We start from the raw sequence: 53,662 nt of genomic DNA on the forward strand, positions 1-53,662 counted from the left end.
GGCGAGGACCGAAGCGGCGAATGATCGAGGGGCCGCCCTGCGGCTCTGGATTGCTTCGCTTCGCTCGCAATGACGGCGCGGAGAAGCGGCGGAAACCGTCATTCCCCGTTCGCCCCTTCCGCTCAGGCGGCGAGACGCCAGAGCGCCTCGCAGAATAGCCCCCGTCATTGCGAGCGTAGCGAAGCAATCCAGACTCATGAGCGCGTGCTCCCATTGGCTCGCGCAACGCCGAGCGATCGTCATTGCGAGGACCTAAGCGGCGAATGATCGAGACGCCGCCCTGCGGCTCTGGATTGCTTCGCTGCGCTCGCAATGACGGCGCTAGAGAGCGAGCTCGTCGTAGAGATCCCGCCATGTCGGATTCATCGCCTCGATCAGCGCGAGCTTCTTTAGCCGCGATCCCGCTTTGATCTGTTTCTCACGGGCGATGGCCTCATCCATCCTCTCGTAATATTCGTACCAGACAAGCGTCTTGCATCCGTAGCGCGCGGTAAATCCCGGCGTCAGGCTTTCTCGATGCTGATGGATGCGTTGCGATAAATTCGATGTGACGCCCGTGTAGACGGTTCCGTTGCGCTTGCTGGCCATGATGTAGACGGCTGGCTGTTTCATATCGCGGCATCCCGTCCCCGCTTCGCTCGCAATGACGCCTCACATTAGAAGGAAGACGAGAAGCCTCACTCCCCGCTCACCCACTCGATCTCGCATCCCGCGCCCGGCCCTTGCGCCAAGCGCTCCGCGAAAAAGGCGGAGATCGTCCGCGCCTCCGCCTCGAAGGTGAAGGGCGGATTGACGACGAGGAGGCCGGTGCTGCGCAGCTTCGTGTCTGTCTCCACCCCGCCGACGCAAAGATCGAGACGCAGAATCTTCCTCACGCCGCTGGCGCGCAAAGCGCCGATCAGCCAGCGCGATTCCGCAGCGTCCTTGATCGGCCGCCAGAGCGCATAAATCCCCGTCGGCCATTTGCGATGCGCGTCGAGAAAGGTCTTCAGCATGCGCTCGGTCTCGTCGCGCTGCTCGAAGGGCGGATCGATCAGCACGAGCCCGCGCCGCTCCTTGGGGGGCACGAAGGCGGAGAGGCCGACATAGCCGTCGAGATGAATGGCCTTCACGCGCTTGTCGCGCGCGAAGCGCCTCTGCAGCGCTTCGAAAGCGTCCGGCCGCAATTCGCAGAAGACGGCGCGATCCTGCGCGCGCATGAAGCGCGTCGCGATCAGCGGAGAGCCGGGATAGAGCGCCGGCCGCCCCTCCGCGCCGAGCGGGCCGACGATATCGAGATAGGGCGCGAGCAGATCGCGCAGCCGCGCGTCGGCGCCGGAGAGATCGGCCAGCCGTCCTATGCCGCCGCGCCACTCGCCCGTGCGCTCGGCCGCATCGGCGGAAAGGTCATAGGCGCCCTCCCCCGCATGTGTGTCGATAACGCGAAACGGCGTCTCCTTGCGTGTGAGATAGAGGAGAAGCCGCGCCAGCAGCGCATGCTTGAGCACATCGGCGAAATTGCCGGCGTGAAAGCCATGGCGATAATTCATCGGCTACAGCGGCGCCGGCACGGAGATTTCGCCGGCGCGGCAGGCGCCGCGCGCGATCTCGGGACAGGGGCGGAACTCGCGCAGATCGCGCGAGAAGCAGATGCGCACATCCTGCAGCGCGCCCTTGCGGCAAGTGACGGCGAGCATGCCCGGCCGCAGCCGCGGATTGGCGGCGATGAAGGCGCGCTGAATGTCGAGCGGCGCGAAGCTCTGCGCCTGCCGCGGCCGCTCGAGCGGAGGCGGAATGGTCACGCTCTCCGTCGCGCGGCGCACGTCGAGGAAATAATCGGTCGGGCTCTTACCCGAGCAGCGGCCATGCTTGCGCCATTCGTGCCGCGCCAGCCCTTCGTCGGGATAGACGCCGGCGACATGCTCGAGCGCCATGCGCGAGGGCGTCGCGGCGTCGTCGCATTCGCTCGGAAAGCCATGCTCATATTGCGGCCACAGGCCATGGGTGACGAAGCCCTTGCCGAGGCCGGGCTCGCATTGCGCGCGATATTCGCGACCGCCGCCGCTCTCGCAGAAGGCGGGCGACCAGGAGAGCGTCAGCACATAGAAGTCGAAGCCGCCGCCGCTGCGCGCCTCCAGCGCCGATTGCGCCATGGCGCTCGAGGCGAAGAGCGAGACCAGCGCCGCGAGGACGCAGACACGAGACCATTGCACGAACATGCGCCGCTCCGAAAAATCGTCGCTCGAGTGATGCCGGAGCGCGAGGCGCCGCGTCAAGGCGCCGCGACAAAGGCCGACGGCGTTGACACACCCTACTTATTCACTAGGATATTGCCGAATTCACGGAAGGACCGCATGAGAAGCGCAACTCGCATGATCTGCGCGGCCGCGGCGGCGCTCGGTCTCGCCGGACCGACGGCGGCCCGGCCCGCTTGCGTTTTTCAGGACGCCGCGCTTCGCAGCGACGCCGGAAGCGGCGAGCATCTCATCGGCGTCATACCGGCGCTCTCGTCCATCGTGCTCGTGCGCCAAGGGCCGAAATGGAGCATCGTCTCCTACGACGGCGAGACGGGCTATATTCAGACGCGGCGTCTGACGCCCTTCGGCGGCCCCGACGATCCGCCGAGCTGGCGGCAATCGCTCTCCTCCGATCGGACGCTGCTACGCGAGGTCGATCCGCTCTTCGGCGACGCCTCCTGGCGTTTCGGCCTCGCGCCGCGGTCGACTCTCGGCTTCTATAATTACTTCAGCGGCTTTCGGCGTTCGGCCTGGACCGATCGCGCCGGCGCCCGCGCCGCCGAGGCGCGAGCTTCGGCAAATCCCTGCCTCGCCGCCTTGCGGCAGGCCGAACGCCAGGCCGAGCGCAATGTCGCGACGAAACCGCCGCGCCGCGCCAATTGAGCCCGATGCGGCGGGCATTCCGAGGAGCATGACGATGAGCGAAGAGTGGGAATATCAGATCCGGCTGAACATCAGCGACGATTTCGCCGAGATCGCCCGCACCGATCCGCAGAATGCGGCGATCGCCCCGATCGCCGCGATCTTGGCCAAGCATCACGCGGCGCTGAGCAATCAGTTCGACGCTTTCGTCAATTATGTCACTGAGGCGGAGAAGCAGGGCGTCGAGCATTTTCCGCTCTACAAATGGACCAAGGCGACGATCGAGGATCCGGCCAAAAAGGCCAAGCACGTCAAATCCTTCTCCATCTATGTGGAAGGCGAGGAGGTCTATCCCAAGGCCGCCGCGGACGCGCTCGAGGCCGATCTCGCGCCTCTGGTGGGCGCCGGCGTGGTGGAGAAGCTCTCCAAGCACGACACCAATCCGGCGAATAATCCGCAAGCCCCCGCGCATTTGCGCTGATCTCTGTACGCGGCCCCGGCGCACGCGCCTCTCAGCGCGGCGCCGGATCGCTTTGCCGCCGGGGCCGCGCTATATTGTCGATATGCGCAGCTTTTCCCGCACCCTCGGCCTTTTCGCGATTCTCCTTCTCACGCTGCTCTTGGGCGGCGTGGACAGCGCGCGGGCGCAGGACCCGGTCGCGGATTTCTTCCAGGGGCTGTTCGGTGGCCGGCAGCACCCTCCGCAGGCCCGCCCGGCTGCGCGCGACGCCGGCCGCATGCGCCGGCTGGTGCCGCATCGCGAATATAGCGCGCCCGCCTATTGGCACGGCCAGAGCAAGGCGGCCAAGAAGGACAAGACGCAAAAGCCCGAGGACCCCAACGCCCCGCCGCCGTTCCAGGTGGCGGTGATCGGCGACAGCCTGGGCCAGATGCTGGCGGACGGCTTGGACGAGGCCTATGCGGATCGTCCCGACATTCGCATCCTGCACCGCGCCAAGGACAGCACGGGCCTGGTGCGCGAGGATTATTTCGACTGGCCCAAAGCCGCGCGCGAGCTGCTCGCCGGCGGCGACAAGATCGACATGGCCGTCATCATGATCGGCTCCAATGATCGTCAGGCCATTCACGAGGGCGCGGAGACGATCGAGACCTTGTCGCCGCGCTGGCGGGAGCGCTACGCCCAGCGGGTGGAAAATCTGCGCGCGGCGTTTCGCGAGAAGAAGATTCCGCTCGTCTGGGTTTCTCTGCCCGTCACCAAGAACGAGCATTTCGCCGTCGATATGGCGAAGCTCAACGACATCTACCGACAGGCGGCGGCGCAGGACAGCGCGGCTTTCATCGATATTTGGGAAGCCTTCGCCGATGAGCGCAACCAATATCAGGCCTTCGGCCCGGATATAAACGGGCGCATCGTCAAGCTGCGGTCGGCCGACGGCGTCCATTTCACCGATGTCGGCGCGCGCAAGCTCGCCCATTTCGTCGAGGGCGAGATCAAGCGGCTCTTCGACGCGCGCCATCCGGCGCCGGACGCCGCGCCGGCGGAAGCCGCCCTGCCCCCGGCCCAGGATGCGCCGCCCGCCGAGGCCGCGGTTGTCGCGCCGCCGGTTCAAATCATTGCGCCGAGCGGCCCAACACCGGCGGTCGCGCCCACCCTGCCGGCGGACCGCCCGGCGATCGGCCAGACGCAACCGCTGACCGGCGCCGCCCTCGCGGCCGACGGCGAGCTGGCGCGGCGTGTGAAATCCCCCTCCACGACGGAGGCGACGCAAGCCGCCGCGGCGCGTGCGCTCGTCGATCATATTTTCGTCGAGGGCGGCGAGCAGCCGAGCCAGCCCGGCCGCGCCGATGATTTCTCCTGGCCGCGCGGCGGCGCCAAGGTCACGCCCGTCTCCACGCCGGCTCCTGCGCAGGCCTCGACCCCGGCGCCCGTCGCCGCCCCCTCGGCCGTCGAGACGCGCTGAACAGGACCGTTCGCTCAAAACGCGCGGAAACCGTCAATTCCGCATTCAATTCGTCTCGAATGAAGCGCGCCGGCGCCGGCGTCTCGAGGGAACGGGCGCCCCGGCGCTGCATTTTTCTCCCGCTCGAAAGGCCCGAGGGCCTCGAAGGGAGTATCCATCATGTATTTTCGTCGTTCGTCTCTTTCTGTCGCGCTCGCGCTGGGCTTCGGCTGCGCCGCGCCCGCCGCGCAGGCTTTCGAAAATCCGTTCGCCTTTCTGTTCAGCGGACGCTCGGCGGCGGCGAGCGCCCCGTCCTCCTCGGACGGCCAGCTCTCCGGCGAATATTCGTCGACGCGTTCCGTGGTCGCCGATCCGACCCGCCAGCGGCCCGGAACGATCACCGTCGACACGCAAAATCGCGTTCTCTATCTGTCGATGAACGACGGTCAGGCGATCCGCTATGGCGTCGGCGTCGGCCGTCCGGGCTTCACCTGGCATGGCCATACGCATATCGGCCGCAAGGAGGCGTGGCCGGCCTGGACGCCGCCTTCCGCCATGCTGCACCGCCGCCCGGATCTGCCGCGCCATATGACGGGCGGAGCCAATAATCCGCTCGGCGCGCGCGCCATGTATCTCTATTCCGGCGGCCGCGACACCATGTTCCGCATCCATGGCTCCAACGAGCCCTGGACGATCGGCCATGGCGTCTCCTCCGGCTGCATCCGCATGCTGAACGGCGACGTCAGCGATCTCTACAGCCGCGTGAAGGTCGGCACGCAGGTCCACGTTCTCTGAACGCAAAACGCCGGCGGCTCGTCTCGCGACGAGCGCCGGCGTCTTATTTTCGGCTCGGCGGCGTCAGCCGACGCAATTGGCGTTGGTCAGGCCGGACATGATGATCTGCGCGACGACCCAGACGCCGATCAGCGCCCAGGCGATGCGCGTCTTCTTCTGCCCATAGAGATAGGCTCCGCCGATCGGCATGGCGAGCAGCAGATAAGGCAGCGCGGAGTTTCCGATATTCTCACAGTACCACAGGGCCGTGGGCATTTTTCCTCACCTCGGTAGATTTGTTTCGCCCATCAGAAAGGCGTCCACCGAGGCGGCGCATTGCCGGCCCTCGCGGATCGCCCATACGACGAGCGATTGCCCGCGCCGCATGTCTCCGCACGCGAAGACTTGCTCGCGTGACGAACGATAGGATTTGACGTCGGCGGCCACATTGCCGCGCGGGTCCAACGTGACCGCGAGCTTTTCCAGCAGGCCCTCGCGGACCGGCGAGACGAAGCCCATGGCCAGCAGCACGAGATCGGCCTTCAGCGTGAACTCGCTGCCCGGAATGGCGGCCAGCTTGCCGTCGACGCGCTCGCAGCGCAGGCCCGTGACGGCGCCGTCGGCGCCGATGAACTCGCGCGTCATCACTGCGAACTCGCGCGTCGAGCCCTCGTCATGCGACGAGGAGGTGCGCAGCTTCAGCGGCCAGTCCGGCCAGGTGACGAGCTTGGCTTCCTTCTCCGGCGGGCGCGGCATGATCTCGAGCTGCGTCACCGAAAGCGCGCCCTGGCGCACCGAGGTGCCGATGCAGTCCGAGCCGGTGTCGCCGCCGCCGATGACGACGACATGCTTGCCAGAGGCGAGGATCGGCTCATTGGTGACGAGCGGCTCGCCGGAGACGCGGCGGTTCTGCTGCGGCAGGAAATCCATGGCGAAATGCACGCCGCGCAGATCGCGCCCCGGAATGGGGAGATCGCGCGGCTGCTCCGCTCCGCCGGCGAGCACGACGGCGTCATGCTCGGCGACGAGCTTCTCGGTCTCGAGATCGACGCCGACATGCACATTATAGTGGAAGGCCACCCCTTCCGCCTCGAGCTGCGCCACGCGGCGGTCGATGAGATGCTTCTCCATCTTGAAGTCGGGAATGCCGTAGCGCAGCAGGCCGCCGGCCTTGGCGAACTTCTCATAGACATGCACGTCATGGCCAACGCGCGCCAGCTGCTGGGCGGCGGCGAGACCGGCGGGGCCGGCGCCGACCACGGCGACGCGCTTGCCGGTCTTGGTCTTCGGCGGCTCGGGCGCGATCCAGCCCGCCTCGAAGCCGCGATCGACGATCGAACATTCGATCGTCTTGATCGTGACCGGCTGGTCGACGAGATTCAGCGTGCAGGAGGCCTCGCAGGGCGCGGGGCAGACGCGGCCGGTGAATTCCGGGAAATTATTGGTGGAGTGGAGATTGGCCAGCGCGCGGCGCCAGTCGCCGTTGTAGACGAGATCGTTCCAATCCGGGATCTGATTATTGACCGGGCAGCCATTGTGGCAGAACGGAATGCCGCAATCCATGCAGCGCGCCGCCTGATTGCGCGTCGCCTCCTCCGAGAGAGGAATGACGAATTCATCGTAATGGCGGATGCGGTCGGCGGCCGGCTTGTATTTGCGGTCCTGCCGGTCGACTTCCAGAAACCCAGTGACCTTTCCCATGCCTCGCCAACCCCTCGGCCCGTCGCGTCAATGGCGCCTTCGAGGGATTTTTTACCACGAAGACGCGTAGGACACGAAGCAAATCGTCTCGGATATCGCTTTCTCGACCCGTCGCCGGCGCGCAAATGTCTCGTTGCGCGCGGCGTTACGCGGCGAAGCTCAGGCGGCGGCCGCTTTCGGATCGACCTCGCGAGTGTAGTCCTCGATCAGCGTGCGCGAGATGGCGCCCGGCGTGAAGCGATAGGGGCCGGCCTCTGCGACCGGCGTGACCTCTGCGCCCGTGCCGCAGATGAAGCACTCGCTGAACTCGGGCAGCTCCTCCGGCAGAATGCGGCGCTCGACCACCTCTATCCCGCGGCGGCGGGCGAGATCGATGACCGTGCGGCGGGTGATGCCGTCGAGGAAGCAATCCGCGATCGGCGTGTGCAGCACGCCGTCCTTCACGAAGAAGATATTGGCGCCGGTGCATTCGGCGACGCGGCCCTGCCAGTCCAGCATCAGAGCGTCGGCGTAGCCGCGGCGCTCGGCGCGATGCTTGGAGATGGTGCAGATCATATAGAGGCCCGCCGCCTTGGCCAGCGAGGGCGCGGTCTGCGGATCGGGCCGGCGATAATCGGCGATGTCGAGACGAATGCCCTTCATCTTGGTAGCGACGTCGAACATGCTCGGCCAGTCCCACACGGCGATCGCGACATTGATCGTCGAATTCTGCGCGGCGACGGCCATCATCTCGCTGCCGCGCCAGGCCACCGGCCGCACATAGCAGCTGTCGAAGCCATTGGCCTTCACCACCGCGGCCTTGGCGGCGTCCAGCTCGGCGACGCTATAGGGAATCTCGAAATCGAGGATTTGCGCGGAACGCTTGAAGCGCTCGGAATGCTCGGTGGATTTGAAGATCACGCCGCCATAGGCGCGCTCGCCCTCGAACACGCTGGAGCCGTAATGCAGCCCGTGCGAGAGCACATGGAGCTTGGCGTCGCGCCAGGGGATGAGCGCGCCATTGAACCAGATGTAGCCGTCGCGCTGGTCGAAGGGCAAAACCGACATCCGACACTCCGATGAGGTCAAGGGCGAAAAAAGAGGGAGCCGTCCCATGCGGCGGCCGGTCTCGAGCCGGCCTTCTCCAAACCACTAGCCATCGGTCAGAAATATGTCAATATAGCTGACGTATAAGTTCAGGACGATCGAGCGGCGTCGGAGGGAGCGTTTCACCCTCCCATTCAGAGGGCGGGCTTCCGAGCGCCCTGTCCGGGGCATGGTTCACGGCTTTTTCGCTTCCACCGACATATAGCGGTTCCCGACGTGAAAACATCCATCGAACGCAAGCCATCGCGCCCGGCCTCGACGCAGGCGCTGGTCGGACGCGAGCCGGCGCCCGAGAGCGAGCCTATGTTCGATCTCATCGAGCTGTTCTTCTTCGCCTATCGCGATTTCGTCGGCGACGCCGACCGTCTGCTCGAAAATTACCAGTTCGGCCGCGCCCACCATCGCGTGCTGCATTTCGTCTATCGCCGCCCCGGCCTCGCCATCGCCGCCCTGCTCGATATTCTGAAGATCACCAAGCAGAGCCTCAACCGCGTGCTCAAGCAATTGCTCGACGCCGGCTTCGTCGAGGCGCGCGAGGGCGCGACCGATCGTCGCCAGCGCCTCCTCTATCCGACGACCAAGGGCGCGCGTCTCGCCCAGGAGCTCGCCGCGCTGCAATCGGAGCGCTTCCGCCGCGTCTTCGGCGAGCTGCCGCCGGAGGCGCGCGAGGCGACCGCGGATTTTCTGCTGGCCATGGTCAATGTCGCCGACCGCGAGAAAGTGCGCGCGCATCTGCCGCCGCGCCGGCGCCGGCGGCCGCTCGCCGAAGACGACGCCGCATGAGCGCGCCGGCGCCGCAGACCGCGGCCGAGCCCGGCCCGCATATTCTCGTCGTCGACGACGACAGACGCATACGCTCGCTGCTGTCGCGCTATCTCGCCGCCGAGGGCTATCTGGTCAGCGCCGCCGCCGACGCCGCCCAGGCGCGCGCGCGGCTCGCCGACATGACCTTCGACCTCATCGTCCTCGACGTGATGATGCCGGGCGAGAGCGGACCGGAATTCGCGCGCAAATTGCGCAGCGAGGCGGAGCCGCTGCGCTCCTCCCCCATTCTCATGCTGACCGCGCGCGGCGAGACGGCCGATCGCGTGGCCGGGCTCGAGGCCGGCGTCGACGATTATCTCGCCAAGCCCTTCGAGCCGCGCGAATTGTCGCTGCGCATCGCCAGCATTCTGCGCCGCGCCGGCCGCGCCGCCCGCCCCGCCCCGACGGCCGCGAGCGTGCGCTTCGGCGCCTTCGGCTTCGATCTCGAAAAGGGCCGATTGCGCGAGCATGATCGAATCGTCCATTTGACGACTCGCGAAGAGGAGATTCTGCGCGTGCTGGCGACGAATGCGGGCGAGATCGTGTCACGGCAGAGGTTGGCGCAGCGCCTCGTCAATGGCAAAGTCGAGAGCGCGGGCGAACGCAGCGTCGATGTCGAGGTGGCGCGGCTGCGCCGCAAGCTCGAGAGCGACGCGCAAGGCCCGCGCCATTTGCAGACGATCCGCGGCCGCGGCTACAGGCTGTGGGCGGAGGCCGTCATCGGACCGGACGAGGAATACGGAAAAGCGCAATGACCTCAGCCCTCCCCGCCGCGCTCGACGCCCCGCGCCAGCTCTGGCGGCGATTCGCCGGCTGGCTGCACGAGCGCATGCCCAAAGGCCTCTACGCCCGCTCGCTGCTGATCGTGATTCTACCGATCGTGCTGCTGCAATCGGCGGTCGCCTATTTCTTCATGGAGCGGCATTGGCAGGCGGTGACGTCGCGCCTCTCCGCCGCCGTGGCGCGCGACGTCGCCGCGCTCACCGATTTCTACGAGGCTTTTCCCAAGGACGAGCATCGCGACATCATCCAGCGCATCGCCGGCGAGGATTTGAGCATAGACGTTCACTTCCTGCCCAAGGAGCCGCTGCCGCCGCCCGCCGCCAAGCCCTTCTTCTCGCTGCTCGACCATACGCTGTCGCGGGAATTGTCGCTGCGCCTGCAGCGCCCCTTCTGGATCGACACGGTGGGGCGCTCCAACATCGTGGAAATAAGAGTCGCGCTCGACGATTCGGTGATGCGCCTGCTCGCGCACCGCACCCAGGCCTATGCGTCCAACTCGGAAATCTTCTTCATCTGGACGGTGATCGCGTCTCTGGTCATCATCGCCATCGCCACCTCCTTCCTGCGCAATCAGATCCGCCCGATCCTGCGCCTCGCGCGCGCGGCGGAGGAGTTCGGCAAAGGCCGCGAGGTCGCCTTCAGCCCGCGCGGCGCGCGCGAGGTGCGGCAGGCCGGCGCCGCCTTTTTGGAGATGAAGCGCCGCGTCGAGCGCGCAATGGAGCAGCGCACCACCATGCTCAATGGCGTGTCGCATGATCTGCGCACCATCATCACGCGCTTCAAGCTCTCGCTCGCCCTCATCGGCGAGACGGCGGAGACCAATGAGCTGAAGAAAGACGTCGACGAGATGGAGCGCATGGTCGAGGCCTATCTCGCCTTCGCGCGCGGCGATGGCGGCGAGGCGACGGCGGAGACCGACGTCGCCGCCATTCTCGACGAGCTGAAGACCGACACGGAGCGGCGCGGCCTCGGCGCGCAGACGAGCTTCGCCGGCCGCAGGCAGGTGGCCGTGCGTCCGGCCGCCTTCCGCCGCTGCCTCGCCAATCTCGTCGGCAACGCCCAGCGCTATGCGAAAAACATATCGCTCACGGCCGTCAACGACGGCCATATGCTGACCATCCACATTGACGACGACGGCCCGGGCATTCCGGTCGAGCGGCGGGAGGACGCTTTCCGCCCCTTCTACCGGCTGGACGAGTCGCGCAATCAGGACGAGAGCCATTCGGGTCTCGGCCTCGCCATAGCGCGCGACATCATGCGCTCGCATGGCGGCGAGGTGACGCTCGAGGGCTCGCCGCTCGGCGGCTTGCGCGCGACCGTCACCTTGCCGGTGTGACGCTCAGCCCTCCGCCGGACAGGGGATTTCCTTCGTCACGCCTTCGAGAAAGGCCTTCATGCCGCAATTGGCGCGCAGGGGGCTCGGCTTCTGATTGCCTTCCCAGGTCAGGAAGGTCACGATTCCGCGCGGATTGATGGCGATCACCTTGTATCGCTCGGGTCCGCGGGTCGCGTAGCATTTGCCTTCTTTTATGTCCTCGGCGGTCAGGGCCATGGTCCGATCTCCTTTCGCAATGTGCCTGACCTCGTCCCGCAAGAGCCGTGCCGAGCCTCAATGCGCGTGATCGTGATCGTCGTGGTCATGATCGTGATCGTCCTCATGCGCCGCGCTCTTCTTGTGCACGACGTTCTCGGTGAGGAAATCGCCGGCCGCGATCACCCCGTCATCGTCCATCGCATGCTCGAGGCCCTTGCGCGTCATCGACAAGATCTTGGCGCCCTTCCCTGCGAGAGCGGCCTTGGTCTCGCGCACGGCGGCGAGCGGCGAGATCGCGTCGGCGTCGCCATGGATCAGCAGCACGGGCGGCGCGCCATCGGGGCCGATGGACGGCGCCGCGCCATAGGGACCGCCAGCGAAGGCCACCACCGCCGCCGCCGGCCCCGGCCGCGCGACGCCGGCGAGCAGCGCGAGCGTCGCGCCTTGCGAGAAGCCGACCAGCGCCAAATGCGAGGCCGGCAGCCGGCGCTTCGCCAGCGCCGCCTCGAGGAAGCGCTCCAGCGCCGCCAGCCCGTTGGCGAGCCCCTCTGGATCAGCGGAGTCGAACCAGCGCTTCACGCCATCGGCGCCGGCGGGCGCCTCGGCGGAGAGAAACTCGGCCTTGGGCATGGTCGGCGCCCAATTGAGCGCGTGATCGACCATGGTCTGGCCGTCCGCGCCCTCCCCATGCAGCATCACGACGAGAAAAGCGGGCTTGCCGCAGGAGAGAGCGGCCAGCGCCGGCCCTTCCGCAATGTCGGTCATGGGATGCGTCCTCCATGCCGGCGTCCCGCCGGCCCGAAAGCGCGGTTCAATAAGCATGCCGCCGCAAGTCTCGTCATATGGCGCCCAATCTGCTTCTCCACGGTCGCGCCGGAGACGGACCGGCGCACCGTGAGAACAGACGCAGCAAAGCAACAGGAGGACCGCGTGGCGGACTACAAAGTGACGGTCGAGGAGCAGGCCGACGGAAAATGGGCCTGCTTCCTGCACGTTCCGGGCGAGGAGCCGTATAATCTCGGCAAATCCTTCAAGAACGAGGACCGCGCCGAGGCGTGGCTCACCGTCGGCGAAGCGACGACCGCGATCGACATGGCGGTGGCGAAGCTCACCAAGAAGTGAGCCTGCGGGAAGGGCCGCGATTTGCGCCTGTCGGCTATCCGACAGGCGATCCCGGCCCTTCGTCCATTTTGTCCCGCGCCGCCGAAGCCGCGCGCAGCAAGGAGCGAAGAAAATGGCCGTTGATTTGAAGAGCGATTGGACCGACGCCGACATTGCGAAGCTGATCGGCTCGGTCGTCGACGACCGCGACTGGCGCCTCGAGGTCAGCACGGACGGAATCGCCTCGCTCGCCGACAAGACGGCGCATCCGACCGACGACGCCTATGACAACACGCTCCACTGCTTCCTGGAGACATGGATGCAGGGAACGGATTTCGTCGGCCCCTCGGCCGCCGGCGACAAGGATCTCGTCGGCAAGATCGCCAAGGCGCTGCGCGAGAACTATCCGACGCTCAAGGGCCTCAAATTCGTCTACGTCTCTCTCTGAGCCGTAGACCGCCGTCCAAAGCCTCGCAGCCGGACGCCGCCATCAAGCGGTGGCGTCGTCCGAATGCCGGCGATGGTCCTCGCCGTGGTGATGACCTTCTCCATGCGGATGGTCTTCGGCGTGGTGATGACGGCGACGCGACTCCTCATAGTCTTCCTCGAACTCGTCGTCGCGGTCGCGCGCATGATGGCGGTGACGACGGCGGCCGGTGACGCCGCGGAAGACGGCGCGCGCCAGACCGCGCAGCGGCGAGGTCAGGCGGCTCACATCCTCGATCCGCTCGATCACCGCCTCGCTGCGCGACAGTTCGCGGTCGAGCGCGGCCTTGGTGCGGCACAGATCGACGTCGCGATCGTCGAACCAGGTCCCGAGCACGCGCCACCAAGCGATGGCGAGGCCCTGCAGCTTCAACGCGCCGAGCGCGCCTTCGCTGTCTATGTCGGCGGCTTCCAGCATGAAGCGCATGGAATTGACCGTCTCGCGATTGAGCGCGGCCGCCGCCAGCGGATCGGTCGACGCCCATTGCGACACCGATTCCAGCGCATTGCGATAGGGCTCCAGCGCCTCGAGACGGCGCAGCAGCACCTCATAGAGCCGCTCCTTGGCGGGCTCCGAGGCGTAGCGGCCGGAAAAATCCTCCAGCACCTGCCGGTCGATCTTGCGCGAGAAAGCCGCGAGCACAGCGCCTTTGGAGGGAAAGCTGTCGCGGAAATCCGCGAGCGAGACATCGGCGTCCTGGGCGATGTCGGAAATGGCGATATCCTCGAAGGCGCGGCGCGCCGCCAGCCGCATCAAGGATTCGACGATCCGATCGCGGACCGAGCCGCTTCCTTTGCCTGTTTCGTTGGTCTTGCCGCTCGTCGCCATCGCCGCCTCCTCACATCGCTCGAAGCCAGCCGCTTCCAAGGTAATTTAGGGTGATTTCGCCAAATCGGAAGCGCCTCGCGCCGCTCAGCCGGACAATTCCCCGGCCCGCCGCTTCGCCGCGGCGACCGCGCGCTCCAGCAGCGGCGCGAGGCCGTCGTCCGCCATCAGAACCTCGAGCGCGGCGGCCGTCGTGCCGCCGGGCGAGGTGACGTTCTGCCGGAGCGTCGCCGGCGTCGTATCCGCGCTCTGGCGCAATAATTCGCCGGAGCCGGCGACCGTCGCGCGGGCGAGCCGCGCCGCGGTCTCCTCCGGCAGGCCGGCCTCGATCCCCGCTCGATTGAGGCATTCGACGAAATAGAAGACATAGGCCGGACCGGAGCCGGATACGGCGGTCACGGCGTCGACCAGCGGCTCGCTCTCGACCCAGACCACCTCGCCGACGGCGGCGAGCAGCGTCTCCGCCAGCGCGAGATTCTCCGCATCGACGGCGGGCGCGGCGAAGGCGCCGGTGATTCCACGGCCGATGGCGGCCGGCGTGTTGGGCATTGCGCGCACGAAAAGCCGCGCCTGCGGCAGCCGCGCGGAAAGATCGGCGACGCGCTTGCCGGCGAGAATGGAGACGATGAGCGTATCGGCGCCGGCCTCTGCCGCGATCGTCGGCGCGACCTGATCCAGCGCCTGCGGCTTGATGGCCAGCAGAAGCGCGCGCGGGGCCTCGCGATTTTCGGGATTGAGGCGAAAGCCGCGCTCCTGCGCGAGCGAGACGAGCGCCGGCGAAGGTTGCGGCTCGACAATGGAGACGCCCGCGCCCGAAAGCCCGCGAGCCGCCCAGCCCTGCAGCAGGGCGAAACCCATTTTTCCGGCCCCGACCAGGGTGATGGAGCGGGGCAGCTCGGCCGCTTCGGCCATTTGGATCACGCTTCTCCCTTGGTCTCGAAGGTCGCGGTCTCGAGCGCCTCCTTGGCGCCCTTGCCGGCCCAGAGCACGAATTGGAACGCCTGATAATAGCGCTCGCAAGTCTCCAGCGCATGGTCCAGCAGAGCGGCGCATTGCGGGCCGGAGGGCTGGGCGCCGCCGGTCAGCAGCAGGCCCTGGCGGTGCATGACCACCCCCTCGCTCGGCCAAAGGTCGAAATGGCCGACCCAGAGCTGCTCGTTGATGGTGCGGATCAGCGCCTGCGCCTCGGTGCGGCGGCGCTCCGGCACGCGCAGATCGAAGGCGCAGCTCACATGGAGCGTCTCGAGCTCCGCCAGCCAAGTGAAGGCCACATGATAGTCCGTCCAGCCGCCGGCGACCGAGATGGAAATCTCGTCTTCGGCGTCACGATCGAAGCTCCAGTCGTTGGTGGCCGCCAATTGCTCGACGATGTCGACGGGATGCAGGGGACGGTCGAAGTCTTTGTCAGGTGCGATCAGCATGAGCGAAACCTAATGTGAGGGTCGGCCAGACGAGGGCGACGGACGCTTCTCTCTTCAGAGACGCATACGCTGACTGCGAGCCTCGCGTTCCCATTGCTCGGGAACCGCCGACGATAACGAATCGTCCTGCTCGTTCACTATACTCGAAACGATTGAAATGCCGCCGACTCAACTCTTCGTGGGCGCGAACCTCAAGTGCGTTCGTTGATTTGTCGCACAGTGGTGGATTCGTTCCGGCCGGTCTACAGGCGGCGAGCCGACGTCCACAAGCTGAAGCATTCGCGGAACGAAAAACCATGGGACAAGTCTCCCCCGCGCGCCTTGCGCGAAGCTGCGCGACAGCCTTGGACCTGTTCCGCTTTCGTCTTTCGAGCGCGTCATCCCTCCGATCCGATCGGATGACGCACTCTATTCTCTATTCGGAGCCAGTTCTGATCGATCGAAATTCCGATCAGGGCGTCATGACCACCGGCGTGCCGACGCCGACGCGCTCATAGAGATCGACGACATCCTCGTTCAGCATGCGGATGCAGCCGTAGGAAGCGGCCGTGCCGACCGAGGCGCGCATCTTATTGGTGGTGCCGTGGATCGCCACTTGGTTGCGGTCCAGCGTCAGGGCGCGGACGCCCATCGGATTATGCGGCGAGCCGCCATGGATGAAATTGGGCAGCTCGGGATGGTCCTGCTTGACCACCGCCGGCGGCACCCAGTCGGGATTCACATATTTCCCGTCGATATGGGCGTAGCCGGACCATTCCTTGCCGGCCTTGGGCACGGCGACGGGGTAGCGAATGGCGGTGCCGTCCCCGTTCACCAGAAACAGGCTGCGCTGGCGGGCGCTGATGACCACCGTGCCCGCCTGAACCGGGGCGCTATACGAGACGACATTATGCGCCGCGCTCGCCGCCCCCGGCAGAGCGAGGCCGCCGGCGAGCGCCGCCGCGGCCGTGAAGCTCGAAATACGCTGACGAAACGAAATGCACATGACTCACCTTCTCCGAATGGCCGGCGTCGCATTCGAACATGTCGCGCATTCTAGCTTCGGCCACATTCCGCGCCAGCCATCTCATAGTTGCGGTTACGGTTTAATACTAAGATTTCCTTACCTGTCTCGCTAAAGCGCGACAAATGCCGAGAAATCCCCGCCTTATTTCCGCCGCCTCGTTTCCGGCGCGGCGAGCGACGGTTGCACGGGGCGCGCGTTCGGGGCATGACGGGGCATGGAGAGAGGACAGTCCGCGCCCGCGATCTTCGATCGCGCTCTGCTGCGTCGCCGGCTGGCGCGGGCCGCGGCGCGCGGCGCGCCGGACTTTCTATTGGCGCGCGCCGCCGATGATCTCGCCGACCGGCTGGCCGGCATAAAGCGCCCCTTCCCCCGCTCGCTCGATCTCTGCACCCCCGCGGCGCATTTCGCGCAGACTGTTATCGCTGGCGGGCGGCCGGAGCCGCTGCGGGCCGGGCGTTTCTATGAGGCGGGCGTCGATCTCGTCGCCGAGGAGGAGGCGCTGCCCTTCGCGCCCGAGGCTTTCGATCTCATCGTCTCCGGCTTTGCGCTGCAATGGGTGGACGATCTGCCCGGCGCGCTCGCCCAGGCGCGGCGCATGCTCGCGCCGGACGGGCTGTTTCTGGCTTGCTTTCCGGGCGGCGCGAGCCTCATCGAGCTGCGCGCCGCGCTCGCCCAGGCGGAGGACGAGATTTCCGGCGGCGCCAGCCCGCGCGTCTCGCCTTTCGTCGATCTGCGCGATCTCGGCGGACTGCTGCAGCGGGCGGGCTTCGCCCTGCCGGTGACAGACGTCGATTCCTTCACGCTGCGCTATGATTCCATGTTCGCGCTCTGCGCCGAGCTGCGCGCCATGGGCGCCGCCAATGTGTTGACGCAGCGCTCCCGCAAGCCGCTGCGGCGCGCCATTCTGCTGCGCGCGGCGGAAATCTACGCGACGCGCTTTTCCGACGCCGACGGCCGCGTGCGGGCGACGATGGAGCTGGTCTGGCTCTCCGGCTGGGCGCCGCATGAGAGCCAGCAGAAGCCGCTGCAGCCGGGATCCGCGCAAATGCGGCTCGCCGACGCGCTGAAGCCGAAGGACGGTTAGACCCGCGCTAGCGCGCCTGAATATCGATCGTCCGCCGCTGAACGGCGCGCTTCTCCCAAGGCCGCTCCTCGACGAAGACGAGGCGCGCGCTCCCAGCTGCGACGGCCTCTATGCGGAAGAAGCGCCGACCCGGAGCGCCCACCAGCGGCCGATCCGACGCGCCGCCGGCCGGCGCGAAGCCGCCCTCCCCGACCCGCACGATGGCCGGATTTTCGCTCGCCTCGCGATCGAAGCGCCAGACATAGCCGGTGGACGGATTCTCGACGAATTCGATCGTCCGCGTCTCGCCCTTGGCCAGCGACAGGCGCCCCTCCCCGGCCCGGGCAGCGGATAATTCGAGTAAAATCATCGCTATCGCGACAAGAATCGGCTTTGTCATCCTTAAGCCTCGACCGCAATTGCCGCGCATCCGATCAGCTCGGCGATCTTCGCCGCGGCGGCGGCGGCGCCATCCTCGCGGCCGATGCGCTCGGCCGCCTCGCGAGCTTTCTCCCCATGACGCGCGTCGGCGAGCAGCGCGCCCAGCTCTGCCGTCAGGCGCTCGGCGGCGCAGCGCTCATAGGGCAGCAGCCGCCCGACGCCGAGACGCGCCACGCGCGCGGCATTGTCGTGCTGATCGCCGAAAACAGGGACGACGAGTTGCGGCTTCCCCGCGCGCAGCGCCTGTCCGCAAGTTCCCGCGCCGCCGTGATGCACGATCGCCGCGGCGCGCGGGAAAATCAGCGAATGGCGGATATGGCCGGCGACGAAAAGCTGCGGCGGCAGCCCCTCGGCCAACGCCTCCCTCTCCTCATCGGCGACCAGCAGCACCGCTCGGCGCCCGAGGCTCGTCGCGGCGCGGCCGGCGGCGCGGTAGAAGTCCGAGCGGGCGCGGACGACGAAGCTGCCCAGCGTCACGACGATCGGCGGCTCGCCCGCGGCGAGAAACTCCGCCAGCCCCGCCGGCAAATCCTCCGCCGCATCGGTGAAGCGATCGTGGAAAGTGTGACCGGCGACGAAGAGATCGGCTGGATGATCGGGCTGCGGCGGCGCCAGCAGCGGGCTGAGCAGGCCGAGCGTCCCCCGCGCATAGGGGCCGCCGGTCAAGAGCGCGCGCCCGCGCCGATGCGGCAGGCCGAGCGCGCGCCGCAGCCGCGCGATGGGCCGGCCTTGCCAGGCCAGAAAATGCGTCAAGGCGAAGCCGAGCGCCTCATTATAGGCGAGCGCCAGACGCGAGCGCGGCTGCGCCAGAAAGCGCGAGCGCGGGCCGAGCGGCGGATCATAGGCGGAGAGCAGAAAGAGCGGCGACACCACGCCGTCGAAGAGCGGAACGCCGAGCCGCTCCGCCGCGAGCTTGGCCGAAAAGCAGATGCTATGCGCGACGATCGCCGCCGCGCCCTCGCTGGCCGCGGCGATATCCTCATAGCTCTCGCGCAGATAAGGAAAGATCAGCTCGCGGAACATGAAGCCGTCCTCGCGCGCGACGCGCTCGGCGAGCCCGGCCATGTCCATGCCCAGCCTTTGGGCGAGCTCGTCGACGTCGGGCCGCACGGCGGCGAAGCCGAGCCCCTCGCTCTCGATCCACTCGCGATAGAAGACGCTGGTGGCGATCACCGGGCGAAAGCCGAGGCGCTTCAGCGCATGCGCGAGCGCCACATAGGGATTGAGGTCGCCGAGCGAGCCGAAGGTCGCTATGACGATTTTCCGCCCGTCTCCCATATCCGCTTCGTTCCCCTCTCCGCCCCATGGAGTCGGCCGGCGCGCATGTTATACTGATTTCTTCCCGAGAAAGAGGACCCAGATGACCGCCGCTTCCGCTTCCGATCCGAGGCCATCGCTCGCCGGCGCCACGCGCGCCGAGTTGGGCGATGCGCTGCGCGCCATTGAGATACCGGAGCGCGAGATCAAAATGCGGGTCTCGCAGCTGTGGCATTGGATCTATTTCCGCGGCGCGCGCGAGTTTTCCGAGATGCTCAACATCTCGAAGGTCGTGCGCGGCAAGCTCGCCGAACGCTTCACCTTGGCGCTGCCGGAGATCGCGGCGGAGCAGGTCTCCACCGACGGCACGCGCAAATGGCTGTTGCGGCTCACCCCCGTCGAGGCGAACGACAAGGGCGCGGAGATCGAATGCGTCTATATTCCCGAGAGCGACCGCGGCACCTTATGCGTCTCAAGCCAGGTGGGCTGCACGCTCAATTGCAGCTTCTGCCACACCGGCACGCAAAAGCTGGTGCGCAATCTGACGACGCGCGAGATCGTCGCGCAGCTTCTCGTCGCGCGCTCGCGGCTCGGCGATTTTCCAGGCCTCGAGCCGCCGACCGATGGGCTCGTGCCCTCGGGGCCGGATGTGCGCGCGGTCTCCAACATCGTCTTCATGGGCATGGGCGAGCCGCTCTATAATCTTGAGCAGGTCGAGAATGCGATCGAGATCATGTCCGACGGCGACGGACTGTCGCTGTCGAAGCGGCGCATCACCGTCTCCACCTCGGGCGTCGTGCCGCAGATCGAGAAGCTCGGCGCCGAATGCGGGCCTATGCTGGCGATCTCGCTGCACGCCGTGCGCGATCCGCTGCGCAATGAGCTGGTGCCGCTCAACAAGAAATATCCGATCCGAGAATTGCTCGACGCCTGCCGCGACTATCCCGGCGCCTCCAATGCTCGGCGCATCACCTTCGAATATGTAATGCTGAAAGGCGTCAACGACAGCCCGGCGGAAGCGCGCGAATTGGTGCGGCTGCTGAAGGGCATTCCGGCCAAGATCAATCTGATCCCCTTCAACCCCTGGCCGGGAGCGCCCTATGAGTGCTCCGATTGGGAGACGATCGAGCGCTTCTCGGACATTGTGTTCAACGCCGGCTATGCGAGCCCGGTGCGCACGCCGCGCGGCCGCGACATTCTCGCGGCCTGCGGTCAGCTGAAGAGCGAGACCGAGAAGCTGCGCGCGAGGGCGCGGCTCGCGGTGGAGTGAGCGACACCGAAGCGAGCCTGAAGGCTCGCGGTCCAAACTGCGTCCCGACCTCTCCGTGACCTCTTGGACCGCGAGCCTTCAGGCTCGCACTTCATAGCCCATCAGCCAAGCAGCCGACGCAGCGCCTCCGCGCTGGTGACGGGGCCATTGGCCGGCGCGCCCTTATTGGCGAGCTTGTCGAGCGTGATGAGAATCTTCGTCAGCTTGTCCTGCATCAGATTGACGTCATTCGCCAATTCATTGAAGCGATTCTCCAGCAGGATGAGATGTCGGCCGAGCGCCCGCGTGTTGGGCGAGCCGTCCGGGCTCGTCTGAACGCCTTGCGTCTGCATATCGTATTGCTGGAAGACTCGCATGGAATTCTCCGATTGCTCGCGAGCGGGCGGCGCCGCCGATTGAGAATGGACACGTCTCTATCGGGCAGAGGATGGCGCGAGCCGGCCCTGCGACAAGGCCGTTCGGAGAATTTCAGCGGTCGCCGCGCGCGGCGCGAAAGGCGATGGCGGCGAGAGCGGCGGAGATCAGCACATTCCAATTGCTGAGCGTGAGCGTGAATATGCGCAGCGCCGGACGATCGCAGCTCACCACTTTCATCTTGTCGAGCGAGGAGCGGAAATCGTCGAAGGAGCCGGCCTTGCTCAGCGCGCCCGTGCATTCGGAGGGGCCGGGAAAGAGCTTCAGCTCGACGCCGGAATGATAGAGCGCCAGCGCCGTTCCCGCCGCGAACAAAAGCCCGAGCAGCGCCAGAGCGACGCGCGCGGCGCCCTCGCCGCCCCGCTGCAGCGCTATGGCCGCAAAGGCGGCGAGCGGAATGCCGGCGTAATAGGGAATGCGCTGCTTCAGGCACAGCTCGCAGGGGGCGAAGCCCATCGCCTCGATGATCCAGGCGCCGCCGATGGTGGCGACCGCGACGCCGAGAACGGCCAGCGCAGCGCGCTGACGTGTCGAGAGCAGCGCCGCGATCACAGGAATTTCGCCGCGACGATGAAGCCGACGACGACGATCGCCGCCATCACGCCGATGAACAGGCCGAAATGCGCCTCCAGCTTGTCGCGCAGAAAATCGCCGAAATGATTGATGGCGGCAGCGAGGATGAAGAAGCGCGCGCCGCGCGTCACCAGCGAGAGCGCGAGAAACAGGCCGAAATTATAATCCATCAGCCCGGACACGATGGTGACGAGCTTGAAGGGAATGGGCGTCAGCCCCTTCACCAGAATGAAGAGCGCGCCCCAATGGGCATAGAACGCCCGCAGCGCCTCCATTTTGGCGGCATAGCCATAGAGATCGATGAGCCAGAGGCCGATCGTGTCGTAGAACAGCGCGCCTATGGCGTAGCCGAGCGCGCCGCCGGCCACGGAGGCCACGGTGCAGATGGCGGCATAGAACCAGGAGCGCTTGGGCTCGGCCAGCGACATGGGCAGGAGAATCACATCCGGCGGGATGGGGAAGAAGGAGCTTTCCGCAAAAGCTATGGCGCCGAGCGCGAAAGGCGCATGCCGGCTGCCGGCGAGCGACATGGTCCAGTCGTAGAGCTTTTTGATCATTTTCCAACCGGTTCTAAGGGCGAAGCGCCCCTCGCTTACCACCTTGCGGCGCCGGAGGCGAGGCTGGCGGCGCATCGGCCGTGCGAAACGCGGAAGCGCGCCTTGACGGAGGCTTCGGCCCGGCTAATATCCGCGCCGCGACGCCGGCCCCGCCGGCCCGCGCCCCTGTGGCGGAATTGGTAGACGCGCTCGACTCAAAATCGAGTTCCGCAAGGAGTGCTGGTTCGACTCCGGCCAGGGGCACCAAAAACACAACAAATTCAATTAGATAGACGGTCCCCGCATCAATAATGCGGCGGCGGTCGCTCCGGCGTGTCGCGGTGGCCGAGCGTCTGGAACTCCTCGCGCAGGCGAGCGATCTGCCGCTCCAGCGTGTCGATCCGTCGCCATTGCGAGGCGATGACGTCGTTCAGCTCGGCGACGGTCTTGTCCTGATGCGCGAGCGCCGTCTCCAGGGCGACGAGACGAGAGGACAAATCCGAAAGCTCACCGCTCATGAGGGCTCCATTGCGCCGCGCATTCCATCGGCCGGCGCGCGCATCCAAGCTTCGATCGAGCGGAAAGACAAGAGCTTCCGCTCCGTCTCCGCCCCTCAATCCGTCGCCAAGGCCTTCAGCGTCTGCAGCGCCACGGAAGTCGCGGAGGAGCGGCTATCGACGCCGAGCTTCACGAAAATGCGCTCCAAATGCTTATGCACCGTGCGGGGCGAGATGCAGAGAATCTCGGCTATGTCGTGATTCGACTTGCCGCGCGCGAGCCAGCTCAGCACCTCCGCCTCGCGCAGCGTCAGCGCGAATTTTTGCGCCAGAAGCGCCTCGTCGCTGACGCTCTGCGGCTCGGTCAGGCGAAACAGCAGCTCGTCGCCGCCGATCTCGCAGAGAAAGGAGACGGTGACGGCCTCCCCGGCCACGGCGGGCGCGTCATGTTCGCGACGCGCGGCCGCCTCCCGCAGCAGAGCCGAAAACGCCTCCGGCGGCTGCGAGCGCAAAATCTCGAAGGGGCCGAGACGCGCGGCGAGAAGATCGGCCGCCTGCGGCGTACACCAGAGCAAGCGGCCGTCGCGGTCCGTCGCCAGGAGATGGCGGCCCGTGGCGTCCAGCGCCACGCGTGCGCCGAAGGCGGCCTTGGCGTTGGAGACGTGAATGCGGATGCGGGCGACGAGCTCCTCTATGATGACCGGCTTCACCACATAATCGACGCCGCCAGCCTCGAGCCCCATGAGCACATGGCTCGTGTCCTTGAGCCCGGTGAGGAAGATCACCGGCAGATGCGCGAAGCGCGGATTCTGCTTTATGCGCCGGCAGGCGGCGAAGCCGTCGAGGCCGGACATCACCGCGTCGAGCACGACGACATTGGGCGTCACGCGCTCGAGCAGGGCCAGCGCCGCCTCGCCATTGGTGGCGGCGAGCGCGGTGAAATCGGCGCGCTCCAGCGCCTCGACGAGGAGGCTCAGCTCGTCGCGATTGTCATCGACGACGAGCGCCGTGTCGCGCTGGCGCAGATCAGCCGACATGCTCGACCTCCTGCGTCAATGCGGCCTCGAGCGTCTGCGCCAGCTCCTCGAACTCGAAATTCTGCGCCATGGCGCGCAATTGTGCGATCGCCGCGGCGCGCTCCGGCGCAGCAGCCTCGATCTCGCCCAGAGCGGTCTCTATGCCGCGGCTGTGGCCGACGCGACAGAGATGCAGCAGCTTCTCGACGCTCTCGCGCGGCAAAGCGAGCGCCGCAGGCGCAAAAGGCTCCGCGCCGGGGGTGGCGCGCGCCGTGACATAGAACCAGTCGAGTCCGAGCAGATTGCCGATGCGATCCAGCATTTCGGAGAATTCGATGGGCTTCACCAGAAAATCATCATGTGGCGAATCGGGGCCGCGGCGCTCCATCAGCTCATGGGCGTTGGCGGAAACCATCATGATCGGCGTCTCCGGCCCGAGCGCGTCGCGCAATCGCCGCGCCGCCTCCCAGCCGTCCATGCCCGGCATTGCGATATCGAGCATGACGAGATCGGGATTGCGCTCGAGGGCGAGCGCAACGCAATCGGCGCCATTGGAAGCCGTCAGCACGTCGAAGCCGAGCCCGCCCAGCGATTGGCGCATCACATCGATATGCGTCGCCGTGTCGTCGGCGACGAGAATGGTTTTGCGCGGCCCGGCATAGCCGCGAATCTGCGGCGGCTTCTGCCCCTCCGCCGGCGAGGTCGCGGCCGTGAGATAGAGGCGCACGGTGAAGCGGCTGCCGCGCCCGACCTCGCTCTCGACGCGCATCTCGCCGCCGATGATCTGCGTCAGCAGCTTGGTGATGGTGAGGCCGAGGCCCGTGCCGGGAATGGCCGAGACCGCCGCCATGCGGCCGCGCTCGAAAGGCGCGAAAATGCGCTGCATATCCTCCGGCATTATGCCGATGCCCGTGTCCTCGACGATAAATTCCGCAATGTCGTTGCGATAGGAGACCTTCAGCCCCGCATGGCCGCGCTCGGTGAATTTCACCGCATTGGAGACGAGATTGATGAGGATTTGCCGCAGGCGCTTCCTGTCGGTGCGCACATAGCGCGGCAGATCGGGGCTGCGCTCATAGCGGAAGGCGACGCCCTTGGCCGCCGCCTGCAGGCGAAACATATCGACGAGCTGATCCAACGTCTCGTCGATGCGGAAAATGTCGCGCGCCACATCGAGCGAGCCGGTCTCGATCTTGGCGACGTCGAGCAATCCGTCGATGAGATTGGTGATGTGCTCCGTGCTGCGGCGGATGACGCGCACCGCGTCCTGCGGGCGATCGGTGGCGTCGCGCTCCAGCAATTGCGCATAGCCGTTGATGGCGTTAAGCGGCGTGCGAATTTCGTGATTGAGCCCCGCTATGAAGCGCGTCTTGGCGATATTGGCGGCCTCCGCCGCCTCCTTGGCGCGCTGCAGCTCGGCGTCTGTGCGCTCGTGCGCGGCGATTTCGTCCTGCAATATCTCCGTCTGGCGGCGTGTCTCCTCTTCCGCCACGCGGCGGCTCTCTTGCGCGAGCACCAATGTCCAGGCGGCGACGCCCATGACGAGCAAGAGGCCGACGAAGACGATCTCCAGCGTCGTGCGAATGATCGGCCGCGCCGCCGGGCCGACGACGGCCGCATATTGGAAATAGATCGCGCCGAGGATCGCCGCGCTCGTCACTGCGAGCAGACCGAGCACGACGAGAAATCGGCCGGCGCGCGTCGAGAAGAAGGGCTGCGAGAATCTCGGCAAAAGAGCGGAGAAGAGCGCCCGCGCCTGCGATGCGAGCCGCGCCTGCGGCTTGCAGGCGTCCTTGCAGCGCATGTCCAGCGAGCAGCACAGCGAGCAGATCGCCGCGCCATAGGCCGGGCAGGACGCCATGTCATGCGGCTCGAACTCATTCTCGCAGATCATGCAGCGCATGGGCTCGCGAAAGACGGTCTGCGGGCGCGCGATATAATAGCGCCCGCCGGTGGCGTAGGCGATGAGCGGCGCGAGCGAGAAGGCGACGACGAAGCCGATGAGCGCCGACAACGGCGGCAGAGTGTCGCCGAGCAGACCATAGAGCGCCGCCGTCGAGACGATGAGTGAGCCCAGCATGGCGCCGCAGCCGACCGGATTGACGTCATAGAGATAGGCGCGGCGAAACTCGATCTGCGGCGGGCTGAGGCCAAGCGGCTTGTCGACGACGAGATCGGCGGTCAGAGCGCCGATCCAGGCGACGGCGAAATTGGAATAGAAGGCCAGGATGCTGTCGATGACATGGCTGACGCCGAACTCCATCAGCAGCAGCGCCAGAGTGACGTTGAACACCAGCCAGACCACGCGGCCGGGATGGTTGTGCGTGATGCGAGAGAAGAAGTTCGACCAGGCGATGGAGCCGGCATAGGCGTTGGTGACATTGATCTTCGACTGACAGACGACGACGAAGAGTCCGGTGAGCGCCAGCGCGAGGCCGGGCGAATGGACGAGGCTCGAGAAGGCGAGATAATAGATCTCGCTCGGTTGCGCCGCGCGCTCGGCCGAGACGCCGAGCGTCAGCGCCTGATAGGCGAGAAAGGAGCCGGCCGCGAGCTTGGCGACGCCGATCAATATCCAGCCCGGCCCGGCCGCGAAGAGCGCGAAACGCCAGCTGTGCTGGCCGATGCGCGCCGTCGTCGGCAGAAAGCGCAAATAATCGACCTGCTCGCCGATCTGCGGCAGCAGCGACAGCAGGATCGAGGCGGAAAGCCCGAAGAGCTTCAGATCGAAGGAGCCATCCAGCGCGCCGGCGGCGCCGGGAAAGGCCATCCAGCCGGAGATCGCCGGCGCCCCGACCACGATCAGATAGGCGAAAGGCGCGATTTGCAGCACGAGCCATATCGGCTGCGTCCAGAGCTGATAACGGCTAATGAAGCGAATGCCCAGCGCTGCAATGGGCAATATCGCGAGCGAGGAAATAGCGTAAGCGAGGCCGAGCGGAACGCCGAGGCACATTTGCAGCGCATCGGCCATGATCGTCGCCTCTATGGCGAAGAGAATGAAGGTGAAGCAGGCGTAGATCAGCGAGGTGACGGTGGAGCCGATGTAGCCGAAGCCGGCGCCGCGCGTCAGCAGATCCATGTCGACGCCATATTTGGCCGCGTAATGGCCGATCGGCAGGCTGGCGAGAAAGATCAGCGCGCCGACGGCGAGGATCGCCGCCATAGCGTTGGTGAAGCCGAACATCAGCGTCACGCCGCCGCCCAGCGCCTCGCAGGCGAGAAAGGAGATCGCCCCGAGCGCTGTGTTGGCGACGCGCCAAGGCGTAAAGCGGCGCGCCGCTTCCGCCGTGTAGCGCAGCGAATAATCCTCGAGCGTCTGGTCGGCGACGAACTTGTTGTAGGTCCGGCGGACCGGGAAAATTCGCTGCTGCTCGCGCATGCTCTCTTTACGTTGGGGCGTCGCCCGCGTCAGACCGGTCGAGGCTCGCCCGCCGGCCGCCAGCCCTGCGCCTCGAGACAGTCTAGCATGGGCTTGCTCAGGATCGTCGTCGATGGCGGCGGCGACACCAGCGTCGGCCGCTCGGACTCGCCGAGCTTCTTCACGCAGGCGTCTGTGGCTTTCTTCAGGCCGCCCATATCGCCGCCGATGTTCCACCACATGTCGACGGCGTAGCGCTGCTTGGCGATCGGCGCCGCCGCCTGCGCCTTATGGCTTTTCGACGAAGCGTTCGCCTGTCCGACCGCGACGACGAGCGCGAGCGCTCCCGCGGTCAGCCCCAAAATATCCAATGCCATGGTCTTGCGCATTCGCCTCACTCCCCCGCGCCGGCGAATCCCCTGCCGGCTCTCATGCCCTATTCGACGATTTGGCGCGAACGGAGCAATACGCATTTCAGCGTATTCCTACCTAAGGGTCGCCACGACTAGTCCTTGACGTGACGAAACCGGCGCGAATCGCCGGGGGGACGACACGAGGGGGACAGATGAACCAATCCCAAGAAGCACTTGCGGCGCAAGAAACAGCGCGCCGTCGGTCCAAGCTCGCGGCCAAGGCCGCGCCGGCGCTCGCCTTGGCGGTCTGCTGCCTGATTGGGGATCAGGCGGCGCAGGCCCGTGTGGTGGTTCCGTTCGGCGACGATCAATGGGTCAGCGTCGGCTTCGGCCTGCGTCCCTTCTTCAGCGACGTGACCCGCAACCACACGCCCGGGACCAATCCAGATCGCGTCGACCTCGAGAGCTTCCGCATCTTCTCCTCGGCGTCCTTCAACCAATATCTGAAGGCGACCTTCAACACGGAAGTCTCCAGCAACAATACGATCCAGGTGCTCGACGGCTATGGCCAGTTCGAGCCGCTGGACGAGATCAACGTCTGGGGCGGCCGCATGCTGCCGCCGAGCGACCGCGCCAATCTCGACGGTCCCTATTATCTGCTCGGCTGGTCATATCCCGGCGTCGTCTCGCGCTATCCCGGCAAGGTCTCCGGCCGCATGGACGGCGGCACGGTCTGGGGCAAGCTGTTCGAGAAGCGCCTCACCTATTCTTTCGGCGTCTATGACGGCCACAATCAAATCATCGGCGCGTCGAACCAATCCGGCAATCCGCTGTTCGCCGGCCGCCTCAATCTCAATCTGCTCGATCCCGATCCAGATCCCGCTTATTACACCAGCAGCACCTATTTCGGCGGCGCAGATGTGCTGGCGATCGGCGTCGCGGCGCAATATCAGCAGGACGGCGTCGGCAATCAGCTGCAGCGCGCCGACTTCACCGCCTGGAACGTCGACGTTCTCTTCGAGAAGAAGCTTGGCGAATTCGGCGCCGCGACCTTCGAGGGCGCCTATTACCGCTACTACACACATGGCGTGAACGACGTCGCCACCAATTTCAACAACGCCCGCTCGACCGATCTCGTCGGCGGCATTCGCCCCGGCGAAGCCTATATGGTCGGCGCCGGCTATCTCATCCCTTACGTGATCGGATGGGGCCGCTTCCAGCCTTACTTCCGCTATCAATCCTTCCGCGACACGCTCGCCGCGACATGGGAGCGCCAATACGACATGGGCGTCTCCTATGTGATCGACGGACACAATCTGCGCATCACGGCCAATTACGCCATCAACCAATTCACCGCGCGCAAGGACATCGACAAGTTCATCCTCGGCGTTCAGATCCAGTTCTGAGCGCGGCGCGACCTATCCGACCTGGGAGAGAGACGAATGAAACGTAGAGTTCTGGTGAAGAGCCTCGGCATGCTCGCCGCAGGCGCGTTGCTCGCGTCGACAGCGCTGGTTCCGGCGCGCGCGGAGGACAAGGGGCCGATCAAGGTCGGCATTCTGCATTCTCTCTCCGGCACCATGGCCATCAGCGAAACCGTGCTCAAGGACACGGCGCTGATGGCGATCGAGGAGATCAACGCCAAGGGCGGCGTGCTCGGCCGCAAGCTCGAGCCCGTCGTCGTCGATCCGGCCTCCAACTGGCCGCTGTTCGCCGAAAAGGCGCGCCAGCTGCTCGCAACCGACAAGGTCGCCGTCGTCTTCGGCTGCTGGACGTCCGTGTCGCGCAAATCCGTGCTGCCCGTGTTCAAGGAGCTGAACGGCCTCCTGTTCTATCCGGTGCAATATGAGGGTGAGGAGCTCGAGAAGAACGTCTTCTACACGGGCGCCGCGCCGAACCAGCAGGCCATTCCCGCGGTCGAATATCTGATGAGCAAGGCCGGCGGCGGCGCCAAGCGCTTCGTGCTGCTCGGCACCGATTACGTCTATCCGCGCACGACCAATAAGATCCTGCGCGCCTTCCTCCATTCCAAGGGCGTCGCCGACGCCGACATAATGGAGGAATACACGCCCTTCGGTCACAGCGATTATCAGACGATCGTCGCCAACATCAAGAAATTCGCCTCCGGCGGCAAGACGGCGGTCGTCTCTACGATCAATGGCGACTCCAACGTGCCTTTCTACAAGGAGCTGGGCAACGCCGGGCTCAAGGCGACGGAAGTTCCGGTCGTCGCCTTCTCGGTCGGCGAGGAGGAGCTGCGCGGCGTCGACGCCAAGCCGCTCGTCGGCCATCTCGCCGCGTGGAATTATTTCATGTCGCTGAAGAACCCCGCCAATACGGAGTTCAAGAAGAAATGGGCCGCCTACGCCAAGGCGCATGGCGTCGCCAACGCCGACAAGCCGCTCACCAATGATCCGATGGAGGCCACTTACATCGGCGTCAATCTGTGGAAACAGGCGGTCGAAAAGGCCAAGACCACCGATGTCGACAAGGTGATCGCCGCCGTCGGCGGTCAGAAGCTCGAGGCGCCCTCGGGCTTCACCGCCGAGATGGACGCGAAGAACCACCATCTCCACAAGCCGGTGTTCATCGGCGAGGTGAAGGCGGACGGCCAGTTCAATGTCGTGTGGAAGACGCCCGGCCCGGTGCGCGCGCAGCCCTGGAGCCCATTCATTCCCGGCAATGACAAGAAAAAGGACGAGCCGGACACGCATTGACGAGACTGGCGGGCGGCCCGGCGATCGGGCCGCCCGATGCGGCTTTGAATGGGAGCGTTGACACTTGCGTATGCTCAGACTGATCGTCGGCCTGCTGCTGGCGATGTCCGTCGCGCCGGCCATGGCGCTCGACCGCGAGACCATCGCCCAGCTGACCGGCGGCGATCCCGACGAGCAGCACAAGGCGCTCGACGCCGCCGCCGCGCGCGGCGATCTCTCCGCCATCCCCTTTCTGCGCGATCTCCTCGCCGACCGCGTGAAGCTCTCCGGCGACAAGGCGTTCATCGTCGATGGCGACAAGGCCGTGGACGCGCTGGAGCGCACGCCCGCCGAGCTTCCCGCCGACGCAGAGGACGCCTCGACCAGCAATAGCCTGCGTCTCGCGATAGAGGAGACGATCGCGCTGATCGAGCTGGCGTCGCCCGATCACGCCGCCCGCCTCGAGGCGGTGAAGCGGCTGCAGAGCGCCGAGCTCGACGAGAGCCGCGTCTCGCTGCTCGCCAAAGCAGAGCAAAAGGAGCGCGACGCCAGCGTGCGCGACGCGCTGCGCCAGATGCGCGCGCTCGGCGAGCTGCAGAGCGCCGATCGCGTGCAGCGCCTCTCCGCCGCGCAGGCGCTGCGCACCACCATCTCCGGCCGCGTGCGCGAGGCGCTGAAGACGCGCCTCGCCACGGAGGAGGACGGCGAGGTGCGCGTGGCGCTGACGCGCTCGCTACGCAATGTCGAGTCGAGCCTCGCCATCGGCGAGAATCTCGGCGTCGTCTTTTCCGGCCTCAGCCTCGGCAGCATATTGCTGCTCGCCGCGCTCGGCCTCGCCATCACTTACGGGCTGATGGGCGTCATCAATATGGCCCATGGCGAGATGATGATGATCGGCGCCTATGCGACCTATGTCGTGCAAAATCTCTTCCGCGCGCATCTGCCCGATTATTTCCAATGGTATCTCGCCGCCGCAGCGCCGGTCGCCTTCCTCGTCGCCGCTCTCGTCGGCGTCGCCATAGAACGCACGGTGATCCGCTTTCTCTACGGCCGCGCGCTGGAGACATTGCTCGCCACCTGGGGCGTCAGCCTCATATTGATGCAGGCGGTGCGCAGCCTGTTCGGCGCACAGAATGTGCAGGTGGAAAACCCCGCCTGGATGTCCGGCCGAATCTTCGTCACCGACAATCTCGAGCTTCCCTATAATCGCATCGTCATACTGATCTTCTCGGTCGGCGTGCTGCTGCTGGTCTCCTTCCTGCTGGCGCGTACGCGCCTCGGCCTCTTCGTGCGCGCCGTCACGCAGAATCGCGGCATGGCGCGCTGCGTCGGCGTCGATTCCGCGCGCATCGACACAATGGCCTTCGCGCTCGGCTCCGGCCTCGCCGGCCTCGCGGGCGTGGCGCTGTCGCAGGTCGGCAATGTCGGGCCCGATCTCGGACAGCATTATATCGTCGACAGCTTCATGGTGGTGGTGCTCGGCGGCGTCGGCCAGCTCGCGGGCGCCGTCTACGCCGCGCTCGGATTGGGCGTCGCCGGCAAGATTCTCGAGAATATGGCGGGCGCCGTGCTCGCGGAGATCGCTCTGCTGATCTTCATCGTCGTCTTCATACAAAAGCGTCCGCAGGGCCTGTTCGCGCTCGGCGGCCGGCAGGCTGATTGAGTTAAAAGCATGCTCTACATTCCCCCTGCCCCGTCGCTCGCCACGCGGCTCTTCGGCCTCGGCGGCTGGCTCGGCTTCGCAGCCGCCACGCTCGCGATCTTCGTCGCCGCGCCGCTCGCCAATCTCGTCGCGCCGGAGGGATCCTTCCTCCATCTCTCCGACGCCTCGGTCGCGCTCATCGGCAAGCTCTTCTGCTACGCCATGCTGGCGCTGGCCATGGATCTCGTGTGGGGCTACGCCGGAATCCTCAGCCTCGGCCATGGCATATTCTTCGCGCTCGGCGGCTACGCCTTCGGCATGTATCTGATGCGCCAGATCGGCCAGGACGGCAGCTATCATTCCGATCTGCCCGACTTCATGGTCTTTCTCGATTGGAAGGCCTATCCCTGGTTCTGGTCCTTCACCGATCACTTCGCCTATTCCGCCGCGCTCGCCATTCTCGCGCCGGCGACGCTCGCCTTCGTCTTCGGCTATTTCGCCTTTCGCTCGCGCATCAAGGGCGTCTATTTCTCCATCATCACTCAGGCGCTCACCTATGCGATGATGCTGCTGTTCTTTCGCAACGAGACCGGCTTCGGCGGCAATAACGGCTTCACCGATTTCAAGCGCATATTGGATTATCCGCTGGCGACGCCGGGAACGCGCATGATCCTCTTCACGCTGACCGGGGCCTTTCTTCTCGCGCTCATTCTCGTCTCGCGCTTTCTCGTCTCCAGCAAATTCGGCCGCGTGCTCACGGCCATCCGCGAGGCGGAGAGCCGCGTGATGTTCTGCGGCTATGACACGCTCTCCTACAAGCTCGCGATCTGGACCTTCTCGGCCGCGATCTGCGGACTCGCCGGCGCGCTCTATGTGCCGCAGGTCGGCATCATCAATCCGAGCGAAATGTCGCCGGCCGCCTCGATCGAGATCGCCATATGGGCGGCGGTCGGCGGGCGCGGCACGTTGATCGGCCCGCTCATCGGCGCCTTTCTCGTCAATGGCGCGAAGAGCTTCTTCACCGCCGCCATTCCCGAATATTGGCTGTTCTTCCTGGGGCTCCTCTTCGTGCTCGTCACTCTGCTGCTGCCCAAGGGGGTCATCGGCCTCCTCGACACGCTGGCCTCCTTCCGCAAGGAGCGTGCGCGATGATCGGCGAGCCGGATATCTCCAGCGGCGTCGCGCTCTATCTCGACGATGTGCAGGTCACGTTCGACGGCTATCGCGCGCTGCGCGGGCTCTCTCTGTCGATCGACACGGGCGAGCTGCGCTGCATCATCGGCCCCAATGGCGCCGGCAAGACGACGATGATGGACGTCATCACCGGCAAGACGCGGCCGGATGTCGGAACCGTCTATTTCGGCCGCACGCTCGATCTCACCAAAATGAACGAGCCGCAGATCGCCGCCGCCGGCATCGGCCGCAAGTTCCAGAAGCCGACCGTCTTCGAGCATTTGACCGTGTTCGAGAATCTCGAGCTCGCGATAAAGGCCGACAAGAGCGTGCGCGCCTCGCTGTTTCGCCGCATCAGCGGCGAGCAGATCGACCGCATCGGCGAATTGCTGGAGACGGTCGAGCTCGCCGACAAGGCCAAGGAGCGCGCCGGCCTGCTCTCGCATGGGCAGAAGCAATGGCTGGAAATCGGCATGCTGCTCGCGCAGCGTCCGCTGCTGCTGCTGCTCGACGAGCCGGTCGCCGGCATGACCGATCACGAGACGAAGCGCACGGCCGAGCTGCTGCTGACGCTCGCGGGAAAGCATTCGATCATGGTGGTGGAGCACGATATGGAGTTCGTCGGCGCCATAGCGCGCAAGGTGACGGTGCTGCACGAAGGCGCCGTGCTCGCCGAGGGCCCGCTCAGCGAGGTGCAGAGCGACGAGCGCGTCATCGAAGTCTATCTGGGGCGCTAGGAACATGCTCGAAGTCAGCGGCCTCCATCAATATTACGGCAGCAGCCATATTCTGCGCGATGTCTCCTTCACCGCGCCCAAAGGCGCCTGCACTGTGCTGCTCGGGCGCAATGGCGTCGGCAAGACGACGCTGCTGCGCAGCATAATGGGCGTCACGCCGATCCGCGGCGGCGCCATCAGATTCAACGGCGAGGATATCTCCAAGCTATCGCCCGATCGGCGCGCGGCGCGCGGCGTCGCCTATGTGCCGCAGGGCCGCGAGATTTTCTCCCGTCTCACAGTGGAGGAAAATCTGCTGATGGGCATGGCGGTGAAACCCGCCCGCAAAGCCGCCAGAGTGCCGAGCGAGATTTATGAGATGTTCCCGGTGCTGAAAGAAATGCTGCGGCGGCGTGGCGGCGATCTCTCCGGCGGGCAGCAGCAGCAGCTCGCCATCGCCCGCGCGCTCGTTTCCGATCCCAAGCTCATCATTCTCGACGAGCCGACCGAGGGAATTCAGCCCTCCATCATCAAGCTCATCGGCGAGGTGATAAAGGGCTTGAGCAAGCGCGGCGATCTCGCCATTCTGCTCGTCGAGCAATATTATGACTTCGGCCGCGAGCTGGCGGACCATTACATGGTCATGTCGCGCGGGCAGATCGTCAAGCAAGGTCTCGGAGCCGATATGGACAAGGACAACATCAGGGATTTCGTGGCGTTGTGAACGGTCCTCAACGCGCGAGGGGCCGAATAGAATTGCGCTATGCGCAAGTTCAGGGAGCGAGCCGGTTGCGACATCTGGCGCAGGAGGCGCCGCTGAGGGCGCTGTTTCCCGCCGTCGAGCCTCATGAGGCGCCCGAGGCGACGATCGTCAACACCGGCGGCGGAGTCGTCGGCGGCGATCACTATGCGCTGGACATAGAGATCGAGGCCGGCGCCGCCTTGACGGTCACGACGCCCGCCGCCGAGAAAATCTATCGCTCCGCCGGCGAGGACGCCGAGATCGTCACGCATCTGCGCTGCGGCGCGGATGCGCGGCTCGAATGGCTGCCACAGGAGACGATCCTCTTCGACGGCGCGCGGCTGCGCCGACGCATCGACATAGAGCTCGCGCCGAGCGCGCGGTTTCTCGGCGTCGAGACCATTTTTTTCGGCCGCCGCGCGAGCGGCGAATGGCTGAGCCATGGCGCCTTGCGCGACGCCTGGATGCTACGGATCGGCGGACGGCCAGTGTGGGCCGACGCCATCGGCCTCGAGGGCGACATCGCCGCGCATCGCGCCGCGCCTTTCGGAATTGGAGACGCCGCCGGCTATGCGACGATCGTCATCGCCGGGCCGACTGTCGCAGACTTGCTGCCGCTGGCGCGCGATTGCGCGGCCGGCGCCGCGAGCCTCGTCAATGGAATCCTGCTGCTGCGCTTTCTCGAGGATGATGCGTCGCGGCTGCGCCTCATGCTCGTCGAAGCGCTGACGGCGCTGCGGCCTCTCGCGACGGGCGGGCGCGGCGGCGCGCCGCGCCTGTGGATGAATTGAAAAGCCACGCCGGGGATGCGAGCCTGAAGGCTCGCGGTCCTGGCCGCGGGTCCTTGGACCGCGAGCCTTCAGGCTCGCTCTTTAGATAGACTGATGGGAGAAGGCGGAATGCATCTGACGCCGCGCGAAAAAGACAAGCTGCTCGTCGCCGTGGCGGCGATGGTGGCGCGCCGGCGCCTCGAGCGCGGCGCCAAGCTCAACTATCCAGAGGCGGTGGCGCTCATCACCGATTTCGTCGTCGAAGGCGCGCGCGACGGACGTTCGGTCGCGGAGCTGCGCACGCAGGGCGCCAGCGTGCTGACGCGCGAGCAGGTGATGGAGGGAGTGGCCGAAATGATCGAGGCGGTGCAGGTGGAGGCGACCTTCCCGGATGGCGTGAAGCTCGTCACCGTTCACGAGCCGATCCGATGATACCGGGCGAGATCATTCCCGCCGAGGGCGAGATCACCCTCAACGAAGGACGTGCGACGCTCTCGCTCGCCGTCGCCAACACCGGCGACCGGCCGATTCAGGTCGGCTCGCATTATCATTTCGGCGAGACCAATAGCGCGCTGCAATTCGATCGCGCCAAGGCGCGCGGCATGCGGCTCGACATTCCGGCCGGCTCGGCCGTGCGCTTCGAGCCGGGACAAACGCGCATCGTCACGCTGGTTGCTTACGCCGGCGAGCGCGCAGTCTATGGATTCAATGGCGCGGTGATGGGATCGCTGGAGGCGCGAGATGGCGAATAAGATCGGCCGGCGCGCCTATGCCGGAATGTTCGGACCGACAGTCGGCGACCGCATTCGCCTCGCCGATACGGAGCTGCTGATCGAGATCGAGCGCGATCACACAGTATATGGCGAAGAGGTGAAGTTCGGCGGCGGCAAGGTCATCCGCGACGGCATGGGCCAGAGCCAGCGCTCCAATGCGGAAGGCGCGGTCGACACCGTCATCACCAACGCCGTGATCCTCGATCATTGGGGCATCGTCAAAGCGGACATCGGCATCGTCAATGGGCGCATCGCGCGCATCGGCAAGGCGGGCAATCCCGATGTGCAGCCCGGCGTCGACATCATCATCGGACCGGGCACGGAGATCATCGCCGGCGAAGGCCGCATCGTCACCGCCGGCGGCATCGACACGCACATCCATTTCATCTGCCCGCAGCAGGCGGAAGAAGCGCTGGCGAGCGGCGTCACCACAATGCTCGGCGGCGGCACAGGCCCGGCCGAAGGCACGAAGGCGACAACCTGCACGCCCGGCCCCTGGCATATGAAGCGCATGCTGCAGGCGGCGGAAGGATTGCCGGTCAATCTCGGCTTCTTCGGCAAGGGCAACGCCAGTCGGCCACGCGCGCTCGTCGAAATGATCGAGGCCGGCGCGATCGGCCTCAAGCTGCATGAGGATTGGGGCTCCAGCCCGGCGGCGATCGATTGTGCGCTCTCGGTGGCGGACGAATATGACGTCCAGGTCACGCTGCACAGCGACACGTTGAATGAGAGCGGCTTCGTCGAGGCGACGATCGCCGCCTTCAAGGGCCGCACCATTCACGCTTTTCATACGGAAGGCGCCGGCGGCGGCCATGCGCCGGACATCATCAAAGTGGCGGGCGAGGCCAATGTGCTTCCTTCCTCCACCAATCCGACGCGGCCTTACACGATCAACACGCTGGACGAGCATCTCGACATGCTGCTCGTCTGCCATCATCTCGATCCGAAGATTCCCGAGGACATCGCCTTCGCCGAGAGCCGCATTCGCAAGGAGACGATCGCGGCGGAGGATATTCTCCACGATCTCGGCGCGCTCTCCATGTATTCCTCCGACAGCCAGGCGATGGGCCGCGTCGGCGAGGTCATCATCCGCTGCTGGCAGACGGCCGACAAGATGCGCCGCCAGCGCGGCAAGCTCGCCGGCGACGGCGCCGGCAACGATAATTTTCGCGCCCGCCGCTATGTGGCAAAATATACGATCAACCCCGCCATAGCGCACGGAATCGCCGATCTGGTCGGCTCGATCGAGCCGGGCAAGCTCGCCGATCTCGTGCTGTGGTCGCCGGCCTTCTTCGGCGTGAAGCCCGATCTCATATTGAAGGGCGGCAGCATTGCGATGGCCGCGATGGGCGATCCCAACGCCTCCATTCCGACGCCGCAGCCCGTGCATTATCGGCCTATGTTCGCAGGCTTCGGCCGCAGCCTCACACAGAGCTGCGTGACCTTCGTCAGCCGCGCCGCGCGGGAGGCCTCCATCGCGCAGAAATACGGGCTCGAGCGGCCGCTGCATGTCGTGACCAACACGCGCGGCGGCATTTCCAAGCGCAGCATGATCCTCAATGACGCGACGCCCAAGATAGAGGTCGACGCGCAGACTTACGAGGTCCGCGCCGACGGCGAGCTGCTGACTTGCGAGCCCGCCGCCGTGCTGCCGATGGCGCAGCGCTATTTCCTGTTTTGAGAGGGTGACGATGCGTGCAGCGAGCAGGCTCCCTGCCGGAAGCTGGGACAAGGGGCGAGAACGCGGGACGGCGACGCTGGATTGGGACGAGCGTCATCGCCGGCGCCGCAGCCTGACCAGCGATCAGGGCGAGGCGTTCCTGCTCGATCTCGCCGAGGCCGCGCGGCTCGGCGAGGGCGACGGGCTCGCGCTCGAGGACGGCTCGGTGATCCGCGTCGTCGCCAAGCCGGAGCCGGTTCTGGTGATAGAAGCGGGAACGGCGGGCCTCGCGCGGCTCGCCTATCATCTCGGCAATCGCCATCTCGCCATTCAGATTTTCACGGATCGACTCGTCATTCGGGAGGATTCCGTCATCGCCGACATGGTCGAAGGCTTGGGCGGAGTCGTCACACGGATCGACCTGCCCTTCGATGCGGAGAATGGCGCCTATGGCGGGCATTCCGCGCATGGCCACGATCATCATAATCACGATCATCATCGCCATGACCATCACGCGCACGACCATGGACATGGCTGAGCCGCGAGACTGGCTGCTGTCGCTGCTGACGTTCCTGTCGCCGGCCTATCCCGTCGGCGGCTTCGCCTTCAGCCATGGGCTGGAATGGGCGGTCGAGAATGGCGATCTGTGTGGCCGCGACGACCTGCAAGCCTATATCGGCGCAGCGCTCGAAAATGGCGGCGGCTGGTGCGATCTCGTTTTCCTCGCCGCCGCATGGCGGGCGGCGCGCGCCGATGACGCGGACGCGCTGGACGCGATCGCCGATCTTTCCGCCGCCTGGCGATCGAGCGCGGAGACGGCGCTGGAGTCGCGCCATCAAGGCGCAGCTTTCGCGCGCGCGACATGCGCCGCTTTTCCTGGCTCGCCGCTCGATGCGCTCGCCGCGCGGCGCGCTGGCGAGATCGCCTTTCCCGTCGCCGTCGGCGCGGCGGTCGTGGATGCGCCGCTGGAGGCCGCTCTGCGCGCCTATGCTCACGCCTTCGCCGCCAATCTCGTCTCGGCCGGCGTGCGGCTCATTCCGCTCGGCCAGACCGACGGGCTGCTGGCGCTCGCCGCGCTCGCGCCCATCATCATGCGCGCCGCGCGCGCCGCCGAGACGACGCCGCCCGATTGGCTCGCCACCTCCGCCCTGCGCATAGACATCGCGTCCATGCGCCATGAAACGCAATATACGAGGCTGTTCCGCTCATGACCGCGCCCCATTCTCCCCACGGCCCTTTGCGCGTCGGCGTCGGCGGTCCGGTCGGCTCCGGCAAGACGGCGCTGATGGACCGGCTGTGCAAAGCGCTACGCGACAAATATCGCCTCGCCGCCATCACCAATGACATCTATACGAAAGAGGACGCCGAATTCCTCACCCGCTCCGGCGCGCTCGCGCCCGAGCGCATCGTCGGCGTCGAGACCGGCGGCTGCCCGCATACGGCGATCCGCGAGGACGCCTCGGCGAATCTCGCCGCCGTCGCCGAGATGAACCGCAAATTCCCCGATCTCGATCTCATTCTCATCGAGAGCGGCGGCGATAATCTCGCCGCGACCTTCAGCCCCGAACTCGCCGATATCACCATCTATGTGATCGACGTCTCGGCCGGCGACAAGATTCCGCGCAAGGGCGGCCCCGGCATCACGCGCTCGGACCTTCTCGTCATCAACAAGATCGATCTCGCGCCTCTGGTCGGCGCCTCGCTCGAGGTGATGGATCGCGACGCGCGCCGAATGCGCGGCGAGCGGCCCTTCGTCTTCGCCAATCTGAAGGAGAATATCGGGCTCGACACGATCGCCGGCTTTATCGAGCGCATGGGCGGCCTGACCCGCGCCGAGGCGCGGTGAGCCGCGGCCTCACGCCTGCGCCACGAAGACCTGATTGCGGCCGCCGGATTTCGCGGCGTAGAGCGCCTTGTCGGCGGCCTCCTTCAGCGCGGAGAGATCGCTCGTCTCCTGATCGGAAAGCGCGATGCCGACGCTGACGGACGACAATCCGTCGCCGAGCGCCGCGGCCGCGGAAACATAGGCGGAACGAATGCGTTCGGCGACGGCGACCGCCCGCGCGCTGTCGACCCGCGTCAGCAGCAGCGCGAACTCATCGCCGCCGATGCGCGCCAGAAAATCCTCGTTGCGAATGCTCTTGGCCGCCACCTCGCCGAAAGTGGTCAGCGCGCGGTCGCCCATCGAATGGCCGAAGCTGTCATTGATCGCCTTCAGCCGATCGAGATCGAAGATGAGCAGCGCCGAATCGCCCTGGCCGCGCGAGCTGCGAATCACCGCATCGGCGTTGTGATCGAAGCTGCGCCGATTGGAGAGGCCTGTCAGAGGATCGGTCGCCGCCATGAATTTTTGCCGCGCGACCGCCCGCTCCTTGGTCACGGCCAGCAGAGCAAAGCCCATCAGCAGCCCATAGCTCACGGATTCCAGCGCGACGGAGATGACGAAGGGCTTCGGATCGAAAGGAGCGCCGCGCGCCATCAGCATGACGACGATGACCGCCACCACGGCCCCGAAGCACGCATGCGCGGCGGCGAGCGCGATCGTCGCCTGCTGTGTGCGCGTCCTGTGCCGACGCACTGACGAGAATTCGTCGGCGAGCAGAAAAGCATAGACGGCCGAAATGGCGCAGCGGTCGACGATGCGGACCGAATCGACGCTCAGCGAGAAGAAGAGCAGCCAGATCGCGCCGCCGGCCAGAACGAGCCGCATGTCCACGAGACGGCCGCTGAAAACCCGCGACCCACCCCAGACGAGGCCGACGCCCCAGAGCGTGAGCGCATTGCCGAGGCCGATCGCGAGCAGCGGATAGGATTCACGAAAGGACAGCAGAGCGACGCCCAGGCTGATCATGAGCTGCGCCGCGCACCACCAGCGATATTCCGCGGCCTCAGGATCCTCGCGCCAGACGAGATAGAGAAAGGCGCCGAGAACCGCGAACACGGCAGAATTCATCAGCAGCAAAGTCGGGAGACAATCCGCCATAGTCACACGATCCGCATGGTGCTTTCCAACCGGCTACGCCATGCGAATGGAAGACGCATATGAGCGAGGCGGCCGAAAAGCGAGCGCTGTTGAAACAGACTGCGCAAAATGGAGCGGGCGATGGGAATCGAACCCACGACATACAGCTTGGGAAGCTGTCGTTCTACCACTGAACTACGCCCGCGTACCGCCTGAAGACAGCTATTCCTATAGGGTTTTTCCGCTCTGTGGGCAAGGTGGGACACGTTTTCCGGCGGGGGAAAACGCAGCGCCGTCCGAGCGCGCGTTCGGCGGGAAATCCGCGAGAATCCGCGCGGTCGCCGCCGCAGCGCCGGCCTGCGCCGCGGCCGAAAGGGGCGCGCCCGGCGCGAAGCTCTCCCCCTCGATCGTGAACAGAACGCAAACAGGCGGAAGCGCGCCGAGCGCGCGCGCGAGGCCGATCGCCTCGGCGAGGCCGAAGCCATGGCTCGACCAGCCGAAATCGAGCGACAGCGGAGCGCCCTCGGCGGCGAGATCGAAACGCCTGACTATCCCGGCCGGCGCGCCGGAGAAGGATGCGTCGACGATGATCGCCTCCCCGACCTCCTCCAGCGCCGCGAGGATGTCGCCCGCCTCGCCGCGGCATTCCACGACGTCCTGCACGGCCGATTCGCGCAACAGCGCGGCGACGCGGGGGCCGACCCCGTCATCGCCGCGATCGGGATTGCCGACGCAAAGGAGGATGCGGCGCCCCAAGGTCAGCCCCGATCGATATCGAGCCGCAGAAAATGCGTCGAGCAGGAGATGCAGGGATCGTGATTGCGGACCGTCTGCTCGCAGCGATGGCGAAGCTCGTCCTCCGGCAGATGCAGAAAGGCGCCGGTGAGGCGCTTCAGATCCTCCTCGATCATCGCTTGATTCTGCGAGGTCGGCGGAGTGATGACGGCGTCCGCGATGGTTCCGTCCGACTCCAGCCGATAGCGGTGATAGAGCATGCCCCGCGGCGCCTCGGTGGCCGCATGGCCATGGCCGGCGCGCGGCTCGATCGCGATGCAGGAGACATCCGGCTCCTCATAGCGCGCGATGATGCGCAACGCCTCGTCCAGCGCATAGACCGTTTCGATCGCGCGCACGATGATGCTGCGATAGGGATTGACGCAGACGGCCTCGAGGCCGACCTCGCGCGCGGCCTGCTTCGCCAGCGGCGACAGCACATCCGCATTGAGCGCATAGCGCGCGAGCGGGCCGACCAGATAAGGCGCGTCGCAATGGCGCATGCGCGCATGCAGCGCGGTCGAGCGCTGGACGTGGAACTCCTCGAAATGCGCCTCGAAATCGCGCGCGGCGATGTCGAGCCCGCGGCTCGACACGATGCGGCCCTCGTTGAAAGGATATTCGTCCCCATGGCGCAGCGACACGAAGACGTAATCGCGCGCGCAATCGGGAAAATCCAATCCGGCGACGAAGCGCGCGACCTGCAGCGCCTGTTCCAGCGCGCGCTCCAGCCGCTCCGCCAGCGCGCGCAGATCGCGCTTGCGCGGCGCGCGATAAAAGCCGCCGACGCGCACATTGATCGGATGAATTTCGCGCCCGCCGACCAGCGTCATGATCTCATTGCCGACCTTTTTGATCGCGAGCCCGCGCCGCACGATATCGCCATGGTCGCGCGCCATGTCGACGCCGCCGGCATAGCCGAGAAAATCCGGCATATGCAGCATATGCACATGCAGCATGTGGCTCTCGATCCATTCGCCGCAATACAGCAGGCGCCGCAGATCGCGCAGCGGACCCGTGACGGTGACGCCGAGCGCATCCTCCATCGCATGCACAGCGCTCATCTGATAGGCGACAGGGCAAATGCCGCAAATACGTGCGGCAATATCCGGCGCCTCGGTGAAGGCGCGCCCGCGCATCAGCGCCTCGAAAAAGCGCGGCGGCTCGAAAATCGTCAGCGCCGCGCTCTGCACGACGCCATCGCGCAGCACGATCTCGAGCCCACCCTCGCCTTCCACCCGCGCCAGCGCGCCGACGGAAATGGTTCTACTCGTCATGGCGCTCGCTCTCCTCGCGAAAGGCCTCCGCCTGCGCGTTGAATGTGCGATAGACGCGCCGCAACGCTTCCTCATCCATGCCGAGCGCGGAGAGACGCGCGCTGAGCGATGGCGCATTGGGCGTCTCGGCGGGGCCGAAGCAGCCATAGCAGCCGCGATCATACGAAGGACACAGAGCGCCGCAGCCCGCATGGGTGACGGGGCCGAGACAAGGCGTCCCATGCGCGACCATCACGCAGACATTGCCCTTCAGCTTGCATTGCAGGCAGACGCTATGTGACGGCGTCGTCGGCTTGCGGCCGGCGAGAAAGCTCGAGATCACCTCGATCAGCTGGCCCTTGTCGATCGGACAGCCACGCAGCTCGAAATCGACCTTCACATGATCGGAGATCGGCGTCGATGTCGCCAGCGTATGGATATAATCCGGCCGCGCATAGACGATCGACGCATAGTCGCGCACATCGGCGAAATTGCGCAGCGCCTGTATGCCGCCCGATGTCGCGCAGGCGCCGATGGTGATGAGCGCGCGCGAACGGCGCCGCACATCCTGTATGCGCTCGGCGTCATGCGGTGTGGTGATCGAGCCCTCGACGAGCGAGAGATCGTAATTGCCCCGGATCGGCGCGCGCGTCGCCTCTGGAAAATAGGCGATATCGAGCGCCTGCGCGACGGCGAGCAGCTCGTCCTCGCAATCGAGCAGGCTGAGCTGACAGCCGTCGCAGGAAGCGAATTTCCATACGGCGAGCCGCGGCGCGGATGACGTCCGATGATGCGTCGCGCTCATGCTCAGATTTCCTTCTTCGCGATGAGGCCGCGCAATTGCGAATAGGGAAACACCGGCCCATCGCGGCAGATGAAGACCGGCCCGAATTGGCAATGGCCGCACCAGCCGATCGCGCATTTCATATTGCGCTCCATGGAAAGATAGATGCGCTCTTGCGCGACGCCCCTCTCGAGCAGCGCATTGGCGACGAAGCGCATCATGATCTCCGGTCCGCAGAGCATGGCGAGCGCATTGCCGGCGTTAAATTGCGCACGCGACAGCAGAGTCGTCACCACGCCGACATTGCCGCGCCAATCGCCGCGCGCGTGATCGACCGTCGCCTCCACCTCTATGTCGAGCCGCCCACGCCAAGCTTCCAGCTCATCGCGAAAGAGAATATCCGCCGGGCTGCGCGCGCCGAATAAAAGAAGAATACGGCCATATTTCTCGCGCTCGGCGAAGAGGCGGTAGAGCGCCGGTCGCAGCGGCGCGAGGCCGAGCCCGCCGGCGACGACGATCACATCGCGCCCCTCCGCCTCGCGCATCGGCCAGCCGCGCCCGAAGGGTCCGCGCAGGCCGATCGGCTCGCCCACATGCAGCTCCGTGAGCGCGCGAGAGACGGCGCCGACAGCGCGGATCGTGTGAACGAGCCGCGCGCTATCGGCCGCATCGCCGCTGACGCTGATCGCCGCCTCGCCGACGCCGAAGGCGGTGAGCATGTTGAATTGCCCCGGCGCGAAATCGAAAGCGCCGCCCTCTATCTCCAGGGTCACGACATCCGCGATCTCGCGCTTTCGCTTCGCGACGCGGGCGACGCGCGGGATCATGGGATCGGCGATGCTCGCCGCGGAAAATGCGTCAGCCATGGGCGCCATAAATGTCGATCATCTGCATTCGCGCGGCTTGCAATCGCTCGACCAGCGGAGGCATGAAACGCTTCATCATGTCATAGCCGAGCCGTGGATCGGCCTCGCTCTTACGGCGCAAGCAGGCGGCGTCGACGGCGATGGCGCGGACGAGATCGATCGCACGCGCGTCATAGGTCCAGCGATAGGGCGGCACGAGCCAGGAAAGGCCGCAGAGATCGCCCTCATGCAGCGTCTGCACAGTGACGGAGCCGCGCGCCGGATCGCGCAGCTCTATGGCGACGCTTCCATTGCGCAGCAGAAAGAACCAATCCGCGCTGTCGCCTTCGTGAAAGAGATATTGGCCCGGATCGAAGCGCACATTTTTCGCGCAGCCGGAGACGAGCGCGACGAAGCCCGCATCCATGCCGGCGAAAAAGCGATGCTCCTTTACGATATGCTCGATGCTCTCGATCATGTCGCGCCTTTCTGCGCGTCGCTCTCGCGAATGGCGCGCGCCTCCTCCGTTAAATCTATGCCGACGGGACACCAGACGATGCAGCGTCCGCAGCCGACGCAGCCGGAGCTTCCGAACTGGTCATGCCAAGTGGAGAGCTTATGCGTCATCCATTGGCGATAGCGCGATTTGACGCTTTGCCGCACGCTGCCGCCGTGAATATAGGAGAAATCCAGCGTGAAGCAGGAATCCCAGCGGCGCGAGCGCTCGCTCTCGAGGCCTGTGAGATCGCTCGCATCCTCGACGCTGGTGCAAAAGCACGTCGGGCAAACCATTGTGCAATTGGTGCAGGCGAGACAGCGGGCGGCGACATCGTCCCAGCGCGGATGATCGAGATTGCGCGCCAGCAATTCGCGCACATCGCCGGCCTCGAGGCTACGACCCATATTCGCCGCCGTATGCGCGAGAATAGCCTCCGCCTCCTCTGTCTCGCTCGCGCTCGCCGCGCGATGCGGCAGAGAATCGAGGAGAGCCCTCCCCGCCTCCGTGCCGATCTCGACGAGAAAGGAGCTTCCTGCGACGATCTCTGTGAGCGCAATGTCGAAGCCTGTGGTCGCCTTCGGCCCCGTATTCATCGAGACGCAAAAGCAGGCGCCGCCGGCGACGCCGCAATTCACCGCGACGATGAAGACGTCCTCGCGCCGCGCGCGATAATGCGAATCGGCGTAATCGCCGCCGAGGAACACGCGGTCTTGAATGGCGATGGCGTGCAGCTCGCAGGAGCGCGCGCCGATGAAGGCGAATTTCTCGACGCGAGCCGGCTCGGCCTCGACATGCAGCTCGTCGCCCTCGCGCCGCGCGCGCCACAGGCGCAGCACGGGCGGGTGCAGCAGCTTTTTCCAGGATTGCGGGCCGACGACATAGCCGAACAAAGCTTCGTCATTGCGGCGCGTCAGCCGATAATGGCCGCCGTCCTGCTCGTCTCCGACGCCGCGCGGCAGGTCGTCCAGAGAGGCGATCTCGTCATAGACGATCGCCTCGTCGCGCACGGTCGGGCCAATGAGCGCATAGCCCTGCCCGCGCAGAGCCTCGAGCAGAGCCTCGAGGCCGGCGGCGTCGACGATGGAGCGGGCCTCGGTCATGCCTTTGTCCATTGTCTCGAATCTAGCGTTCGAAATGCGTGCGTCTTCAGCGGGCGAAGCCGCGCGCGGCTCGCGTGACGCTCCGCCGACGCGGCGCAGCGCTCGTTGATCTCATCGAATTATTGCAGTTTCCCGACAAAAAGCGAGGTGACGCGCTGTCGCGCTCACGGCGCCTTGAAATGCTTGGAGAGCTTCAGCTCCTGCCCCTGATAATTCGAGACGCCGCCTTGGCCGTAGAGAATCTTCGGCTCGGCGGCCATTTGCTCATAGACGAGCCGGCCGATGACCTGCCCATCCTCCAAGATAAAAGGCACGTCATGGCTGCGCACTTCCAGCACGGCGCGGCTGCCCGGGAGGCCTTGCGCGCCATAGCCGAATCCTGGATCGAAAAAGCCGGCGTAATGCACGCGGAACTCGCCCATTGCGGGGTCGATCGCCATCATCTCGGCCGAGAGATGGGAGGGAATGCGGATGCGCTCGCGCGAGGCGAGGATGTAGAACTCGTTCGGATCGAGGATGAGCTTGCCGCGGCGCGGCGCGAGGCGCTCCCAATAATCCTCTATGGCGTAATGATCGACGCGATCAACATCGATCACATCCGTATGCTTTTGCGCGCGATAGCCGACGACATCGCCGAGCCCGTCCAGAGCGACGCGCAAGATCACGCCGTCGCGCAGCGTCAGCTCGCCATCGGCGAGCGGCGCGCGGGCGTGCTCGGCCGCGAGCCCAGCGTCGGAGAGCGTCGTCTCGCCGGCGGCGGCGCGTCGGCGCAGGCGCAGCTGATCGAGCCGCGAGCCCTGCCGCGCGCGCACGCTGAAGCTGCGCGGCGAGACCTCCGCATAGAGCCGCCCGCGATAGCCGGCCGCGACATGGTCGAAAATCTCGGTGTCGTCGGTGATGAGGCGGGTGAAGATGTCGAGCCGCCCGGTCGAGCTCTTGGGATTGGCGACGCCGGAAACATCCTCCGGCAGATTGAGGCTCTCGAGCAGAGGAATCACATAGACGCAGCCACGCTCGAGCACAGCGCCGGCGTCGCGCAGGTCGATCTCGTCATAGGTCAGCTCGGCGAGCAGCGCCTCGACGCTGCGACGCTTGCCGGGCAGAAAGCTGGCGCGCACGCGATAGGCCGTCGGGCCGAGGCGCAGATCGAGGCTCGCCGGCTGGTGCTGGCCCTCCTCGATCGGCGGCGTCGCGACGATCGCGCCGGAAGCCGCCAATTCACGAATCTGCTCGCAGGAGAGCACGCCATGGGCGGCGGACGCCATCGAAACTCCTATCACAACGGTTCTGTCGTCGCGGGACCTTACACGCGGGACGCCATCGTGTTCTAGTGGCGACAAAATCGGCGAGCCGCAAGGATGCGCCGAGGACGCCGGCCAGTGTTGACTTGGCCGCGTCCTTCGGTTCATTCTGTTAAAAGAACGCGTGGTTCTTTGAGCCGGCCGGCTTGCCGCCACGTAAAACAAGGCGCTAAAAGGCCGGGTTTCCTCGTGAAATCCGCTTTTTTGTCGCCGTGGCGCGCCCCGCGCGCCGCAGGGGAGACCAAAGTTGAGCGACGACGAGAAGAAACTGCGCCCCGCGACACGGCTCGTGCATGGCGGGGGGCTGCGCTCGCAATTCGGCGAGCTGTCCGAGGCGATGTTCCTCACGCAGAGCTTTGCCTACCCCACGATGGAGGCCGCCGAGGCGCGCTTCAAGGGCGAGGACCCGGGCTTCATCTATTCGCGCTTCTCCAATCCGACCGTCGCAATGTTCGAGCAGCGCATGTGCCTGCTCGAGGGCGCCGAGGCGGCGCGCGCCACCGCGAGCGGAATGGCCGCCGTCACCGCCGCGCTGCTGGCGCAGTTGCGCGCCGGCGATCATATCGTCGCGGCGCGGGCGCTGTTCGGCTCCTGCCTCTATGTGGTGGAGGATCTGCTGCCACGATTCGGCGTGGCCTCGACCTTGGTCGATGGGGCCGACCTCGCGCAATGGAAGGCCGCCGTCCGCAAGGAGACCAAGCTCTTCTTCCTCGAGAGCCCGACCAATCCCGGCCTAGAGGTCTATGACATTCGCGCCATCGCCGATATCGCCCATGAGGCGGGCGCGCGGCTCGTGGTCGACAATGTCTTCGCCACGCCTCTGCTGCAAAAGCCCTTCGAATTGGGCGCCGATGTCGTCGTCTATTCGGCGACCAAGCACATAGACGGCCAGGGCCGCTGCCTCGGCGGCGTCATTTTGGCGTCGCAGGCGCTGATCGAGGAGAATATCCATAATTTCCTGCGCCAGACGGGGCCGGCTCTGTCGCCCTTCAACGCCTGGACCATGCTGAAGGCGCTGGAAACTCTGCCGCTGCGCATCGCGCAGCAGACGGCGAGCGCGGCGAAGATCGCCGATTTCCTCGCCGGGCAGAAGGAGATCGCCCGCGTTCTCTATCCTTTCCGCGCCGATCATCCGCAGGCTGAGCTGGCGCGGCGGCAGATGACTGGCGGCGGCACGTTGGTGACATTCGACGTCGCGGGCGGCAAGGCGGCGGCCTTCCGCCTCGCCAACGCGCTGAAAATCGTCAAGATTTCCAATAATCTCGGCGACGCCAAGAGCCTTGTCACCCATCCGGCGACGACGACGCATCAGCGGCTGACGCCAGAGGCGCGGGCGCTCATTGGCGTCGGCGATGGGCTGCTGCGTCTCTCGGTCGGGCTCGAGGATACCGATGATCTCCTCGACGATCTGGCGCGCGGCCTTTCCGCCGCGCGCGGCTGAACGGTCAGAACTGGCCGAATTTCGCGCGGCGCTCGAGGTCGATGAGACGGCCGCTGCGCCGCGCGGCGATCACGGGCGCCGGCGATGGCTCGGGCTCCCGCTCGGCCGGCGGCGCCGCGGCAGGGACGACGAACGCCCCGCGCGTCTCGAACACGCCGAAGGCGCGGCGCTCGCCGGCGAGCGTGCGCAGAAACTCCCGAAAGAATGCGCCGACCCCGGCGCGATCGCTCATTGAAAGTCGAAACACTTTTTCCCCTCCCCGCGCCGTTTTGGCGACGCATCGTCTTTTCGAAGCGATGATCGGCGCCCGCTCCCGCGGACGGTCGAATTCGGTTGGAAAATCAGATGGAGAGAGGCGGCGCCCGCGCGCGCCGCGCATGATCCGGGGCGAAAACAACGGCGCGCGCGACCGGCGCCGGCCATTGCGCCGCCGCCCAGTCCTGCGAGGCGACGCCCGAGATTTCCGGCCGCGCCGCCAAAGGTCCCGCGCCGCCGCAACAAAGGGCGCAGAGATCGCAAAGTCCGGGGCCGACATCGGCATGGCCGATCGGAGCGGCCGAGGCCGCGCCGGAGGCGTCGGCGACGGTCGCGCAAATCTGCCCCGGGACGAGCGCGGAATGGGCGAGCCCTGCCGTCGCGGGCGCAAGGGCCTGAACGGCCAGCGCCAACGAAAACAGCAATATGCTCGTCAAATTCCGACGCATGAAAGCTCCTGCCCGCGATGAGGGGAGAGTCTGTCGCAATTCACCCCGCGGGGCAAGAGAGCGAGCGACGGGGAATGTGATGCGCCGCAGCATCCCCTCCCCCGCCTTCATTGCAAATCGGCTATTTGGCGCCGAGCTTCACATCGGAGAACATGCCCGAAGCCGGGCCGCCGAAGTCGTATTTCAGACCGAGAAAATAGGTCCGCTGCGGATAGGGGTTCGGATTGACGTAATATTTCCACCGGCCGATGTTGTCGATACCGGCGTTGAGCGTCCATTCCTTGGCGATCTTATAGGTCGCCTTGGCGTCGAAGACGAGATATTCGCTGTCGACGCTGCCGTAATTATTATGGTTGAAGTCCGAGTTGTTGAGGCTGACAAAGGCGCCCGTCGCATAGCGCATGCCCGCCGAGATGGAGAACTCGTCGGTCGGCGCATAGGAGGCGACGGCGCGGATGCGGATGCGCGGAATGCGCGGATATTGCATCCCCTGCACCCAGGGCTGCTGATAGTCGGACACGACCTTGGCGTCGGTAAAGGTCACGCTGCCATTGAAGTCGAGGCCCTTCCAAACAACGTCCTTCAGCACGACGGCGCCTTCGACGCCGCGGAAGATCGCCTTTCCGACATTGGAGTTCTGCGTCACGCCGACGCCGGTGGAGAAATCCGTCTGCGAGACGATGGCGTTCCAACGATGGTCCATGAACAGCGAGACGCGCGGCCGCGCCTCGCCGATGAGGCCGTCGAACACATTGGTCGTGACATATTCGCCAGTCAGATCATAGGAGGTGCCGCTTTCCGGCTGCAGATCCGGGTTGCTGATCGAGATGGAATTGGGACCGGCGATGTTCTGGAACAGCTCCAGCACAGTGGGAAAGCGATAGTACCGCCCCACCGAGCCACGCAGATTGAGGTCTGGAAAGACTTGATATTCGATCGCCGCCTTGGGCGAGAAGGTCGGCTTGGCGACGGACGGCAGATAGGGCGGCGTGACCAGCGACGGCGGCCAGCCGGCGAAGCCGGGCGTGTATTTTTGGCCGAGCGTGTTGTTGACGCCGCCGAAGGCGCTCCAGAACTCCTCGCGACCGCCGAAGGTCAGCTTCCATTTCGGCGCGAACTCCCAGACGTCTTGCAGATAGACGGCTTTCGTCTCCGTCTTTCCGTAGTTTATCGCCTGGATGGAGTAGTAGTAATTATCGGTGAAGACATTGGTGTTGGTCAGCGTCTGCGAGAGCGAGTAGAGGTCCCAATGCGCGCCGATCGAAACCTCGTGCTTGCCGAGATCGGTCCATTCCGGGCGCCAGATTCCGCGCGCGTCGAAGGTGCGCCAGAAGGTGCCGGTCTGATTGGTGTTGGAGCCCCGCGGATCGATCGAATAGGCGGTTCCCGCGGCATTGGGCAGGAGACCATAGGCCTTGGCGGTATTGTTGTAGTCACGCAGGAAATTATAGGAGGTTCCCGAGAAGTCGAAGTCGAAGACGCCTTTGGTGTCCGACTTGAACGAAAGCGCCTGCATCAGATGCGAGGCGTTGCCATGGCTCGGATTGACGGTGAAGGGGAAGACGGCGTTGCCGACCTGCACATTGCCGTTCTGCGTGTTGTAGATCGGAACGCCATTCGCGTCGCGGATATAGGTCGTCGGGCGGGTGTTGTCGACGAGCGACCAGAAGCCGAGCTGGTAGGCGGCGTGGATTTTGGGCGCGAGCTCATAGTCGAGCTTGATCTTGCCCATGTGCTGCTCGGAATGGTCGGCCTGATTGGCGCCGCCCACGAATCGCGGATTGCCCGCCTGATCGATGTCCGCGTAGCCGCCGAGAATGCGCGCGCCGGAGCCGGATTTGACATTGCCGCCCGGGAAGGTCTGCGACTGCCCTTGCGCGTCGAGCCGGTCGTAGCTGGCCCAGAAAGAGAAATCATTGATCTTGTCGCCGACGAGAATATTCATGTCGCCGGCGAGATCGGTCTCCTTGGAGCCATAGAGCGAATAGGGCTGCAGGCCGGCGTTGCCCGAGAAGTGAAACTCGAAATTCTCCGGCATGCGCGTCGTGATCGCCATCACGCCGCCCATGGAGTTGCCGGGATAGAGCGCCGAGAACGGCCCGTAGACGAGATCGATGCGGTCGATCTCGCCCGGCGACACCATGCCCCAGCGCGGCGCCGTGTTGAAGGAGTTGCCGAGCAGATTGGAGAGCAGAATATTGTCCGCATAGACGAGGTTCTGCGCGCCGGCGATGGGCGAGTTCACGCGCGTCTGCAAAATGCCGTTGCGATCGCCGATGAAGCGCTCGCGCACCAGCACGCTCGGCAGATATTTCATCGTCTCGGCCGTGGTCATCACATTGACCGTGCGGTCGATGTCGGCGCGGGTGACGCTCTCCACCACGGCGGGGATGTTGTCGGGTATAGCGCGGCGGATCGGGGCCGCGGCCGGAGCCGGCGCCTGTCCCTCGGCGCCGTTCTGGACGCCGGCGATATCGATGCCGGGAAGCGCCTCCTGCGCCTGCGCGGTCGCGGCGGCGAGCGAGAAGGCCAGCGCGCAGGCGGAGGCGCCGCGCAGCAGATGGTGACGAGTCATTTTTTCCTCCTGCGCCTTCGGACGGGCGCTTTCGGACATGCCGCGGCCGCGGCTTCTCATGGAGCCGGCGCGCGCAGTCTCGACGGTGATCTGGGATTGAGAAGTCGCGCTCCGGCAAAAGCGCCATGCGCTCTAGCGAAAACGCCTCGCGAGCTAAACGCCGCCGGCCCGAAGGACCGTGGCGCTATCGCTTCAGGAAAAGGCCGGAGGCGCGCGGGCGCGCTGCGCCTGGGAGAGGCCGAAGCCGAGCCCATTGCTCGGGCCGAAGGTCCATTCCGCCTCGCCGACGCTGCGCCGGTCGAGCGCATGGCCCGCGATGGAAAAGGGAAGGAAGGGCGAGAAGCCGGCGAGGCAGCTCTGGCAGGCGATGCAGGCGCCGGCGTCCCTGTGGCCGCTGATCGGCGCGCGACGATCGACGCTTCCGTCGAGCGCGGCGCAATAGGCGGAGCCTCCGCGGCCATGCGCGGTCGCCGTCGGAACGCCGAGCGTATAGGCCGCGCTCAGCGCCTGAAGCGCCAAAGCGACCGCCGCCAGCAAGCCACGGAGAGAAAATCGACGCATCGCCACCAATCGCCGTCGGGAAAGATTCCTTCCCGCGCAGAAGCTACGCGCAGCCGAAGGCGTGGGCAATCGAGCCGATGCGCCACGGAGAAGCTTTTCCTTGACCCGTGTCAATTATGTCACAGATTTTGCTAAGCGGAGACGGCTCGGCGCCGGCTTTCACCAGTGGGCGACGACGCAATCCACATTTCCCTTCGGCGCGATGCGTCCTAGAGTAGGTCCCATGTATATATCCATCACAAGAGACATTCAGGTCACTGCTCTGCCGGACTTTCTCCATGAGCAGTCGGACCCCGCCAACGATCGCTTCGTCTGGTCGTATACGATCGAGATCGCCAATCTCGGCAAGGAGCGTGTCCAACTCCTGTCACGTCACTGGATCATCATCGACGCTTACGGGCGCAAGGAAGAGGTGAAGGGGCCGGGAGTGGTCGGCGAGCAGCCGGTTCTCGAGCCCGGCGAGACGTTCCGCTACGCCTCCGGCTGTCCGCTCACGACGCCCTCGGGACTGATGAAGGGAAGCTATACGATGATCACCACCGACGGCGAGACCTTCGACATAGAGGTGCCGGCCTTCTCGCTGGACAGCCCGCTCTCCAAGCCGACGCTGAACTGAGCGCGGCGCATGGCTGGCGACAATTCGACGATCGAGCGCGCGATCGAGCTGACCGGACGGCTCGTCGCTTTCGACACGGAGAGCTCCAAATCCAATCTGGCGCTCATCGATTTCGTCGAATCCTATTTGCGCGCGCAGGACGTGCCCTGCATTCGCGCGCCCAACGCCACTGGCGACAAGGCGGCGATCTTCGCGACGATCGGCCCGCCGATCGAGGGGGGCGTCGTGCTTTCGGGCCATACGGATGTGGTGCCGGTCACGGGCCAGAGCTGGACCGCCGATCCCTTCACCCTGCGTCGCGAAGGCGACCGGCTGCTCGGCCGCGGCGCCGTCGACATGAAGGGCTTCGGCGCGGTCTGCCTCGCCATGATTCCCGAGTTCAAGGCGGCGGGACTCAGGCGGCCGATCCATATCTTTCTCAGCTATGACGAGGAGACGACCTGCCTCGGCCCGCTCGATCTCCTGGAGCGCCTCGGCTACGACCTGCCGCGGCCTGCGGCCGCGGTCATCGGCGAGCCGACCTCCATGCAGGTGGCGGACGCGCATAAGAGCGTGACGACCTTCGTCACCAGGGTCCGCGGCTATGAGATTCATTCCGCCAATCTGCATCGCGGCGTCAGCGCCGTGCATGTCGCTCTGCTGCTCGGCGCCGAGCTGCTGCGAATCGGCGAGGAGCTGGTCGCGGCGGGCGACCCCACAGGGCGCTTCGACCCGCCCTACTCCACTCTGCATATCGGCGCGATAGAGGGCGGCACGGCGCGCAACATCGTCGCCAAGGACTGCGTCTTCCATTGGGAGGTGCGCGGCGTGCCGGGAACCGACGCCGCCCGAATCGTCGAGGAGAGGCTCTCCGCCTATTCGGCCGAGCTGACGCAGAAATTTTTCGCGCCCTTCCCCGGAACGGGCATAGAGACGCGAATGGAGGTGGCGGTTCCGGGCCTCGCGCCGCAGCCGGGCTCGCCGGCGGAGACTCTAGCGCTACGGCTCGCGCGCGCCAATCGCACCGTCGC

At 65.8% G+C, this 53,662-nt stretch carries 60 protein-coding genes, 2 tRNA genes and 1 riboswitch (1 of these 63 running past the window's edge); of the genes, 28 read left to right on the top strand and 34 right to left on the bottom strand.

Features of this window, described 5'->3' with window-relative positions:
- Window positions 1-321 precede the first annotated feature (321 nt).
- The 3 genes from ACT53T_RS08455 to ACT53T_RS08465 all read right to left on the bottom strand — a co-directional run bounded on the left by ACT53T_RS08455 (window position 322) and on the right by ACT53T_RS08465 (window position 2,198).
- Window positions 322-612 (bottom strand): GIY-YIG nuclease family protein, encoded by a 291-nt coding sequence (locus tag ACT53T_RS08455; RefSeq protein WP_476160882.1) that lies wholly within the window; start codon window positions 610-612, stop codon window positions 322-324.
- A gap of 65 nt (window positions 613-677) precedes the next feature.
- Window positions 678-1,529 carry a 23S rRNA (adenine(2030)-N(6))-methyltransferase RlmJ gene (locus ACT53T_RS08460; RefSeq protein WP_476160883.1) on the bottom strand — a complete coding sequence of 284 codons (852 nt, stop codon included), beginning with the start codon at window positions 1,527-1,529 and terminating at the stop codon, window positions 678-680.
- 3 nt (window positions 1,530-1,532) lie between these two features.
- Window positions 1,533-2,198, bottom strand: a complete 666-nt coding sequence (locus ACT53T_RS08465) for a ribonuclease T2 family protein (RefSeq protein WP_476160884.1) — start codon at window positions 2,196-2,198, stop codon at window positions 1,533-1,535.
- Window positions 2,199-2,333: 135 nt separating this feature from the next.
- Between ACT53T_RS08465 and ACT53T_RS08470 the strand changes: the two genes are divergently transcribed.
- The 4 genes from ACT53T_RS08470 (at window position 2,334) to ACT53T_RS08485 (ending at window position 5,554) form a co-directional block, all read left to right on the top strand.
- Window positions 2,334-2,879 (top strand): hypothetical protein, encoded by a 546-nt coding sequence (locus ACT53T_RS08470; protein WP_476160885.1) that lies wholly within the window; start codon window positions 2,334-2,336, stop codon window positions 2,877-2,879.
- 34 nt (window positions 2,880-2,913) lie between these two features.
- On the top strand, window positions 2,914-3,339 hold the full coding sequence (locus ACT53T_RS08475; protein WP_026191359.1) for a hypothetical protein: 426 nt from the start codon (window positions 2,914-2,916) through the stop codon (window positions 3,337-3,339).
- An 82-nt stretch (window positions 3,340-3,421) separates the two neighbouring features.
- The gene (locus ACT53T_RS08480) at window positions 3,422-4,780 is read left to right on the top strand and encodes an SGNH/GDSL hydrolase family protein (RefSeq protein WP_476160886.1); all 1,359 of its coding nucleotides are present in this window, start codon (window positions 3,422-3,424) and stop codon (window positions 4,778-4,780) included.
- A 159-nt stretch (window positions 4,781-4,939) separates the two neighbouring features.
- A complete protein-coding gene (locus tag ACT53T_RS08485; protein WP_400768283.1) occupies window positions 4,940-5,554 on the top strand; it encodes a L,D-transpeptidase in 615 nt (204 codons plus the stop codon).
- Between the two features lie 63 nt (window positions 5,555-5,617).
- On the opposite strand, the gene ACT53T_RS08490 is transcribed toward ACT53T_RS08485, so the two are convergent.
- The 3 genes from ACT53T_RS08490 to ACT53T_RS08500 all read right to left on the bottom strand — a co-directional run bounded on the left by ACT53T_RS08490 (window position 5,618) and on the right by ACT53T_RS08500 (window position 8,281).
- Window positions 5,618-5,809: a hypothetical protein gene (locus tag ACT53T_RS08490; protein ID WP_018265788.1), complete on the bottom strand. Its 192-nt coding sequence runs from the start codon at window positions 5,807-5,809 to the stop codon at window positions 5,618-5,620.
- A 6-nt stretch (window positions 5,810-5,815) separates the two neighbouring features.
- Window positions 5,816-7,234: a glutamate synthase subunit beta gene (locus tag ACT53T_RS08495; protein WP_476160887.1), complete on the bottom strand. Its 1,419-nt coding sequence runs from the start codon at window positions 7,232-7,234 to the stop codon at window positions 5,816-5,818.
- Window positions 7,235-7,393: 159 nt separating this feature from the next.
- A complete protein-coding gene (locus ACT53T_RS08500) occupies window positions 7,394-8,281 on the bottom strand; it encodes a branched-chain amino acid aminotransferase (protein ID WP_476160888.1) in 888 nt (295 codons plus the stop codon).
- A gap of 255 nt (window positions 8,282-8,536) precedes the next feature.
- Here ACT53T_RS08500 and ACT53T_RS08505 point away from each other — a divergent pair, with 255 nt between their 5' ends.
- Genes ACT53T_RS08505 through ACT53T_RS08515 form a run of 3 tightly spaced genes read left to right on the top strand, consistent with a single transcriptional unit; the run spans window position 8,537 to window position 11,243 of the window.
- Window positions 8,537-9,103: a MarR family winged helix-turn-helix transcriptional regulator gene (locus ACT53T_RS08505; RefSeq protein WP_476160889.1), complete on the top strand. Its 567-nt coding sequence runs from the start codon at window positions 8,537-8,539 to the stop codon at window positions 9,101-9,103.
- The gene (locus ACT53T_RS08510) at window positions 9,100-9,879 is read left to right on the top strand and encodes a response regulator (protein ID WP_476160890.1); all 780 of its coding nucleotides are present in this window, start codon (window positions 9,100-9,102) and stop codon (window positions 9,877-9,879) included. Before ACT53T_RS08505 ends, ACT53T_RS08510 begins: the two co-directional genes overlap by 4 nt.
- Window positions 9,876-11,243: an ATP-binding protein gene (locus ACT53T_RS08515; protein ID WP_018265793.1), complete on the top strand. Its 1,368-nt coding sequence runs from the start codon at window positions 9,876-9,878 to the stop codon at window positions 11,241-11,243. The genes ACT53T_RS08510 and ACT53T_RS08515 overlap by 4 nt, the downstream gene beginning before the upstream one ends.
- Window positions 11,244-11,246: 3 nt before the next feature.
- Here the strand turns inward: ACT53T_RS08515 and ACT53T_RS08520 are convergent, their stop codons facing one another.
- Window positions 11,247-11,459, bottom strand: coding sequence for a hypothetical protein (locus ACT53T_RS08520; RefSeq protein WP_018265794.1), 213 nt, complete (start codon window positions 11,457-11,459; stop codon window positions 11,247-11,249).
- Between the two features lie 57 nt (window positions 11,460-11,516).
- On the bottom strand, window positions 11,517-12,206 hold the full coding sequence (locus ACT53T_RS08525; RefSeq protein ID WP_476160891.1) for an alpha/beta hydrolase: 690 nt from the start codon (window positions 12,204-12,206) through the stop codon (window positions 11,517-11,519).
- Window positions 12,207-12,371: 165 nt separating this feature from the next.
- Here ACT53T_RS08525 and ACT53T_RS08530 point away from each other — a divergent pair, with 165 nt between their 5' ends.
- Window positions 12,372-12,563: a hypothetical protein gene (locus ACT53T_RS08530; protein ID WP_026191360.1), complete on the top strand. Its 192-nt coding sequence runs from the start codon at window positions 12,372-12,374 to the stop codon at window positions 12,561-12,563.
- 112 nt (window positions 12,564-12,675) lie between these two features.
- On the top strand, window positions 12,676-12,990 hold the full coding sequence (locus ACT53T_RS08535) for a hypothetical protein (protein WP_400768294.1): 315 nt from the start codon (window positions 12,676-12,678) through the stop codon (window positions 12,988-12,990).
- 42 nt (window positions 12,991-13,032) lie between these two features.
- On the opposite strand, the gene ACT53T_RS08540 is transcribed toward ACT53T_RS08535, so the two are convergent.
- The 4 genes from ACT53T_RS08540 to ACT53T_RS08555 form a co-directional block, all read right to left on the bottom strand.
- A complete protein-coding gene (locus tag ACT53T_RS08540; protein ID WP_476160892.1) occupies window positions 13,033-13,857 on the bottom strand; it encodes a TetR/AcrR family transcriptional regulator in 825 nt (274 codons plus the stop codon).
- A gap of 84 nt (window positions 13,858-13,941) precedes the next feature.
- Complete coding sequence (gene proC, locus ACT53T_RS08545) at window positions 13,942-14,766, bottom strand: pyrroline-5-carboxylate reductase (protein ID WP_476160893.1); 825 nt, start codon at window positions 14,764-14,766, stop codon at window positions 13,942-13,944.
- Between the two features lie 5 nt (window positions 14,767-14,771).
- The gene (locus ACT53T_RS08550) at window positions 14,772-15,275 is read right to left on the bottom strand and encodes a type III secretion system chaperone family protein (protein WP_018265800.1); all 504 of its coding nucleotides are present in this window, start codon (window positions 15,273-15,275) and stop codon (window positions 14,772-14,774) included.
- Between the two features lie 451 nt (window positions 15,276-15,726).
- Complete coding sequence (locus tag ACT53T_RS08555) at window positions 15,727-16,260, bottom strand: L,D-transpeptidase (protein WP_051948714.1); 534 nt, start codon at window positions 16,258-16,260, stop codon at window positions 15,727-15,729.
- Window positions 16,261-16,495: 235 nt separating this feature from the next.
- On the opposite strand from ACT53T_RS08555, the gene ACT53T_RS08560 reads away from it, so the two are divergent.
- The gene (locus ACT53T_RS08560; protein WP_476160894.1) at window positions 16,496-17,365 is read left to right on the top strand and encodes a methyltransferase domain-containing protein; all 870 of its coding nucleotides are present in this window, start codon (window positions 16,496-16,498) and stop codon (window positions 17,363-17,365) included.
- Between the two features lie 7 nt (window positions 17,366-17,372).
- Here ACT53T_RS08560 and ACT53T_RS08565 read toward each other — a convergent pair whose 3' ends face one another.
- Window positions 17,373-17,744: a protease inhibitor I42 family protein gene (locus ACT53T_RS08565; protein WP_476160895.1), complete on the bottom strand. Its 372-nt coding sequence runs from the start codon at window positions 17,742-17,744 to the stop codon at window positions 17,373-17,375.
- A gap of 2 nt (window positions 17,745-17,746) precedes the next feature.
- Entirely contained in the window at window positions 17,747-19,063 is a 1,317-nt protein-coding gene (locus tag ACT53T_RS08570) for a glycosyltransferase (RefSeq protein WP_476160896.1), read from the bottom strand.
- Here ACT53T_RS08570 and rlmN point away from each other — a divergent pair.
- Complete coding sequence (gene rlmN, locus ACT53T_RS08575) at window positions 19,038-20,312, top strand: dual-specificity RNA methyltransferase RlmN (protein WP_476160897.1); 1,275 nt, start codon at window positions 19,038-19,040, stop codon at window positions 20,310-20,312. The two genes, ACT53T_RS08570 and rlmN, sit on opposite strands and share 26 nt — an antisense overlap.
- Window positions 20,313-20,413: 101 nt before the next feature.
- On the opposite strand, the gene ACT53T_RS08580 is transcribed toward rlmN, so the two are convergent.
- From ACT53T_RS08580 to ACT53T_RS08590, 3 genes are all read right to left on the bottom strand, one after another.
- Window positions 20,414-20,668, bottom strand: a complete 255-nt coding sequence (locus ACT53T_RS08580; protein ID WP_400768309.1) for a hypothetical protein — start codon at window positions 20,666-20,668, stop codon at window positions 20,414-20,416.
- A gap of 112 nt (window positions 20,669-20,780) precedes the next feature.
- Window positions 20,781-21,278, bottom strand: a complete 498-nt coding sequence (locus ACT53T_RS08585; RefSeq protein ID WP_476160898.1) for a disulfide bond formation protein B — start codon at window positions 21,276-21,278, stop codon at window positions 20,781-20,783.
- The gene (locus ACT53T_RS08590) at window positions 21,275-21,856 is read right to left on the bottom strand and encodes a YqaA family protein (protein WP_400768313.1); all 582 of its coding nucleotides are present in this window, start codon (window positions 21,854-21,856) and stop codon (window positions 21,275-21,277) included. The genes ACT53T_RS08585 and ACT53T_RS08590 overlap by 4 nt, the downstream gene beginning before the upstream one ends.
- 161 nt (window positions 21,857-22,017) lie before the next feature.
- On the opposite strand from ACT53T_RS08590, the gene ACT53T_RS08595 reads away from it, so the two are divergent.
- Window positions 22,018-22,102 (top strand) — tRNA-Leu (locus ACT53T_RS08595).
- A 38-nt stretch (window positions 22,103-22,140) separates the two neighbouring features.
- Here the strand turns inward: ACT53T_RS08595 and ACT53T_RS08600 are convergent.
- The 4 genes from ACT53T_RS08600 to ACT53T_RS08615 form a co-directional block, all read right to left on the bottom strand.
- Window positions 22,141-22,353: a SlyX family protein gene (locus tag ACT53T_RS08600; protein WP_476160899.1), complete on the bottom strand. Its 213-nt coding sequence runs from the start codon at window positions 22,351-22,353 to the stop codon at window positions 22,141-22,143.
- Between the two features lie 95 nt (window positions 22,354-22,448).
- Window positions 22,449-23,369 carry a response regulator transcription factor gene (locus tag ACT53T_RS08605; protein WP_018265812.1) on the bottom strand — a complete coding sequence of 307 codons (921 nt, stop codon included), beginning with the start codon at window positions 23,367-23,369 and terminating at the stop codon, window positions 22,449-22,451.
- Window positions 23,359-26,730, bottom strand: coding sequence for a hybrid sensor histidine kinase/response regulator (locus ACT53T_RS08610; RefSeq protein ID WP_476160900.1), 3,372 nt, complete (start codon window positions 26,728-26,730; stop codon window positions 23,359-23,361). The genes ACT53T_RS08605 and ACT53T_RS08610 overlap by 11 nt, the downstream gene beginning before the upstream one ends.
- A gap of 29 nt (window positions 26,731-26,759) precedes the next feature.
- A complete protein-coding gene (locus ACT53T_RS08615; RefSeq protein WP_400768317.1) occupies window positions 26,760-27,098 on the bottom strand; it encodes a hypothetical protein in 339 nt (112 codons plus the stop codon).
- A gap of 176 nt (window positions 27,099-27,274) precedes the next feature.
- Here ACT53T_RS08615 and ACT53T_RS08620 point away from each other — a divergent pair, with 176 nt between their 5' ends.
- The 13 genes from ACT53T_RS08620 to ureG all read left to right on the top strand — a co-directional run bounded on the left by ACT53T_RS08620 (window position 27,275) and on the right by ureG (window position 39,080).
- A complete protein-coding gene (locus ACT53T_RS08620) occupies window positions 27,275-28,468 on the top strand; it encodes a hypothetical protein (RefSeq protein ID WP_400768318.1) in 1,194 nt (397 codons plus the stop codon).
- A gap of 36 nt (window positions 28,469-28,504) precedes the next feature.
- Window positions 28,505-29,779, top strand: coding sequence for an urea ABC transporter substrate-binding protein (gene urtA, locus ACT53T_RS08625; RefSeq protein ID WP_400768319.1), 1,275 nt, complete (start codon window positions 28,505-28,507; stop codon window positions 29,777-29,779).
- Window positions 29,780-29,849: 70 nt separating this feature from the next.
- Window positions 29,850-31,421 carry an urea ABC transporter permease subunit UrtB gene (urtB, locus tag ACT53T_RS08630; protein WP_476161013.1) on the top strand — a complete coding sequence of 524 codons (1,572 nt, stop codon included), beginning with the start codon at window positions 29,850-29,852 and terminating at the stop codon, window positions 31,419-31,421.
- Window positions 31,422-31,430: 9 nt separating this feature from the next.
- The gene (gene urtC, locus ACT53T_RS08635; RefSeq protein ID WP_476160901.1) at window positions 31,431-32,552 is read left to right on the top strand and encodes an urea ABC transporter permease subunit UrtC; all 1,122 of its coding nucleotides are present in this window, start codon (window positions 31,431-31,433) and stop codon (window positions 32,550-32,552) included.
- Window positions 32,549-33,310 carry an urea ABC transporter ATP-binding protein UrtD gene (gene urtD, locus ACT53T_RS08640; protein ID WP_161914038.1) on the top strand — a complete coding sequence of 254 codons (762 nt, stop codon included), beginning with the start codon at window positions 32,549-32,551 and terminating at the stop codon, window positions 33,308-33,310. The genes urtC and urtD overlap by 4 nt, the downstream gene beginning before the upstream one ends.
- A 4-nt stretch (window positions 33,311-33,314) precedes the next feature.
- Window positions 33,315-34,013: an urea ABC transporter ATP-binding subunit UrtE gene (gene urtE, locus ACT53T_RS08645; protein WP_476160902.1), complete on the top strand. Its 699-nt coding sequence runs from the start codon at window positions 33,315-33,317 to the stop codon at window positions 34,011-34,013.
- Window positions 34,014-34,078: 65 nt separating this feature from the next.
- Window positions 34,079-34,822, top strand: coding sequence for an urease accessory protein UreD (locus ACT53T_RS08650; protein WP_476160903.1), 744 nt, complete (start codon window positions 34,079-34,081; stop codon window positions 34,820-34,822).
- 108 nt (window positions 34,823-34,930) lie between these two features.
- Window positions 34,931-35,233 (top strand): urease subunit gamma, encoded by a 303-nt coding sequence (locus ACT53T_RS08655; protein WP_018265822.1) that lies wholly within the window; start codon window positions 34,931-34,933, stop codon window positions 35,231-35,233.
- Window positions 35,230-35,553 (top strand): urease subunit beta, encoded by a 324-nt coding sequence (locus ACT53T_RS08660; RefSeq protein WP_476160904.1) that lies wholly within the window; start codon window positions 35,230-35,232, stop codon window positions 35,551-35,553. Before ACT53T_RS08655 ends, ACT53T_RS08660 begins: the two co-directional genes overlap by 4 nt.
- A complete protein-coding gene (gene ureC / locus ACT53T_RS08665) occupies window positions 35,543-37,255 on the top strand; it encodes an urease subunit alpha (RefSeq protein ID WP_476160905.1) in 1,713 nt (570 codons plus the stop codon). Before ACT53T_RS08660 ends, ureC begins: the two co-directional genes overlap by 11 nt.
- Window positions 37,256-37,265: 10 nt before the next feature.
- On the top strand, window positions 37,266-37,772 hold the full coding sequence (locus ACT53T_RS08670; protein WP_476160906.1) for an urease accessory protein UreE: 507 nt from the start codon (window positions 37,266-37,268) through the stop codon (window positions 37,770-37,772).
- Window positions 37,702-38,445: an urease accessory protein UreF gene (locus ACT53T_RS08675; RefSeq protein ID WP_476160907.1), complete on the top strand. Its 744-nt coding sequence runs from the start codon at window positions 37,702-37,704 to the stop codon at window positions 38,443-38,445. The genes ACT53T_RS08670 and ACT53T_RS08675 overlap by 71 nt, the downstream gene beginning before the upstream one ends.
- Window positions 38,442-39,080 (top strand): urease accessory protein UreG, encoded by a 639-nt coding sequence (ureG, locus tag ACT53T_RS08680; RefSeq protein WP_476160908.1) that lies wholly within the window; start codon window positions 38,442-38,444, stop codon window positions 39,078-39,080. Before ACT53T_RS08675 ends, ureG begins: the two co-directional genes overlap by 4 nt.
- Before the next feature lie 9 nt (window positions 39,081-39,089).
- Here the strand turns inward: ureG and ACT53T_RS08685 are convergent, their stop codons facing one another.
- The 9 genes from ACT53T_RS08685 to ACT53T_RS08725 form a co-directional block, all read right to left on the bottom strand.
- A complete protein-coding gene (locus tag ACT53T_RS08685; RefSeq protein ID WP_476160909.1) occupies window positions 39,090-40,217 on the bottom strand; it encodes a GGDEF domain-containing protein in 1,128 nt (375 codons plus the stop codon).
- Between the two features lie 109 nt (window positions 40,218-40,326).
- Window positions 40,327-40,401, bottom strand: a tRNA-Gly gene (locus tag ACT53T_RS08690).
- 23 nt (window positions 40,402-40,424) lie between these two features.
- The gene (locus ACT53T_RS08695; protein ID WP_476160910.1) at window positions 40,425-40,952 is read right to left on the bottom strand and encodes a hydrogenase maturation protease; all 528 of its coding nucleotides are present in this window, start codon (window positions 40,950-40,952) and stop codon (window positions 40,425-40,427) included.
- 2 nt (window positions 40,953-40,954) lie between these two features.
- Window positions 40,955-42,247, bottom strand: a complete 1,293-nt coding sequence (locus ACT53T_RS08700) for a Ni/Fe hydrogenase subunit alpha (RefSeq protein WP_476160911.1) — start codon at window positions 42,245-42,247, stop codon at window positions 40,955-40,957.
- The gene (locus tag ACT53T_RS08705) at window positions 42,237-43,031 is read right to left on the bottom strand and encodes an NADH-quinone oxidoreductase subunit B family protein (protein WP_400768346.1); all 795 of its coding nucleotides are present in this window, start codon (window positions 43,029-43,031) and stop codon (window positions 42,237-42,239) included. Before ACT53T_RS08705 ends, ACT53T_RS08700 begins: the two co-directional genes overlap by 11 nt.
- Before the next feature lie 2 nt (window positions 43,032-43,033).
- On the bottom strand, window positions 43,034-43,885 hold the full coding sequence (locus ACT53T_RS08710; protein ID WP_476160912.1) for an FAD/NAD(P)-binding protein: 852 nt from the start codon (window positions 43,883-43,885) through the stop codon (window positions 43,034-43,036).
- Complete coding sequence (locus ACT53T_RS08715) at window positions 43,869-44,333, bottom strand: cyclic nucleotide-binding domain-containing protein (RefSeq protein ID WP_476160913.1); 465 nt, start codon at window positions 44,331-44,333, stop codon at window positions 43,869-43,871. The genes ACT53T_RS08710 and ACT53T_RS08715 overlap by 17 nt, the downstream gene beginning before the upstream one ends.
- Window positions 44,330-45,454, bottom strand: a complete 1,125-nt coding sequence (locus tag ACT53T_RS08720) for a 4Fe-4S dicluster domain-containing protein (RefSeq protein WP_476160914.1) — start codon at window positions 45,452-45,454, stop codon at window positions 44,330-44,332. The genes ACT53T_RS08715 and ACT53T_RS08720 overlap by 4 nt, the downstream gene beginning before the upstream one ends.
- A 164-nt stretch (window positions 45,455-45,618) precedes the next feature.
- A complete protein-coding gene (locus ACT53T_RS08725; protein ID WP_476160915.1) occupies window positions 45,619-46,719 on the bottom strand; it encodes a 2'-deoxycytidine 5'-triphosphate deaminase in 1,101 nt (366 codons plus the stop codon).
- 150 nt (window positions 46,720-46,869) lie between these two features.
- Window positions 46,870-46,948, top strand: a riboswitch (SAM riboswitch).
- A gap of 54 nt (window positions 46,949-47,002) precedes the next feature.
- Here ACT53T_RS08725 and ACT53T_RS08730 point away from each other — a divergent pair.
- Complete coding sequence (locus tag ACT53T_RS08730; protein WP_476160916.1) at window positions 47,003-48,196, top strand: O-succinylhomoserine sulfhydrylase; 1,194 nt, start codon at window positions 47,003-47,005, stop codon at window positions 48,194-48,196.
- A gap of 4 nt (window positions 48,197-48,200) precedes the next feature.
- Here the strand turns inward: ACT53T_RS08730 and ACT53T_RS08735 are convergent, their stop codons facing one another.
- From ACT53T_RS08735 to ACT53T_RS08750, 4 genes are all read right to left on the bottom strand, one after another.
- Window positions 48,201-48,443 (bottom strand): hypothetical protein, encoded by a 243-nt coding sequence (locus ACT53T_RS08735; RefSeq protein ID WP_157234998.1) that lies wholly within the window; start codon window positions 48,441-48,443, stop codon window positions 48,201-48,203.
- A 94-nt stretch (window positions 48,444-48,537) separates the two neighbouring features.
- Entirely contained in the window at window positions 48,538-48,900 is a 363-nt protein-coding gene (locus ACT53T_RS08740) for a DUF2946 family protein (RefSeq protein WP_476160917.1), read from the bottom strand.
- Between the two features lie 121 nt (window positions 48,901-49,021).
- Window positions 49,022-51,475: a TonB-dependent receptor gene (locus ACT53T_RS08745; RefSeq protein WP_476160918.1), complete on the bottom strand. Its 2,454-nt coding sequence runs from the start codon at window positions 51,473-51,475 to the stop codon at window positions 49,022-49,024.
- 192 nt (window positions 51,476-51,667) lie between these two features.
- Window positions 51,668-52,036 carry a hypothetical protein gene (locus ACT53T_RS08750; protein ID WP_400768366.1) on the bottom strand — a complete coding sequence of 123 codons (369 nt, stop codon included), beginning with the start codon at window positions 52,034-52,036 and terminating at the stop codon, window positions 51,668-51,670.
- A gap of 223 nt (window positions 52,037-52,259) precedes the next feature.
- Here ACT53T_RS08750 and apaG point away from each other — a divergent pair, with 223 nt between their 5' ends.
- Entirely contained in the window at window positions 52,260-52,652 is a 393-nt protein-coding gene (gene apaG, locus ACT53T_RS08755; protein WP_018265848.1) for a Co2+/Mg2+ efflux protein ApaG, read from the top strand.
- Window positions 52,653-52,661: 9 nt separating this feature from the next.
- Window positions 52,662-53,662 carry the 5' portion of an acetylornithine deacetylase gene (argE, locus tag ACT53T_RS08760; RefSeq protein WP_476160919.1) on the top strand. Its footprint extends 172 nt past the window's final position, so 1,001 of the gene's 1,173 nt are visible here — the first part of the coding sequence; the start codon lies at window positions 52,662-52,664; its stop codon lies beyond the right edge, outside the window.

Source organism: Methylosinus sp. DMC45, assembly GCF_056313885.1.

What these genes read in the sequence shown, in the direction of transcription:
- ACT53T_RS08455 (WP_476160882.1), bottom strand. Translation starts at nt 612, where the DNA reads ATGAAACAGCCAGCCGTCTACATCATGGCCAGCAAGCGCAACGGAACC.
- ACT53T_RS08460 (WP_476160883.1), bottom strand. Translation starts at nt 1,529, where the DNA reads ATGAATTATCGCCATGGCTTTCACGCCGGCAATTTCGCCGATGTGCTC.
- ACT53T_RS08465 (WP_476160884.1), bottom strand. Translation starts at nt 2,198, where the DNA reads ATGTTCGTGCAATGGTCTCGTGTCTGCGTCCTCGCGGCGCTGGTCTCG.
- ACT53T_RS08470 (WP_476160885.1), top strand. Translation starts at nt 2,334, where the DNA reads ATGAGAAGCGCAACTCGCATGATCTGCGCGGCCGCGGCGGCGCTCGGT.
- ACT53T_RS08475 (WP_026191359.1), top strand. Translation starts at nt 2,914, where the DNA reads ATGAGCGAAGAGTGGGAATATCAGATCCGGCTGAACATCAGCGACGAT.
- ACT53T_RS08480 (WP_476160886.1), top strand. Translation starts at nt 3,422, where the DNA reads ATGCGCAGCTTTTCCCGCACCCTCGGCCTTTTCGCGATTCTCCTTCTC.
- ACT53T_RS08485 (WP_400768283.1), top strand. Translation starts at nt 4,940, where the DNA reads ATGTATTTTCGTCGTTCGTCTCTTTCTGTCGCGCTCGCGCTGGGCTTC.
- ACT53T_RS08490 (WP_018265788.1), bottom strand. Translation starts at nt 5,809, where the DNA reads ATGCCCACGGCCCTGTGGTACTGTGAGAATATCGGAAACTCCGCGCTG.
- ACT53T_RS08495 (WP_476160887.1), bottom strand. Translation starts at nt 7,234, where the DNA reads ATGGGAAAGGTCACTGGGTTTCTGGAAGTCGACCGGCAGGACCGCAAA.
- ACT53T_RS08500 (WP_476160888.1), bottom strand. Translation starts at nt 8,281, where the DNA reads ATGTCGGTTTTGCCCTTCGACCAGCGCGACGGCTACATCTGGTTCAAT.
- ACT53T_RS08510 (WP_476160890.1), top strand. Translation starts at nt 9,100, where the DNA reads ATGAGCGCGCCGGCGCCGCAGACCGCGGCCGAGCCCGGCCCGCATATT.
- ACT53T_RS08515 (WP_018265793.1), top strand. Translation starts at nt 9,876, where the DNA reads ATGACCTCAGCCCTCCCCGCCGCGCTCGACGCCCCGCGCCAGCTCTGG.
- ACT53T_RS08520 (WP_018265794.1), bottom strand. Translation starts at nt 11,459, where the DNA reads ATGGCCCTGACCGCCGAGGACATAAAAGAAGGCAAATGCTACGCGACC.
- ACT53T_RS08525 (WP_476160891.1), bottom strand. Translation starts at nt 12,206, where the DNA reads ATGACCGACATTGCGGAAGGGCCGGCGCTGGCCGCTCTCTCCTGCGGC.
- ACT53T_RS08535 (WP_400768294.1), top strand. Translation starts at nt 12,676, where the DNA reads ATGGCCGTTGATTTGAAGAGCGATTGGACCGACGCCGACATTGCGAAG.
- ACT53T_RS08540 (WP_476160892.1), bottom strand. Translation starts at nt 13,857, where the DNA reads ATGGCGACGAGCGGCAAGACCAACGAAACAGGCAAAGGAAGCGGCTCG.
- proC (WP_476160893.1), bottom strand. Translation starts at nt 14,766, where the DNA reads ATGGCCGAAGCGGCCGAGCTGCCCCGCTCCATCACCCTGGTCGGGGCC.
- ACT53T_RS08550 (WP_018265800.1), bottom strand. Translation starts at nt 15,275, where the DNA reads ATGCTGATCGCACCTGACAAAGACTTCGACCGTCCCCTGCATCCCGTC.
- ACT53T_RS08555 (WP_051948714.1), bottom strand. Translation starts at nt 16,260, where the DNA reads ATGTGCATTTCGTTTCGTCAGCGTATTTCGAGCTTCACGGCCGCGGCG.
- ACT53T_RS08560 (WP_476160894.1), top strand. Translation starts at nt 16,496, where the DNA reads ATGGAGAGAGGACAGTCCGCGCCCGCGATCTTCGATCGCGCTCTGCTG.
- ACT53T_RS08565 (WP_476160895.1), bottom strand. Translation starts at nt 17,744, where the DNA reads ATGACAAAGCCGATTCTTGTCGCGATAGCGATGATTTTACTCGAATTA.
- rlmN (WP_476160897.1), top strand. Translation starts at nt 19,038, where the DNA reads ATGACGATTTTCCGCCCGTCTCCCATATCCGCTTCGTTCCCCTCTCCG.
- ACT53T_RS08570 (WP_476160896.1), bottom strand. Translation starts at nt 19,063, where the DNA reads ATGGGAGACGGGCGGAAAATCGTCATAGCGACCTTCGGCTCGCTCGGC.
- ACT53T_RS08580 (WP_400768309.1), bottom strand. Translation starts at nt 20,668, where the DNA reads ATGCGAGTCTTCCAGCAATACGATATGCAGACGCAAGGCGTTCAGACG.
- ACT53T_RS08590 (WP_400768313.1), bottom strand. Translation starts at nt 21,856, where the DNA reads ATGATCAAAAAGCTCTACGACTGGACCATGTCGCTCGCCGGCAGCCGG.
- ACT53T_RS08600 (WP_476160899.1), bottom strand. Translation starts at nt 22,353, where the DNA reads ATGAGCGGTGAGCTTTCGGATTTGTCCTCTCGTCTCGTCGCCCTGGAG.
- ACT53T_RS08605 (WP_018265812.1), bottom strand. Translation starts at nt 23,369, where the DNA reads ATGTCGGCTGATCTGCGCCAGCGCGACACGGCGCTCGTCGTCGATGAC.
- ACT53T_RS08610 (WP_476160900.1), bottom strand. Translation starts at nt 26,730, where the DNA reads ATGCGCGAGCAGCAGCGAATTTTCCCGGTCCGCCGGACCTACAACAAG.
- ACT53T_RS08615 (WP_400768317.1), bottom strand. Translation starts at nt 27,098, where the DNA reads ATGCGCAAGACCATGGCATTGGATATTTTGGGGCTGACCGCGGGAGCG.
- ACT53T_RS08620 (WP_400768318.1), top strand. Translation starts at nt 27,275, where the DNA reads ATGAACCAATCCCAAGAAGCACTTGCGGCGCAAGAAACAGCGCGCCGT.
- urtA (WP_400768319.1), top strand. Translation starts at nt 28,505, where the DNA reads ATGAAACGTAGAGTTCTGGTGAAGAGCCTCGGCATGCTCGCCGCAGGC.
- urtB (WP_476161013.1), top strand. Translation starts at nt 29,850, where the DNA reads ATGCTCAGACTGATCGTCGGCCTGCTGCTGGCGATGTCCGTCGCGCCG.
- urtC (WP_476160901.1), top strand. Translation starts at nt 31,431, where the DNA reads ATGCTCTACATTCCCCCTGCCCCGTCGCTCGCCACGCGGCTCTTCGGC.
- urtD (WP_161914038.1), top strand. Translation starts at nt 32,549, where the DNA reads ATGATCGGCGAGCCGGATATCTCCAGCGGCGTCGCGCTCTATCTCGAC.
- urtE (WP_476160902.1), top strand. Translation starts at nt 33,315, where the DNA reads ATGCTCGAAGTCAGCGGCCTCCATCAATATTACGGCAGCAGCCATATT.
- ACT53T_RS08655 (WP_018265822.1), top strand. Translation starts at nt 34,931, where the DNA reads ATGCATCTGACGCCGCGCGAAAAAGACAAGCTGCTCGTCGCCGTGGCG.
- ACT53T_RS08660 (WP_476160904.1), top strand. Translation starts at nt 35,230, where the DNA reads ATGATACCGGGCGAGATCATTCCCGCCGAGGGCGAGATCACCCTCAAC.
- ureC (WP_476160905.1), top strand. Translation starts at nt 35,543, where the DNA reads ATGGCGAATAAGATCGGCCGGCGCGCCTATGCCGGAATGTTCGGACCG.
- ACT53T_RS08670 (WP_476160906.1), top strand. Translation starts at nt 37,266, where the DNA reads ATGCGTGCAGCGAGCAGGCTCCCTGCCGGAAGCTGGGACAAGGGGCGA.
- ACT53T_RS08675 (WP_476160907.1), top strand. Translation starts at nt 37,702, where the DNA reads ATGGCCACGATCATCATAATCACGATCATCATCGCCATGACCATCACG.
- ureG (WP_476160908.1), top strand. Translation starts at nt 38,442, where the DNA reads ATGACCGCGCCCCATTCTCCCCACGGCCCTTTGCGCGTCGGCGTCGGC.
- ACT53T_RS08685 (WP_476160909.1), bottom strand. Translation starts at nt 40,217, where the DNA reads ATGGCGGATTGTCTCCCGACTTTGCTGCTGATGAATTCTGCCGTGTTC.
- ACT53T_RS08700 (WP_476160911.1), bottom strand. Translation starts at nt 42,247, where the DNA reads ATGACGAGTAGAACCATTTCCGTCGGCGCGCTGGCGCGGGTGGAAGGC.
- ACT53T_RS08705 (WP_400768346.1), bottom strand. Translation starts at nt 43,031, where the DNA reads ATGAGCGCGACGCATCATCGGACGTCATCCGCGCCGCGGCTCGCCGTA.
- ACT53T_RS08710 (WP_476160912.1), bottom strand. Translation starts at nt 43,885, where the DNA reads ATGGCGCCCATGGCTGACGCATTTTCCGCGGCGAGCATCGCCGATCCC.
- ACT53T_RS08715 (WP_476160913.1), bottom strand. Translation starts at nt 44,333, where the DNA reads ATGATCGAGAGCATCGAGCATATCGTAAAGGAGCATCGCTTTTTCGCC.
- ACT53T_RS08720 (WP_476160914.1), bottom strand. Translation starts at nt 45,454, where the DNA reads ATGACCGAGGCCCGCTCCATCGTCGACGCCGCCGGCCTCGAGGCTCTG.
- ACT53T_RS08725 (WP_476160915.1), bottom strand. Translation starts at nt 46,719, where the DNA reads ATGGCGTCCGCCGCCCATGGCGTGCTCTCCTGCGAGCAGATTCGTGAA.
- ACT53T_RS08740 (WP_476160917.1), bottom strand. Translation starts at nt 48,900, where the DNA reads ATGCGTCGGAATTTGACGAGCATATTGCTGTTTTCGTTGGCGCTGGCC.
- ACT53T_RS08745 (WP_476160918.1), bottom strand. Translation starts at nt 51,475, where the DNA reads ATGACTCGTCACCATCTGCTGCGCGGCGCCTCCGCCTGCGCGCTGGCC.
- ACT53T_RS08750 (WP_400768366.1), bottom strand. Translation starts at nt 52,036, where the DNA reads ATGCGTCGATTTTCTCTCCGTGGCTTGCTGGCGGCGGTCGCTTTGGCG.
- apaG (WP_018265848.1), top strand. Translation starts at nt 52,260, where the DNA reads ATGTATATATCCATCACAAGAGACATTCAGGTCACTGCTCTGCCGGAC.